Raw genomic sequence first — 57,671 nt, forward strand, 5'->3', positions numbered from 1 at the left:
GACCATGGAACGGCCTTCAACGACCACCTTACGACCATGCTTTGCAGCTGTGTTTATGATCTGCTGAACACGATCCACATTGGATGCGAAGGTCGCAACGATGATACGATTCATCCTGTGCTCTGCAAAAATCCTCTCCAGAGTCACACCTACAGAACGCTCCGACATGGTAGATCCAGGCTTCTGTGCATTGGTGGAATCGGACATCATGGCGAGAACACCTGATTTACCGAGCTCAGCAAATCGCTGAAGATCGATAGGATCTCCGAAAACAGGAGTATAATCCACCTTGAAGTCACCTGTGTGAACTATGGTTCCGGCAGGTGTAAATATGGCAAATGCTGCTGCATCCTGAATGGAATGGTTTGTCTTTATGAACTCCACCTTGATGTCTCCGAAGTCAACGACGCCTCCGAATGGCACTACGTTCATATCTATAACCTGATCCAGACCGTTTTCCTTGAGCTTGTTCTCAATGAGTGCCATGGTAAGCTTAGTTCCATATACCGGAGCCTTTACCTGCTGAAGAACATACGGAAGAGCTCCAATATGATCCTCATGTCCATGGGTGATAACAAAGCCTCTGACCTTACTTATATTGGCTTTCAGATATGTAATATCCGGAATAACCAGATCGATACCCAGCATATCCCCTGACGGGAATGCAAGACCGCAGTCAACTATGATGATACAATCATCTGTTTCAAATGCAGTGATATTCATTCCGATCTGGTCAAGTCCGCCCAGAGGAATGATCCTTACCTTACCGTTCTTTTTCATGGTTCCATCAGACTTCTGTCTTTTTCTTCTGTTGTTACCGCTTCTGTCATCCTTAGCCGGAGCCTGCACAGCTTTTTCAAGAGTCTCCTCCGACTTGACTGTTTTTCTGTTCTGACCGGAAGCTCTCCTTCTCGCAGGCTTTGTAACAGTCTTTTCGTCTGCACTCACGGCTTCTTCAGATACTGTAACTTCCTTATTTTCTTCCACTGCCTGGCTGTTTTCCGCCGGCTTTCTGCGGGTAGTTCTTCTCTGCGGTCTGCGGGTACGCTTCTCTCCAGCGGATGAAGCCTCTGCCGTCTCCTTTACTTCCGATTCCATAACTTCCTTTATTTCTTTATCTGTATTACTTCTCAATCGTGATACCTTCTCCTTCCAGGAGTGCTGAGAAAATCTGCATCAATGCTTCCGATTCCTTCTCATCAACAAACTCATAGTCAGCTTCCGCGTCTTCAGGACCTGATACATCCTTCATGACATAGCATTCTCCGTCTTCACCCTCAGGTGCATCTGTAACAAGAATATAATTAACTCCCTGAACTGTAGTCTCTTCAAGAATCTCCAGCTCTATATTCCCATCATCTGATTTTAACCGGATAGTATTTTCCATTTTCTTCTCCTAACTCCAAATAAATTATATAGACAGACCTTAGCCTCTCAAATACTGTTCCAATATCAACTGGGCTGCCACCTGATCGATGACTTTCTTCTGTTCACATCTCTTTACGCCGCTTTCATCGAGTATCTCTGCCGCCTCCATGGTAGTAAGCCGCTCATCCTCGAATTCTATAGGCACCGATACCCTGAGTTTAAGCTTTTCCGCGAACTCTCTGGTGCACTTCGCCCTTTCCCCTTCGGTATCATTCATATTAAGAGGAAGTCCCAATATGATCTTTTCAACATCATTATCTTCGACTATCTTCTGAATCTCCTTCAGTGTCTTTCGAAGTGCAGATTCTCGATCTCTCACGATAGTCTTCAATGGCTGTACAGTGATGCCCATCGGGTCCGTTATGGCAACACCTACAGTTTTTGACCCATAGTCAAGTCCTAATATTCTCACCTGATATCTCCAAATACAATAAAAGAGCCTGCCTAAATGGACAGACTCTCAATAAGCTACACAAATTACTTGCTGAGCTTTGCTTCAACATAAGTTCTCATAAGCTCCTCAAGGATCTCATCTCTCTCAACCTTCATGATAAGGCTGCGAGCCCCCTTGTGGCTTGTGATATAAGTAGGGTCACCAGACATAATATAACCCACGATCTGGTTTATAGGATTGTAGCCCTTTTCTGTTAAAGCTTCATAAACCCGGGCCAATACCTCTGTAACATCCAAATCGTAATCCTGCATCGGTCTGATAATCTGTGTACTGCCTAAATCGTTCATATTGTCACGTCCTTTTAATAACTTAACTAATTTTATAACATTTATATAGGCATTGCAAGTACGCATGTCTCACAGAAATCTCTGCCCACTACTCTTATTATTTGTCCGATTTTACTTTCATCCGATCCGCATTCTGTAAACGGTATCAAATACCGCACATAACTCCTGTTATAGCCTCGCAAATATTTTACACCCTTTATTTCGACTATCTCCTCAGGGATTATCTCCTCCTGTGCTCCGATATACCTCTTTCTGAATTCCTGCGACTTAAGCCCATCAAGCTTTATGAGTCTTTCAGACCTCTCGGACTTTATCTTGTCCGGAACCTGCTCCTTCATCCTGTCAGCCACTGTCCCCTGACGTCTGCTGTACTTGAAGACATGAAGCTCATAGAATCCTATCTCATCGATAAACTTATATGATTCCTCAAAATCCTCAGAAGTCTCTCCAGGGAATCCCACTATTACATCAGTGGTCACAGCAGCATTTTTCCACGCCTTTCTGATAATGGAAACCGATCTTCGGAAGTCCTCCGTCGTATAGTGCCTGTTCATCTGTTTAAGAGTCCTGTCACAGCCGCTCTGAAGCGAAAGATGGAAATGCGGGCACAGTTCGGGAATTTTTTTAAGCTCATCCACAAAGGCTTCAGTTATTATACGCGGTTCAAGACTTCCGAGTCTCACTCTCTCCACTCCCGGAACAGCCGCCACACTTCTTATAAGCTCAAGTAAATGTTCAGACGGAATGTCATGATCCATGGCATATTCATAATTACTGTCATCAAAATCAAGTCCGTAGGAAGAGAGATGTATGCCTGTGAGAACCATCTCATGATATCCGCGCTCCGCAAAATCCTGTACCTCTTTCACTGTGCTCTCCACAGATCTCGATCTTATCCGTCCACGTACCAGAGGGATAATGCAGTAAGAGCAGAACTGGTTGCATCCATCCTGTACCTTGAGAAATACCCGACCTTCATCCTCTATCTCGCCGGTCCTCAGTTCCTCGTAATGTCTTTCCTTAGATATATCATTAACATAGCTGGATACTCTGCTCTTGAAATTTCTCCCATTTATATCAGCTGAACTTCCTGTCCATCTGGATTTTGGAAGCTTTACCTGCTTTTCTGCAAATGTCTCTGTATAGTCTTCTGCGCATTCATTATCATTTTCTTCAGCGACGTGGCCATGCTCAGTAACCCCAGCGGTCTCTTTAATTCCATGGTTGAAATAATACTCTTCCAGTACCGGTATAAGCCTGCTTTTCTCATTGTTTCCAATGAGAATATCCACAGCATTATCCTCCTTCAGCTCCTCTGCTCTTGCCTGAACATAGCATCCTACGGCAATGACTACAGCCTCAGGGTTCATGGCATGAGCCTTATGTATCATCTGTCTCGATTTTCTGTCAGCGATATTTGTCACAGAGCAGGTATTGACGATATAAATATCCGCCTTATCTGTATCCCATGACACTATCTCCGCTCCTGCTTCTCTGAGCTCAGCCACCATGGCTTCCGCTTCGTACGAATTAACCTTGCAGCCCAAGTTATGCATGGCCACTCTCTTATTTTTCAAATCCATCTATCTCTTTTTAATCACCTTCAAAAAAATATGAAAAATCTTTCCAAATTACGTTTCTTTTCCTTAGGAAACCTTTTACATTCTATTGACTTTTGAAGTTCCTTGTTGCTAGAATTATTGTACAGTAAGTGTGTAATTACTTATTTAAAAAATAAATATTATATCTTAAGGAGGATTTCATCGTGAAAACCGTTCGTATCTCACTTAATTCTATCGATAAAGTAAAATCATTCGTTAATGAGCTTGTAAAGTTCCCGGACGTTGATTTCGACCTTGTTTCAGGCCGTTATGTAATCGATGCAAAGTCCATCATGGGTATCTTCTCATTGGATCTTTCAAAGCCTATCGATCTTAACATCCACGCTGATGCCAATCGTATGGATGAGATCCTTTCAGCTCTGACACCTTACATCATTTCAGAGTAATCCATATCGTAGCATTGTAACGATGAATTAACAAGTGTCAAATGAGTGCGTGATTCTGCGCACTCATTTTTTACGCAATAAGGCACAGGAAAAAGGAGTTCTATGCAATACCAAAGCTTTCTTATCAAGTATGCTGAGATCGGTACAAAGGGAAAGAACCGTTATGTGTTCGAGGATGCCCTTGTCCATGATATCCGCAAAAAACTTGAGCGCGCGGATGGCGATTTCAAAGTATATCGTGAGCGCGGACGTATCTATGTAACTGTAAAATCAGAGACCTACGACTATGACGAGACCGTAGATGCTCTCCAGCATGTTTTCGGAATCGTTTCTATCTGTCCGATGATCCAGATGGAGTCAACTCACGAATACAGTGAGCTTTCCGCGAAGGTTCTCGAATATTTCTCTTCTGTTTACGGTGACCGTAAGCTTACCTTCAAGGTTACCACCAGACGTGCAGACAAAGAGTTCCCGATGCAGTCAAACGAGGTGGATGCAGAACTCGGACATGACATCCTCGAGAAGTTCCCTAACACTTCCGTTGATGTTCATAAGCCTGAAGTGACTGTCCATGTGGAGATCCGCCAGTTTATAAACATCTATTCAGAAATCATCCCAGGTGTAGGCGGCATGCCTCTCGGAACCAACGGCAAGGCCATGCTTCTTCTTTCCGGCGGCATAGACAGCCCTGTTGCCGGCTACATGATAGCCCGCAGAGGTGCCATCATTGAAGCCACATATTTCCACGCTCCGCCATACACTTCAGAGCGCGCAAAGCAGAAGGTAGTTGATCTCGCCAATGAAGTCGCCCTCTACTCAGGTGCTATCGCTCTTCACGTCGTTAACTTTACAGATATACAGCTTAAGATCTACGAGAAGTGCCCTCATGAAGAGCTCACCATCATCATGCGTCGATACATGATGCGTATCGCAGAAGCCATTGCAGAGAAGCGCGGCTGTATAGCGCTTATCACCGGAGAATCCATCGGTCAGGTCGCAAGCCAGACCATGCAGTCTCTTGTTTGTACCAACGAGGTCTGCAATCTCCCTGTATACCGTCCTGTGATCGCTTTCGACAAGCAGCAGATCGTCGAGGTATCTCAGAAGATCGGAACCTATGAGACTTCCATCGAGCCTTTCGAGGACTGCTGTACCATCTTCGTCGCGAAGCATCCTGTAACAAAGCCTCTTCCTGAGAAGATCAGAAAGTCCGAGGAGATCGTATTTGACGAGATGCTTCCACTTGTTGAGAAGGCCGTAAATGAAGCAGAGCTTATCTGGTGTGACGGAAGAAAGCACTGATCAGCAAATTAATATTACTTGATACAAAAAATGCAAGGGGAAATACCCTTGCATTTTCTTTACTGTCTTGATAATCAGAGGACATCCATTTAAAAATCTTATTTTTTACGGGCTGTCACATTGACCCACTCGCCCTGATGGTTCACTTCCAGAACTTCCCATACATCTTCATGTACCTTAAATTCCTCAAGCACTTCCTTCTCACGCTCGTTAAGTATACCTGAAGTAATAAAAAGCCCATCCTTACGAAGCAGCGGTCCTACTTCTCCTGTGAGAAGCACTATGACAGGCGCAAGAATATTCGCCACTACGAGGTCATACTTTCCGAGGCCCATCTTCGCCTTCACTTCCTCATCGCCGATAACATTGCCTACAACCATATCAAAGCTTTCCTCAGAAAGCCCGTTAGCCTTCAGATTGTCATGCACTGCCGGAACAGCCTCTTCATCAAGATCGGTTCCGTAGATATGACCGGCACCGAGCTTAAGAGCTGTGATTCCGAGAATTCCTGATCCGGTTCCGATATCAGCCACCTCCGAACCCTTCTTCATGTATTTCTGAAGCTGACGGATGCAAAGCTGTGTAGTTTCATGCATTCCCGTACCGAAGGCAGTTCCCGGATCTATCTCTATGAGAAGCTTGTCCTTGTGCTCTTCCGGAACCTCCTCCCATGTAGGCTTTATGAGAATATCTCCAACTGTAAACGGATGGAAGAAAGTCTTCCAGTTATTTATCCAGTCCTTATCCTCTGTCTCCGAGGTCTCGATGCTACCCGAACCCACATTGCAGTAGTTTCTCATGTCAGCGATCATTTCCTCCACCTCTTCAAGAAGCTTCTTAAGCTCCTGAGGAGTGTAGACATTGGAAGTATTAGGCATGTAGCTCGCATCCACTGAAGGATCCTCAAGATACTTTTTAGCTTTCTCCATACGATCCTGCTTAGCTTCAGGATCAAGAACCTCCACATAGAAACTTACGTCTGCAAGTCCGTCATCAGGTCCCATATCAGGAAGAATATCTATAAACATCCCCTTTGTATCTTCTTCCGAAAGAGGGATCTTGTCCTCTATCTGAACTCCGTCCAGACCGAGATCCGCAAGATTTGCGCTAAGAATGTCTTCCGCCTCAGTCGTTGTATGAATAGTGAACTTTCTCCAAACCATAAATCACCAATTGCCTTTCCATATATCTGTTTCCATCCGGCTATGATCGATATAAATAATTCTACATCGAACCATCCAGAGATCCATCAACCTCAGATCCTTAATATAGCCGTCATCTTATCCAAATAATATAACATCAGAATCTGGTAAATCTTCTAAGTACAGGAATCAGCTCCTTTAGAGCATCCATGCATATATCCACCTCTTCCTTCTCGTTAAACATTCCGAAGGAAAATCTGATCGTTGAATCCAAAAGCTCCTGCTTAACACCTATAGCCTTAAGGGTTCCTGAAATCCCCGGGTGGTTTGATGAGCATGCCGAACCCGAACTTACATAGATTCCCTTTTCTTCAAGTGCGTGAAGCAAAACCTCTGCTCTCACCTTTTCAAATGAAGCCGAAACTATATTAGGTGCTGACGCCTCTCCTGTTTCAGAGTTAACTGTAACGCCCTCAATTTTTGATATTTCAGAAATAAAGTAGTCCTTAATATACTGTATTCTCTTTATCTTCTCATCATGATCCCTGTATGCAAGCTCTGCGGCAAGTCCCATGCCTGCAATTCCCGGAACATTGTGGGTTCCCGATCGCATGTCCTCCTGCTGTCCCCCTCCATAGATCATCGGACGAAGCTTTATCTTCTCATCAACATAGAGGAAGCCCACGCCCTTAGGCCCGTGAATCTTATGTCCGGAAACAGAAAGCATGTCGATGTTCTGCTTCTTCGGGCGGATAGACAGTTTTCCGTAAGACTGGATGGCATCGGTATGGAACCATGTGTTAGGATTGCACTCCTTCACTATCCTTCCGATCTCCTCCACAGGCTCTATGGCACCGATCTCATTGTTAACATGCATGATGGAAACAAGGATGGTATCCGGACGGATGGCTGCTCTTAAATCATCCAGGCTTATATGTCCCTTGGAATCCACAGGAAGATATGTTATCTCATAGCCAAGCTCAGCAAGCACATCCAGAGGCTTGTAAATTGCAGCATGCTCCACCTGTGAGGAAATAATATGCTTTCCCTGCTTACGCTTTGCAAAGGCAGTTCCGAAGATAACAGTGTTGTTGGACTCTGTTCCACCGGATGTAAATATTATCTCCCTTGGCTTTACCTTCAGTGTATCTGCCACCTGCTGACGGGCTGTACGAAAAATCTTCTCCGCATCAAAGCCCTTTATATGCTTGGAAGATGGATTACCGTAATCCTCCTCCATAGTTTTCTTCATTAACTCCACCACCTCAGGATAAACCCTTGTGGTAGCTGAATTGTCAAAATATATTTCTCTCATTCTTTTCCCTGCTATCTGCTTATCTGTTAAATGTAGTTTTTCCTTTATATCCGGCACCACAGAGTAAAATCTGATTATCTGATTCATAGTCTGTGAATACGAAACACGGCAGCTTTTTCTAAATCGCGGAAAAATGCCTCTATCCCGTAAACTATTCCTCATCCCCCATTGCTTCCAATGTGAGCATCAGCATGCTCATGCTGGTGATGGCTGCAGTCTCTGTTCTGAGGATTCTCTTTCCGAGAGTTATGGGTTCAATTCCATGGGAAAGGGCATCCTCTATCTCAGCTTCCGAAAATCCACCCTCGGGTCCTATAAATACCGCTATCTTACCTTGTCTCGGAACCTTTTTTAGCTCCTCCATGGTATGCTTTATGTTCTTGGCATTCTCATAGGGGATAAGCTTAAGATCAAAGTCCTTAACATATTCCATAGCAGCCTTCCACTTCATCACCGGCATGACCTCAGGAATGATGGAACGCTTTGACTGTTTCGCCGCAGCCTCTGCTATAGCCTGCCAGCGTTCTGTTTTCTTCTGAGCTTTCTTATCATCCAGCTTCACAACAGTGTTTTTTGAATCAAGTGGAATCACTGCATGAGCCCCAAGCTCCACAGCCTTCTGGATGATAAGCTCCATCTTGTCCTGTTTAGGCAATCCCTGAAACAGATATATGTCAGCAGGAAGCTCATGTATCTCTTCTACGAAATTGATATGAAGCACCACCTCAGGATCACTAACACAGGCGCCGCCTGCATTGGCAAACTCTCTGATCCAATTCTCATCATGGATCTCTTCCACTTCACACTCATAATCCGTGCCTTCCCCATCTGAGATAAGAACCTTTTCTCCTGCTCTTACACGGAGCACATTCTTCAAATGATTATAATTGTCACCTGTAAGGCGGACCTTACGGGCATCTGTATCAATATCGGATCTTTCTACAAAAAAATGGTGCATATCTTACCTTCTTTTTATAAAGTCAATAAACCATCATTCATGTTTCAACGCATGAATGATGGTCTACATTATCAAATCTCTACTGTCTCACCACAGGCCTCAGCATAAGCCTTGAGTGCTTCCTTCTGCTTCTTATTGAGTGAAGAAGGAATGTTCACCACGATAGTAACATAGTGGTCACCGCGAACATTTGGATTGTTAAGGCTCGGAACTCCCTTGCCTCTAAGTCTTGTCTTTGTATCAGACTGTGTACCCGGCTTGATGGCAAGCTCTACATTTCCATCCACTGTACGAATGACCTTCTTGCCGCCGAGGGCAGCTGTCGCAAAGCTGATCTCCTCAGTTGAGTAGATGTTTGTTCCCTGACGCTTGAAGAAAGGATGCTGTGATACAGCGATATCAACAAGCAGATCTCCTCTCGGACCTCCGTTTGTTCCCGGATCTCCTCCGCCTGAACGACGAAGTGTCTGTCCGTCATCGATACCTGCAGGAATCGTGATCTCGATGTTCTTCTGAGTCGAAATATAACCCTCGCCTCGGCAGTCAGGACACTTCTCCTTAACGATCTTTCCGCTTCCCTGGCAGTCAGGACATGTTGCCACCTGCTGAATGGTTCCAAACATGCTCTGACGCTGCATAACAACCTGGCCGCGACCTCCGCATCTTGAACATGTTTCAGGCTGTGTTCCGGGTTTTGCTCCTGTACCGTTACACTTCGTACATTCATCCTTATAACGGATCTTAACGGTCTTCTTGCATCCCTTGATAGCCTCATCAAATGTTATGCGCACACCTGTACGTATAGACTGTCCGCGGGTTGCCTGATTTGCCGTACCGCCGTAGGAAGAAAAACCGCCTCTGCCGCCGCCGAAGCCGAAGATATCTCCGAAGATATCCGAGAAATCCATACCGCCGAAATCGAAGCCGCCGAAACCGCTGCTCTGACCTGCTGCAGAGTTCGGATCGAACGCAGCATGTCCGTAAGTATCATACGCCTTACGCTTCTGCTCATCTGAAAGAACCGCATATGCCTCATTCGCCTCACGGAACTTCTCTGCTGCGGCATTATCTCCCGGGTTGGCATCCGGATGATATTTTTTGGCAAGCTTACGGAAAGCTCGTTTAATGGTTGCGTCATCAGCATTTTTATCTACGCCGAGAACCTCATAATAGTCTCGCTTCTGTTCTGCCATCTTTATCTCCTAATAGACCTTAAAGGTCACTTCTAATCGACATATTGCCCCCGACGCAATGCGCCGGAGGCTTTATGAATGATACCCTACACTTTAAATTGTGTAAAGTCTAAATTAAACTTCCTTGAAATCACCGTCAACTACATTGTCATCGGAAGGATTTGCATTCTGCTGTGCTCCCTGTGATGCATCACCCTGTGGAGCTGCACCCTGAGCTGCCTGAGCCTGCTCGTAAACCTTTGAGAAGAGAGCCTGTGAAGACTTCATAAGTGTCTCCTGAGCTGCCTTGATCTTCTCTGCGCCATCCTTTGTGATGGACTCAAGAGGGTTAGCTGCAAGAACATCCTCAAGCGCCTTGAGATCTGCCTCAACCTGAGCCTTGTCAGAACCTGAGATCTTGTCGCCTACATCCTCAAGTGCCTTCTTTGTCTGGAATACGATAGAATCAGCACCGTTTCTTGTTTCGATAGCTTCCTTCTTCTCCTTATCGGCAGCCTCATACTGAGCAGCCTCCTTAACGGCCTTATCGATATCATCCTTGCTCATGTTTGAACCTGAAGTGATAGTGATGTGCTGCTCCTTGCCTGTGCCCTGATCCTTGGCAGAAACATTAACGATACCGTTTGCATCAATATCGAATGTTACCTCGATCTTAGGTACACCACGCTGTGCAGGAAGGATACCGTCAAGTCTGAACTGACCGAGAGTCTTGTTGTCACGTGCGAACTCACGCTCACCCTGTACTACATGGATATCTACAGCTGTCTGGTTGTTCTCAGCAGTTGAGAATACCTGTGAAGCTCTTGTAGGAATAGTTGTGTTTCTCTTGATAAGAGGTGTAGCAACACCGCCAAGTGTCTCGATAGAAAGTGTGAGCGGTGTAACATCAAGAAGAAGAACATCGCCGGCACCGGCATCACCTGCAAGCTTACCGCCCTGGATAGCTGCACCGATGGCTACGCACTCATCAGGGTTGAGAGACTTGTTTGGCTCCTTACCTGTAAGCTGCTTAACCTTCTCCTGAGCAACAGGCATACGTGTTGAACCACCAACAAGAAGAACCTTGTCAAGCTCGCCTGATGTAAGACCTGCATCACGAAGAGCGTTTGTTACAGGAACTGCTGTTCTCTCTGTAAGATCAGATGTGAGCTCCTCGAACTTTGCTCTTGTAAGAGTCATATCAAGGTGCTTAGGGCCCTCAGCTGTAGCTGTGATGAAAGGAAGGTTGATATCTGTTGTTGTAGAAGCTGAAAGCTCCTTCTTAGCCTTCTCGGCTGCTTCCTTAAGTCTCTGAAGAGCCATCTTGTCAGCGCTTAAATCTACGCCTTCTGCCTTCTTGAACTCCTCTACCATCCAGTTCTGAATACGGTTATCATAGTCATCACCGCCGAGACGTGTATCACCGTTTGTTGAAAGAACCTCGATTACACCGTCTCCGATATCGATGATGGAAACGTCGAATGTACCACCGCCGAGGTCATATACCATAACCTTCTGCTCGTTACCCTCATCAAGACCGTAAGCAAGAGCTGCTGCTGTTGGCTCGTTGATGATACGCTTAACATCAAGACCTGCGATCTTTCCGGCATCCTTTGTTGCCTGACGCTGAGCGTCGTTGAAGTATGCAGGAACTGTGATAACAGCCTCAGTTACCTTCTCGCCAAGATAAGCCTCGGCATCAGCCTTAAGCTTCTGAAGGATCATAGCTGAGATCTCCTGCGGAGTATAGTCCTTACCGTCAATGCTTACCTTATAGTCTGAACCCATATGTCTCTTGATTGAAGAGATGGTTCTGTCTGCGTTTGTTACAGCCTGACGCTTTGCAGGCTCACCAACAAGTCTCTCACCGTTCTTTGTGAATGCAACAATTGAAGGTGTAGTTCTGAGACCTTCAGCATTTGCGATAACAGTTGGCTTTCCACCTTCCATAACTGCTACACAGCTGTTTGTTGTACCTAAGTCAATACCGATTATCTTTCCCATATTATTTCTCCTTTTTTATTCAAAACAAACATGTAATCTATATTTACCTGTCCCACCGTCCACTTATGCATCCGGGGAACTTCATCGAAAAAGCCACTGCCATTTCGTTATGAACTATTTCTTCACCTTGACCATGCTGTGTCTTACAACCTGATCCTTGTAGGTATAACCCTTCTGAAGGTCCTGTGTGATGATATCCTCTTCCACGTCACTTTCAGTATCAGTCATCACTGCATTGTGAAGGTTTGGATCAAATTTCTCTCCCTCTGCCTTTATGGCCTTTACCTGGAGATCTTCGAACATCTTCTGGATCTGCTTGTAGATGCCCTGAACGCCCTTTGTAAAGGCATCCTCCTCATCCTCCTTTTCAACAGTCAAAAGTGCTCTTTCAAAGTTATCAACTACCGGAAGCAGCTTCTCGATAACATCTCTGGCACCAAAGTCAAAGTTCTGAACCTTCTCCTTCTCTGTACGTTTACGGAAGTTATCAAACTCTGCATACAGTCTTGTATACTTATCCTTCCACTCAGCGATCTCCGCCTCATACTTTTCCTTAAGCTTTACGGCTTCAGCATCATCTGTCGCTTCTGCTTCCTCCGAAGCCTCAGCCTCTGAATTTACATCCTTTTCATCTGCAGGCTGCTCATTAACTTCCTCTGTCTTACCTGCGGTAGTCTCTTCAGTACCCTGCTCTTCGGAAGACTGTTTCAATTCTTCGTCTTTCAAGATAACCTCCTGTTTCAAGTCCCTGAGGACCTAATATATTTAACTGTTCTAAAAACATTTTTGCTACTTAAATGCCTGATCCATCTCGCTCTGAAGCTTACTCAGGATCTCAAGCACCTTTTCATAATCCATCCGCTTCGGTCCTATGACTCCGATGGTTCCCTTCAGTCCGTTACCAAGCTCATAACTGGCCGTTACCACTGAACAATCCGCCATGTTCTGAAGCGGGGATTCATCACCTATATAAACCTGAATCGGTCTTTTGCCTTCTCCACGCTCTTCAGCCCCCTTGACAAGAGCCGCAAGCTCGTCCTTTGTCTCAAAGGCACTTATGAGTTTTGATGCATTGTCCGATTCTGTAAGCTCCGGATATTTAAAAATGTTTGTTGCTCCCGATGTATAGATCTGAGAATCTCCGAACTTGATATCCAGAACATCCACTATACTGGAAACTATAGCCTTTATGGTTTCCTTATGGTTTGTTCTCGCCAGAAGCTGTGCGAGACGTCCCTCTGTTATATCTTCAACAGAAAGTCCGCTGAGTTCATCATTGAGCAGCATGTTAATGCTAAGTACTCTGTTGAAATCAAGCTCCTCGGAACCATCGAGAAGAACTGTAGCTGTCTTTACGATGTTTCCCTGCATCATGATAACAAGCAGCAGTCTTTTTGAATCCACAAGGGATGTCTGAATAAACTTTATCTTGTTAGTCCTGATAGAAGGTCCGGTGACCACTGCAGCATAGTTGGTATTCTGTGCAAGATTCTTTACCAGAGTCTTCAAAGTAGTTTCAAGTCTGTCTACCTTCTCAAACATCTCCGTCTTTACATCATCGATCTCATGCTGATGGGATTCCATCAACTGATCCACGTAAAAGCGGTATCCCTTATCACTTGGAATGCGTCCTGCCGATGTGTGAGGCTGAAGGATATATCCCATCTCCTCAAGATCACTCATCTCATTTCTAATGGTGGCAGAACTAAGATTTAATCCTGAATACTTACTTATGGTACGCGAGCCCACCGGTTCCCCGGTCTCAAGATAATTTTTTATTATCGTTGTCAGGATAACGACCTTGCGTTGATCCAGTTCCATCTGTCCGCCTCCTTTATTTTTTCTGTTAGCACTCAAAATATTGGAGTGCTAACATCTGAAAGTTATAATACTCGCCTTGCTATTTTATGTCAAGAGATTTAGCTTATGGTAATTGTGAAATAATGATGAAAAAAGGAGCTGCCAACGCAGCTCCTTTTTTCTACTGATATCCCGGCTATATGGCTCACCATCCTCGCCGTTTATCTCAATATTCCGTTTTCGTTTTATAGTTACCCGGTATAGATCGCATCGTAAACCTCAGCATACTGCCATCCGTGTTCAGTTACACCGGCTGCCTCCTCATAGGTGTCATAATATACGTCTATCAGATGGCCTCTCACGTTGCCTCCTATGTCCTCTACCGTATATACAGTGTTATTTATAAACACCTTTTTACCCAATCCAAGAACTGACAAGTCAGCCGCGATGGTGTGATCCGCCACAGTAGGAGCTCCTGAATAAGTCAATCCACCTCCACTGTATCCAGTCAGCTTAAAAATACCATTAGACTGTCCTTTTATATAATGAGTAGACTCTTCTGTAACCTTGGCGCCAACCTGAGTCACGCCCTGTTGTTTAGCGGCCTGAGCCTCTGCAAGCTCCTTTAGATGAGCCTCCAGCACCTCCTCTGCGTAGGTTTCCGAATTTATTTCTGCATCAAGTTCAGCATCAGTGCTCTGTTCCAAAGAATAGCCATTTACAAGCGAAGTGTCACTCCATGCCGAGCCTGTAGGTCCGTACTCCTGGCTCTCCGCTGCAAGTGCAGAAGATGAAACAACAACAGCAATCACTAGAGTTGCCGCCATCGTTTTTAGTTCTTCTAATCTCATATAAATATTTCCTCCTGTATATACACGGTTCTCAAATTGCAGGAACCATGCTCCAAAGCATATCTATACTCATCTCCCATCAGTTTAACGCAATTACATTTAGACCTTAATACACATGTATATGCAGGTCAACTTACTTTTTTATAACCAAATTGTAAGATTCGCATTAATTTAATGGTTTTTATAAGAGGAAAATGTATATTTCACACAGTCAAAAGCAGTTCCACAGCCATACGGTCAGAGAGGTTTCCGCTCTTTATAGCTTCATCATAATCCAGACATCTGGACAGGTAATCTTCGATACCATCCAGCGAATAATGTTTTGCCTGATTCTGAAGCTTACTAAGTATCCATGGTGTCACACCTACATATTTAGCCGCTTCCTGAGCCGTCATTCCCTTCGTTACAGACTCCTTCGTCAAAAGCAGCTGGTTAAAATTACGTCTCATAAGACTAAGTATCTTCATAGGAGCTTCCTGAAGAGTCAGAAGATCGGCATAATACTTCATGGCTCTGTCCGTATTGCCGAGACTCATTTCAGTGATCATGTCAAAAACTCTGTCTTCCACATTCTGTGAGCAGATGATCTCCACATCCTCATCCTCGATTATTTCTCTCTCCCCTGTGTAGGCGATAAGCTTTTCAAGCTCCGAGGCGATATTATCCATACTGTCTCCGGACTTCGACAAAACCAGATCCATTGTAGAGCTTCTTATCTTCTTTCCTGCATTGGAAAGATATCTGGCCGCCCATCTGCTGAGCTGTCCGTGATCCTGCACTCCCATCTCGCAGGCAAAACCGTTCTTCTGTATGACCTTATACAGCTTCCCCCTCTTATCCACATCACTCTCAATGAACATAAGATGGGCAGTATCCGGGTAATGGTCAATATCCTCGAGGAATTTAACCAGCTTCTCAGGAGGTGTCTTTTTGAACCACTGGCTGTCACCAACTATCACAAGTCTCCCATTATTATCCCCGAAGGTAAATGGTATAGTATTTAAAAGGTCTATAAGCTCATCCACATCCGGCGCTCCGTCGAAGAAGGTATATGCCATACCATCCTCACCTCCAAAAGCCTTCCTGAATGCCTTCTTATACGAAAGCTTCAGATATTCCTCTGTCCCGTATACCAGGTAATAGGGCTTGAAATCTCCGCTTTTGAGATCATCTCCAAGCTTTAAATATTCATTATCATTTTCCTTTTTTCCGTAAGCCATATAGAACTCTCCATCAAGAAATTAACAGCATTATAGCAAAATGCCTGCAGATTTACGAGCATACAAAAATGCCGCGGGACAGGCACCACGGCATTTTCAATTCACCATCGTATTTTAAAATAATAAAATTATACAGGTTTAAATCTGCATCAATCCTGAATTGCAGGCTTAGCCAAAGCATCTACACCTTCATCCTGTACAGCAAAGCCGATTTTACCTTTGCTGAGCTCAGCCACCTCATCGAAGGTCTTCTGAACCTCTTTTGAGGGGGCGAATGTGAGCAGTGATACAACTACATTGACCAGAAGTGCAACTACAAATGCAGGAAGAAGCTCATAGATGGCAAATACTCCACCCATAGGAGCAACAAGGTACTTCCATACGAAAACCATAAGTCCGCCTGCGAACATTCCGGCTGTAGCTCCGCCTCTTGAGCTTCTCTTCCAGAAAAGTGCAAGTATCATAACAGGTCCGAAAGCTGCTCCGAAACCGGCCCATGCGAAGGATACTACTCTGAACACACTGCTGTTAGGATCCCATGCAAGGAAAACACCGATGACAGCTATGGCAACTACGGTAATGCGCGCAACAAGCATAGATGTTTTCTGCTCAAGCTTGATGTGAAGGAAATCTCTCAGAATGTCCTCTGACATACTGCTGGCTGCAGCAAGAAGCTGAGAATCAGCTGTCGACATGGTCGCCGCAAGGATACCCGCCATGATGATACCTGCAATTATCGAGAAAAATACACCATTCTGACTCATAAGATCTGAAAGGCGGATGATAATAGTCTCTGACTCTGAACTGGTTTCAAGGAATGGAACCTTACCTGCCACAGAAACACTGTAACCGATAAAACCAATAAGAACAGCCACCGCCATGGAAAGGAAAGCCCACACAGCAGCGATACGTCTTGAAATCTTGATCTCCTCAGGATCTCTGATAGCCATGAATCTGAGAAGGATATGAGGCATACCGAAGTAGCCGAGTCCCCACGCGAGTGTAGATACGATAGAGAGGCCTCCGAACACAGACGCTTTTCCTGTAGCCATATCGTAGCCCTGTGTAAGATTCAGATATCCCGGAAGAGCCTTTGAATTCTCAATAACTGTGCCGATGCCTCCTGCCTGGGAAATACCAAAAACGATGATAATGAGAAGTGCTACCGTCATGACAACAGACTGGATAAGATCAGTAGTTGATACAGCAAGGAAACCGCCGAGAACTGTATATCCGATTATAACTGCAGCGCCAAGGATCATCGCCACATGATAATCCCATCCGAAAAGACTGTTAAAGAGTGTTCCCACCGCCTTAAAGCCTGAAGCTGTGTAAGGAATAAAGAAAATAAGGATGATAACCGCTGCCATGCATGACAGTGTACGCTTTCTGTCATCATATCTTCTTGAAAAGAAATCAGGAACTGTATTGGCTCCAATTTTTTCTGAATATATACGAAGTCTTTTTGCAATGAGAAGGAAGTTAAGATAAGTTCCCACAGCCAGACCAATCACAGTCCAGCCTACCTCTGCAACGCCGGCCAGATATGCAAGTCCCGGAAGTCCCATCAAGAGATAAGAGCTCATATCCGAAGCCTCTGCACTCATGGCAGTCACTATAGGATTGAGACCGCGACCTCCAAGATAGAAATTCTCAGTATCGCTGGAACCGCCTTTTCGACTGTAGTAAACACCGATTCCGATGGTCAGTCCGAGATATGCTATTATTGCGATCAACACACACATGCTTGCACTTGACATACTTTTCTCCTTTTTGATGCCCACCCCTTTAGATTTTCGCTCAGCGAAAGGATGCCACTTCTGTAAAGCTATGATTTATGCTTCACTTATTTGTTTTTCCTATATATGGGATGTACTATATCACAACTCAAATTAGACTAAAATGCAGAACGGAGTATAGACTATAGTCTATACTCCGTTCTGCATTTCTCCCATTATTCCCTTTTATTTTCTTACTTTTTCACTAGACTAAATGCAATTCCTTTTAGAAGACATCAAATTATTTTTTTAAAGAACTTCTAAATCCGTCAAGAAACATCGGCATCAGCCTGTCCGCATTTCTCACCAGAGAATACTCTCCTTCCTCCAGACACCAGTCGTAAAGAAGCGCCCTTTCGAACATGGCGTAATCATTGACTATCTGATTAACGGTGACATCATCCCTCACCTCGCCTCTGTCCTGACCCTGCTTTACGATCTGCTTGATCAGCTTGAAGTAAGTCCTCTTCCTGTCCAGAAGATGCTTTTCGCCGTGGGTGATAAGCTGAGATGAAAACATCCTTGTGATAAGCTCTATAGATACAGATGAGTCTATCATCTCAAACAACTCATGATTAAAGTAGATCAGTTTGTCCACCGCATCCATATTAGGGTCTATGACCTTCATAAGCTCCTCATATTTCTCATCGAACAAAATATTGAGGGACCCCAAAAGCGCATCCTTACTTTCAAAATAATGGTAGAAGGACCCTTTGGATGTTCCCGACTCAAAAACGATATCGTCTACTGTCGTATCGTCATATCCCTGTTCATAGAAAAGCTTCCATGCAGCCGAAACTATCTTCTGTTTTGTATTTCTTCCACTCTTCTTTGCCATTTTGTCCTCCAAAGTCGAGAGTTCAGTCCAGCAGAAACTGGCTCAGAATAACATTGGATACATCCATACCTCTCTCCGAGAAACAGTATCTATATCCCTCATGGATCACCAGACCCTGTCTGAGAAACTTCTCCATCTGATCTCCGAATACACTCATTATATCAACCTGAAACCTCAGTTTGAACTCCGTTTCAGAAACTCCCTCTATGCGCCTCATACCAAGGAACATGAACTCTTCCATCTGCTCATTCCGGCTCAGGATCTGTCTGTCTGTATGAAGCCTGGGATAGCCGGATCTCATTTCGTCCCCGAATTCCAGCTCCATATAATCTCTGAAATCCCTGGTAACATTCCATCTCTCTCCACTGAAATAGGATGCAGCTCCCAGTCCAAACCCAAGGTATGGAACATTTGACCAGTATCCGTAATTATGTCTGCATTCGAATCCGGGCTTCGCAAAATTAGACACCTCGTATCTTTCATAACCGTATTTTGCTGTAAGACTTCTGGTTATCCCGTCTATTTTCGACGCAGTTTCCTCATCCGGAAGCTGAAGCCTTCCATCCTCATACATCTTCATGAAAGGAGTTCCCTCCTCCACTATGAGATTATAGATGGACACATGCTCCGGTTTAAGCATTAACACATGCTTAAGTGTATCGCTCCAGCTTTTCTCTGTCTGTCCCGGAATATCATTCATCAGGTCTATGTTAATGTTTTTGAACCCCACCATTCTGGCATTCTGATAGCATTTGAGAAAATCTTCGTATATATGTATTCTCCCAAGAGCACGAAGCTCCTGATCGTTGGCAGACTGAAGTCCAATAGACAGTCTGTTTACGCCAGCTTCCTTATAAGCTGTGAATTTATAACGTATGGTAGAAGCCGGATTACATTCGATAGTGATCTCAGCATCATCTCTTACAACATAGTTCTTCATTATGCTCGCCATGATAACCGCTATGTGCTTCGGATCCAGTATGGTAGGTGTTCCTCCGCCTATAAATATAGTAGATATCTCACGGTCTTCCCCTAAGGAAGCCCCAAGCTCTATCTCCCGGCAGAGCTTCTCAACATATTCCGCGTGGGCCTGCTCATTCATCGGATAGGACAAAAAATCACAATAATTACATTTTTTTGCGCAAAAGGGTATATGTATATAAAGTTCCAGTTGCTTCTCGTCAGCCGGATCTATAATTCTTCTGTCAGACATTTACACTCCTGTTGCCGTACTCTATTAAGTCTGTGACTTTGCGGCAATTTAATTTATCACAGTCATGATAAAACTTCAAATTTGTAAAAAAAGACCTGCCGCCATGCGACAGGTCCAAATCTTATACGTGATGTATTTCGTCAGCTCAATTTCATGATTCCTGTTCCGAATAGTAAAATGCATCATCAAAATTTTATAGCTATGATCAGCAAACGTGATGGATCCAGCCCTCCGGAGCCTCGATCTTTCCGCTCTGGATACCTGTGATGGTGCTGTAAAGCTCGCCGATAACTTCTCCGGCCTTTTCCATACCTGATGGAAGCAGGATCTCTTCACCTGCATTTACGATTCTGCCTACAGGTGAAATGACCGCAGCTGTTCCGCAGAGACCACACTCCTTGAAGCCCTTGATCTCCTCGAACTTAACAGGTCTCTCATCAACAGTAAGATGCAGATAATGCTCTGCGATATATACGATAGAGCGTCTTGTGATAGAAGGAAGAATAGACGGTGACTTAGGCACTACAAGCTTGCCTTCTGCATCTACGAAGATAGCATTGGAACCGCCTGTCTCTTCAACATATGTTCTGCTTGCAGGATCAAGATAAAGATTCTCGGCAAAACCTGCTGAATGTGCAAGCACTGATGAATGTAAGCTCATGGCATAGTTAAGTCCTGCCTTTACAGCGCCTGTTCCGCGAGGTGCTGCTCTGTCATAGTCGGATACCTGAATAGAGATAGGTGTAGCGCCACCCTTGTAGTATGGTCCTACCGGTGTTGCAAATACTCTGAATTGATACTCGTCAGCAGGCTTTACACCGATAACAACACCTGTTGCAAACTGATACGGTCTAATGTAAAGAGAAGCGCCTGATCCGAATGGAGGTACCCAGTCGAGATTGCCCTTAACGACCTGATCGATGGCATCGATGAACTGTTCCTTCGGGAATGGAGGCATCTCAAGCCTCTGTGCGGATGTGTAGATTCTCTCTGCATTAAGGTCCGGGCGGAAACATACTACAGAACCATCCTCCCATGTGTAGGCCTTCAATCCTTCAAATACCTGCTGGCAATACTGAAGAATACCTGCTGACTCGTTGAGTGTCACATTTGCATCATCGATAAGCGAGCCTGCGTCCCACTTTCCATCCTTATAGTTAGAAACATATCTCTTGTCAGTTGCGCGATAAACGAAACCTATATTTGCCCAATCAAGGTCCTTTTTAGCCATGTTAATTTTCTCCTTTCACGGCGCCCCTTAACGCCGTTCTTTTTCACAAGTATAGTCTCAAAAAAAACTGTTTTCAACGAAAGAAAATACATAATATTCTTATACAAGCTATAACCTATTGTGATTTTATCATTTTCCATCTTCACTGATAGTTATATCAGCCTTTAGGAACTTTTCTATTTACCACCGTATTTCATTCAGATCAATCAGCCTCTGATCAAGGGACAGGCATGAAGTATTGAATAAAAAGAGACCATACCGCACTGCGAAATGGTCTCAACAAAAAATCTTCTTATTCAGAATCCAGTTTAAGAACTGACATGAACGCACTCTGCGGAATCTCAACGTTTCCGAACTGACGCATCCTGCGCTTTCCTTCCTTCTGCTTTTCCAGAAGCTTCTTCTTACGGGATATATCACCACCGTAGCACTTTGCAAGAACGTCCTTGCGAAGTGCCTTGACAGTCTCTCTTGCCTGTACATGACCGCCGATAGCAGCCTGAATAGGGATCTCGAAGAGCTGGCGAGGAATCTCATTCTTGAGCTTCTCACACATCTTCTTTCCACGCTCATAAGCAGAATCCGCATGAACGATGAAGCTCAGCGCATCGATGATCTGCTTGTTTACGAGAATATCCAGCTTCACCATCTTACTGGTCTGATATCCCTTAAGCTCATAATCAAAGGAAGCGTATCCCTTTGAACGTGACTTGATAGCATCGAAGAAATCATAGATGATCTCATTAAGCGGCATATCATACTTAAGTATGGCACGGTTTGCCTCGATATATTCTGTTCCCTTATATACGCCTCGACGCTCCTGACAAAGGGTCATGATGGAACCCATGAACTCAGGTGTAACCATGATCTCCGCCTCTACGATAGGCTCCTCCATATGATCGATTTCCGAAGGATCCGGAAGATTTGCCGGATTGGAAAGCTCTATCATGGTTCCGTCAGTCTTGTATATGTGGTAAACAACAGATGGTGCTGTAGTTACGAGATCAAGATTGTATTCTCTTTCCAGACGTTCCTGAACTACATCAAGATGGAGAAGTCCCAGGAAACCGCAACGGAAACCGAAGCCAAGAGCCTGTGAAGTCTCCGGCTCATACTGAAGAGCCGCATCATTTAACTGAAGCTTTTCAAGAGCATCTCTGAGATCCGGATATCTCATGGTATCCGCAGGATAGATTCCACAGTAAACCATGGACTGAACCTTCTTGTATCCCGGAAGCGGTTTATCTGCCGGACGGTTTGCATCAGTAACTGTATCACCGACGCGGGTCTCTCTGATATCCTTTATGGAGGCTGTAATGTAACCTACCATTCCTGCTGACAGCTCCTCGCAAGGAATAAATCTGCCGGGAGCGAAATAACCGACCTCTGTAACATCAAACTCAGCCTTGCTTGCCATGAGTCTGATACGGGTGCCAACCTTGACAGTACCCTCCTTGACACGGCAGAAAATGATAACTCCGCGGTAATTGTCATAAAGAGAATCGAAAATAAGCGCCTGAAGCGGATTGTCAGGTGAGCCTTCCGGTGCCGGAAGCTTCTTAACCAGTGCTTCGAGAACCTCCTGAACGTTTTCACCCGTTTTTGCCGAAATCCTCGGAGCGTCCATCGCCTCGATACCGATGACATCCTCCACCTCTTCTGCAACGCGGTCAGGATCAGCAGACGGAAGGTCTATCTTGTTGATGACCGGGAGTATCTCCAGATCATGGTCAAGGGCAAGGTAAGTGTTTGCCAGAGTCTGTGCCTGGATTCCCTGTGTAGCATCAACTATAAGTATGGCTCCGTCACAGGCTGCAAGTGCACGGGATACCTCATAGTTAAAGTCTACATGTCCCGGTGTATCGATGAGGTTGAATATATACTCCTCGCCGTCCTTTGCAGTATAGATCACTCGTGTCGTCTGTGACTTGATGGTGATCCCTCGCTCTCTCTCGATATCCATGTTATCGAGAACCTGAGACTGCATCTCTCTTTCGGTAAGTGTACCAGTCATCTCGATGATACGGTCTGCCAATGTTGACTTACCGTGATCGATATGAGCTATGATACAGAAATTTCTGATTTTTGACTGATCAATATTTTTAATATCTGCCATCTTTTTTCCTATTTTAATTCTAATCCTTCGTTTTTGTGCAAATATACTATCATATTGTGACGCTTTTTGCCAACATAATCATTTTATTCTCTTGACAGGGATAGGGCTTTTATATATGATAGTTGAGCGTGTTTTCAAACTGTCCGTGTCCGGTATTTGAAAACAGCACACAAAAGATATTAATATCATATGAAAGGAGATATTTCCAATGGCAAACATTAAATCCGCTAAGAAGAGAATCCTTGTTGCAGCTACAAGATATGAGCGTAACAAGTCAATTCGTTCAGAAGTTAAGACATACATCAAGAGAGTATACGCAGCAGTTGAGGCTGGTGACAAGGCTAAGGCTCAGGATGCTCTTAAGATGGCACAGAAGAAGATCAGCATGGCTCACAGCAAGGGCGTTCTTAAGGCAAACAACGCTTCAAGAAAGGTTGCTAAGCTTTACAAGGCTGTTGATGCAATGAACTAATTTGCGCTTTGCGCCGGAAATCTTTGATCAGGATTTCTGCTTTTCAAGTCGTTCTTGAAATAAAAAACTTTGTAAGTAACGTTACTCACAAAGACCAGCGGTTAACCCACCGCTGGTTTTTTTAGTGCATAAGTCCCGTATCAGGCGGCTATGCAGACTGCAAGCTCGCTTGCAAGGATGCATAGACATCTGATACGACAACAGAAATGAGGAAGTAGGCCGACAGGCCGGATTCCGAATTTCTGTAGCATGACGAAAGCGTCAGCGAAGTCATGCGTGGGGCTTTATGCACTTTTTATTCAGCCCTCACTGGATAATATATTTCATACCCCTCCCCACTACTCACTATTCTTATTTCACCCGTCTTCGCCGTCTCAAGCGGCTCTATTCCGAATCTCTCCAGGATCTCCATGGTCTCCTTATGAGGATGACCGTAATCATTGTCCTTACCGTAGCTTATGATTCCATACTCCGGCCTCATTCTCTCAAGGAGCTCACCCGAAGTAGAAGTGGAACTTCCATGATGCCCCAGCTTAAGAACATCGATATCAAATCTGTCATTCTCATCATGCCCTTCTCCCGATGCCTCCTCTGACCACTCTCCTCCATTCATTTCAGCTTCAATATCCTCCATATGATCAAGCATCTTATATTCACACTCCTTATCCATATCCCCGGTGAACAGCATACTGAAATCCCCGTAGCTTAAAAGCATCCCTATGGAATGACTGTTTGCCTCCGGAATATAAGCATTGTCCATAGGATAAAGCCCCTGCAGTCTCAGACTTCCCGTTTCAAGAAGGCTGCCTGCACCAAAATACTTTAGCTGAGTCCCCGTCTTTGCCGCAGCATATCGAAGCTTGTCATATCGCTTGTCAGCCTCCGCTGAATACGGCAGAAAAAGCCGCTTCACAGACAGATCATCCTCTTCCTCAAGCATCTGCAGCATGCCGCTGTAATGATCAGAATCACAGTGGGTAACGAAAGCTGCATCTATGGTATCAATAGCCTGAGACTCGAGATATGGTACCAGTCTGTTCTCTGCAAGTTTCTTCTCAGAGCTTGAACCGCCATCTACCGTTATAACGAGGCCATCACATCTTATGACTGTACCATCTCCCTGTCCTACATCCAGCACAGTAACTTCAAGTCCCTCCGGAGCCTTTGGAATAAGCATATAAACAGCAAGAAGAATCACAAGACCTGAAACCTTCGGAAGCTCTCTGTAAAGCCTCTCCTTTCCTCCCTTTAGTCTGCCCTTCTTTTTTATATCCTTTAGATAGAGTGTAAGCACAAGCAGTGTCAAAAGAAACGTATAGTATATGATGATACCGGAATCCGACGGTCTTCCCAAAAGAAGCGAGGCGTAATGGATCTCCGAGATACGGCTGCAAAGTTCCGTATAAAATCCCAGCAGATAATGTCCTGAGCCCATGGCCGCTATCCCAAGAGTGATGGAGAAAACAGACAACACCACCGCCAGCAATCCACTGTATATCACATATCCCATGAATGGCAGCACTAAAAAATTCAGAAGCAGTCCATAAAGAGGAAATCTGAAAAAATGATACAGGACCAGAGGCAGCGTACAGATTTGCAGAATCATTGACATAAACACTCCATTCAGAACATCATGCCCCTGATGTGGCAGCTCCATACCTATTCCCAGTGCAAATACCGCCATAAAGCTAAGCTGAAATCCCGAACCAAATATGATATAGGGCTCTGCACCAACAAGAAGAATACAGGAAAGCGAAAGAGCAGTCAGCATATCATAACTTCTTCCCACTGCTTCACCAAGAAACTTCATAAGAAGCATGATAACCGCCCTCATTGCGGAACCCGAGCTTCCGGTAAATATACCGTAACTAAGTACCAGTACCGCAGCAAGGCTCCCGGCTGTCTTTTTATCGGCTCCGCATTTCCTCAAAAGCCCGTGAAAGCCTGCACCGATTATAGACAAATGCAGACCCGAAACCGCAAGTATATGTGCTATTCCGTTCCTCTGATAAAGTGCTCTCAGTTCCTTATCCATGGAGGACTTCTCCCCCGCAAGAAGCGCCTTATATATTCCGGAATCCTCTTCTTCCGCTATTTCATCCAGAAGACCGCATAACCCCATCCTCACTTTCTGTAATCCGGTTCTGAAGGGCTCAGGCTCTCCTCCTGTCACCTGCAGTCTATCCCCATACATGGAACCGCTTATGCCTACAGATCTGTAATATAGCCCGAAATCAAACTCGCCTTCGTTATGGGGCTCCTCAGGTAGGACCATTTTGCCGTAAACCTCCACCTCCTCACCCGGATATGGTCCGGTCACAGTGTAAGCATTGTCCATCTTTACAGATGCTTCCGCTGCCGCATGCCCGCCGGCTTCTTCCATCCACCCGGCACTTCTGTCCGGGCTCCCTGACGCAGCACCCCTTTTCAGATATACCATGATCTTCCCTACATCTCTGTCATATCGTCTCTTCATCTCCTCCGGTGCATCCGGTGCCAATGTCTCTCTACTGCCATAGGCGTTAGAGAGTTTTCCGTCTCTTATCACCAGCCTTTCGTTCTTCTCCGACAGGCTATAGCTCTCCACTACGCCCCTCAAAACCACATTAAGCTGAGAGAACTCTTCTATGCTGCTCTTTTGAGCCTCCATTTTGCCGTACTCCGACCTGTATCTGAGCACCCCGAAAAAGAACAGCGCAAAAAGAAGTGCAACCGCACCCCTACTCAACTTTTTACTTTTATATCCATGGAAAAGTATCCCGCAGAAAAGAACTCCCGCGGTCATTCTGAGATAAAGCCCAGCTTCAACTGCCGTTACACACACTCCAAGTACGAACACCATCGCAATCAGAAGCATAGGTCTTTTGTAATTCATGGGAATGATGATAACAGAAAAGACCGGTTCCCGCAAGAACCGGTCCTGATAAAAACTGTTTTCATTTTCTTATGACTTCATATAATTCTCACTTAAGCTCTGCCGGACGCTCTATAACAGCAGCTCCGAGACCGTTCTGACCTATATGACAGCTTATAAGAAGTGACAGCGGATTCACCACTATTTCAGCATTGAGACGATCAGGAAACTCTGCCTTCATCTCCTCTGCAAATGCCTCTGCCTGCTCAGGGTTGTCTGTATACGCAACACATACATAGCAGTTATTCATATCCTTATCACCGAGGCGCTCTGAAAGTTCATTCTTAAGCCCCCTTATGATAGCCTCTCTTACCTGCTTTGTAGTTCTCACCTTCGTGTAGGAATCGAGCTTTCCGCCATAAGTGATGCCAAGCACAGGCTTGATATGAAGCAGAGTTCCGATGGCAGCCGCAACCGGAGTTATACGTCCGCCCTTCTTGAGATACTTCAGGGTATCAACTCCTATATATATCTGGTTGCTCTCAGATTCACGATTGATGATATCGCAGATCGCCTGTCCGTCATAGCCCTTTGCTGCAAGCTCTGTAGCAAAGATACAATACTGTCTCTGAGTTACAGAAACACCCTTGTCATCCGGTACGAAAACCCTGCCCTCGTACTTGTCTTCATGACTCAACATCATAGCCGTCTGTGTCGAACCTGAAAGTCCGGAAGTAAGCGGAATATGTACCACCTGGTCACAGGTCTCCAAAAGTTCGTCCCATACCTTCATAACATCATCAGGACTTGGCTGAGACGTCGCAACATCACAGTCATCCTGAAGCTTCGTAAAGAACTCTTCTCTGGTAATGTTTACGTCCTCAAAAAATTCCTGTCCATCTATACGGAATGGCATCGGCACCACACGTATACCGAGCTTCTTGCCCTCTTCCTGTGTGATACCACTTCCGGAGTCTGTTGAAACCCCAATTCTCATAAACTACACCTCTTATCGTTCCTAATGTCAGTCCTCTTATGCTAAGTAACTCTTATTTTACGAAGAACTGCTATCCATGGCAAGCCCCCTAAAGACCGGCCACTTTCAAAATAGTATCTTTATAGGCTGAGCGGATGCCTCTCACGAAACACCCGCTCTTATATTTAGTATTATAAATACAGTTTATACCTTAAACGTAACCCTTGAATAATACTATAATATTCACTTTTCTGCAATAAGAGATTTTCCTGTCATTTCCTGAGGCTTTTCTATATCCATCATCTGAAGGAGTGTAGGAGCGAGGTCACAAAGGGCTCCTCCCTCACGAAGCTTCCAGTCAGGATTTGAATTTACAAGGATGAATGGAACAGGATTTGTTGTATGGGCTGTCCATGGTTCACCTGTCTCATAATTGATCATCATATCAGCATTACCATGATCCGCACAGATGATCATCTGTCCGCCCACTTCCTTGAGAGAATCAACAACCTTGCCTACAGCCTCATCAACTACCTCGATAGCCTTAACAGCTGATGGGATAACACCTGTATGTCCAACCATGTCAGGGTTTGCGAAGTTTGCAATGATCATATCATACTTACCTGACTTTATGGCATCACAAAGCTTCTCACAAACCTCAGGACATGACATCTGAGGCTTAAGATCATAAGTAGGAACATCCTTCGGTGATGGAACGAGAACTCTGTCCTCACCCTCATTCGGCTCCTCAACACCGCCGTTGAAGAAGAAGGTTACATGAGCATACTTCTCTGTTTCGGCGATACGAAGCTGCTTAAGTCCAAGAGATGAAACATATTCACCGAGTGTCTTCGTGATGGACTGCTTAGGGAATGCGATCTCCTTATTCGGAATAGTAGGATCATAATCTGTGAAACATACAAACTTTGTATCAAGTCTCTTTCCTCTATCGAAGAAATCAAATTCGTCATCACAGAAGCAGTGAGTCATCTCACGTGCACGATCCGGACGGAAATTATAGAAAATGCAGGAATCTCCATCCTCGATCACATGTACAGGCTTTCCGTCCTTCTCGATCACACATGGAACAACGAATTCATCGAGAACCCCGTTGTCATAGGACTGCTGTATAGCCTTAAATGCTGAAGGAGCCTTATCTCCCTCTCCCTTTGTCATGGCATCATATGCCTTAACAACTCTGTCATAGTTCTTGTCACGGTCCATAGCATAGTAACGTCCGGAAATCATAGCGATCTCTCCTACGCCAAGCTCAGCCATCTTCTCCTCAACCTGAGCGAGGAAGCTCTTTCCCGAATCAGGCGGTGTATCACGACCATCAAGGAAAGCATAGAGATAAACCTTCTTGAGCCCGTTTTTCTTGGCAAGCTCAAGAATTCCGTAGATGTGCTCGATGTGAGAATGCACACCTCCGTCAGAAACAAGACCGAACATGTTGAGGGCAGAATCATTCTTCTTACAGTTCTCAACCGCACCGAGAAGTGCAGGATTTGTGAAGAAATCACCGTCCTGAATAGACTTTGTTATCCTTGTGAGATCCTGATAAATGATACGGCCTGCGCCCATATTCATGTGTCCGACCTCTGAATTACCCATCTGTCCGTCCGGAAGACCTACATAAAGGCCTGATGCCTGTCCCTGAACAAAAGGATACTCAGCCTGAAGCTTATCCATCACAGGAGTTTTCGCCATAGCGATAGCATTTCCTTCAGGATTCGGATTAATTCCATAACCGTCAAGTATCAGCAGAACTACAGGTTTCTTATCTGTCATAGTAACCATCCTTCTATAAAAACATATACATAAAAATTATAAGTATGCTGTGAATGCCAATGTTTATCCCACTCACTCCGCATAATCAGGCTCTTTGCTCCATGTAATATATATGCCAGTTATGAAGCCCCGAACCTCACATCAGTTTATTACAAATGCTCCGGAGCGTCAATTGTCCGGAGCAAACTTTGTTAATAAATATACAATTTTGTTTTCATCATCAGTTTTACAGCATGTCAGGTTCCGTTTCTCGTTAAATCATTTTTTCCTGCCTTTGTATCTACCCCTTTGAATCTACCAGATACTCCTCAGGCATGATACTCTTCTCAACATATTTCAATACGTACTGTTTGAGTTTCATCTCGATACATTCATCAAGACTGTTCTCCTTGGGAATCTGACTTAAAATTTCCTTTATATCGTTCATCAGCATAGAGATATTTCTATTCTGCGTCACTATAACACCTGCCATGCTGCGCATGATTCCTACCATATTGCTTCTATTATCAACCAGAAACTGCTCCAGCTGATTTTCACCGACCTTCATAAGAAGTGCATCTTCGATAGCAACCGCCGTGTACACCTGCGGCTTACCCGTAAGCATGGAAACTTCACCGAAAAACTTGCCCTCCGAAAGGACTCCGAGGATATTTTCATGAGGCTCTTTATATCCTACATAAAGTGCCACCTTCCCCTGCAAGACCTTATACATATATGGATTTATTTCATTTTCATGAAATATGACATCCCCATCATTGTACTTTCTCATTACACCATCAACGAGCATACTATCCATATGTTTCCTACCTCCTAATTTAATAATTCTGCTTTATCACATCATAAGGATTTACCACTTCCCATGTGCCGTCAATATATCGAATCTTTATTCCTGCTATGGCATAGGTACTGATATTACCGCCGTGCCATGTCTTATCAAGCGCAACGCAATTATCAAAGGTCTTTGCATAATCCGTGACTGTGTAAGGATCCGCCTTGACAACTGTTCCATCGGAAGCAAGAATATACTTTCCGCAGACCCCGGCATCATCCGGATAAAACGGTCCTGACACCGTTTTTTCAGTTGTCGAACAGCCTGTCACATCACAGTACACCACATTATGCAAAGCATCATACGGCGTTACCGTAAAGCTGATACTGCTGATGATCTTCCCGGAAGAATTGATGAAGTATATATTAGGAGAGATCCAGCCGTCCTTAGTCATATGGGCTCTCATATATTTTATCTCGATCGGCTTGACCGGATTATACCTGTCCATACTCTTTCCGTCAGCTCCCACATATTGACCATCCTTAGTATAGGTATTTGTGAGCATCTTCCCGGAATAATCCACATATTTTGACTCTATCCACCGGTCTGTAGCCAGAGCTCCGTCCGGCTCAAAGTAGTACCAGCAGTCTCCTATGAGTGTCCACCCGGTAACCATATGCCCGGAAGAGTCCAGATAATATTGTTTCCCTCCCTCATAGAACCACTGGTCCGTACAATAAGATCCTTTATTATCAAGAAGTCTCCAGCCTTCTCCATCCTGCTGCCACTCAAGGGCATAGGATGTCATAGATAAACATGCAAAAAGCATTATGATAATACCAAATATGAATCTCTTCCCCATCGCATCCCCCTAAAACCTTTTCGGCAATCCTCAGGCAACATAACGAATCATACACAAATATACTTCGGCTTTCTGCTTGGGAAAAATAATACATTTCGGTAACAAAGAAAAAAAGAAGGTCCTCTCAGACCCTCTTTCATAGTTATCCTATATCTGATTCATTCAAATCCATGTACAGACAGCTTGATGATATATCCGTTGGCATCAAACTCTGTCGCACAGCCGATGGTACAAAGCGACGGAGTCTTGTATTCAAAAAGAGATCCATACATATGATAGATCTGCTCAGCCGTTTTCACAGAGCTTACCCCTGTATTGTAATCATAAAAATCCACAGTCGCACTCTTTCTGACAAACACAGGACCTGAAGCTATGGTCTCATAACCATGTTCATCATACTCGTCGAAAATCGCGCCTTTTACAACAGCATTGGGAATCTCATAGTAAGTACTGCAATCATGAATAATGCCATCCTTACTTTCGATTATCTGGACAGCTCTGCCATTATAGCTAAGCGTCTTTTCTCCCCAGTTTATTTCATCATCAACTACCGGAGAATTGAATATAGTAAGTCCTATAGAGCTTACCGGGTTTTCAACTTTAGACATATTTGCATCTCTGCCGTCCCAGCGTCCATCAGGTCCCACATAGTACCCGTCAGGTGTATAAGCATCGGTAAGCATGATTCCATCGCTTCCCAGAAAGTATGGTCCTACCCAGCGATTTCTAACGAAATCACCGTTATAATCTCTGTATCTCCACTTATCTCCATCCTTCTCCCACTGATCGGCGAGAGACGCCACTGTACATACTGTAGAGATCACCACTGCTGCAAGCAGCACCTTTACCATTTTCCCACTCATTGGACCCTCCTTACTACGCTGTCTGTTACTCACCACAGACGGCATATGTATTTTCTTCTCATTATATCCTACTTGAATCAGGCATCATAGCTGCTTTTTATGCCAATATTTCTGCCCGACTATCAGTAAAGGCGTCCGGAAAACCGGACGCCCTGACATTTAAAAGGTATTATTCTTCAAATTACTCTTCGATACCTGCCATTACCTTGATGGACTTCATTGCGAATGTAAGTGAACGTCCACAGGCGATACCAGCCATGAGGCATGGATAGTTGTTAGCGAAGAATGAACCTGACATATCACCACCGATGTAGAGACCAGGAATTACATTGTTCTCATCATCAAGTGCCTGTGTCTTCTCATTGATAGAGATACCCTGCTCTGTAGTGAGGAGGGAAGCTCCCAGCCAGCAACCATAGAAAGGAGCTGTCTTGATAGCGGAAAGACGAACCTTCATCTTACCGAAGTCCTCATCCTCCTGCTTGTCATAGAGTTCGTTGTAACGCTCAACTGTTGCAAGGAAGTTCTTCTTATCATCATCCTTGAAGCCGAGCTTGTCTGCAAGCTCTTCGATGGTGTCAGCCTTAAATACAAGTCCGTCGCCTGTCTCCTCGCTGTGGTCTGCAAGCTGCTTGTCAACATAGCCGGGGATATTTCTTGACTGTGCCGAGCATCCGATAGTGTGGAATCTCTTGATATCATCCATGTAGTTCGCATCCATAATCTGTGCATATACATGGCCAGGCTGATGAGCCGCTGCATAAACGATATCGTTGTATGGGCTTGACTCGTTTGCGAAACGAACGCCGTGACGGTTCACCTTAAGGAATGGCTGTGTTCCCGGATTGTACTGTCTGACTGTTCCAGGGAAAGCCTTTCCTCCGAAGGATGACGGGCTCTCAACATAACCTGAATCAACACCCGGGGCTACAAGTCCACGGTCGAAAAGCATAGGAGCTGACTCTGCATCAAGGTGAGCTCCTGCCCATACTGCTGCACGGATTCCATAACCCTTATCAGCAGGGCTGAAAGAACATGCTGTAGTTACAGATGTTCCAAGCGGATCAAGCTGCTGCATCATGTATGGATTTCCAGGATATCCGCCGCAGGCAAGAAGTACACCCTGCTTAGCATTGTAACGAACAAGGTCTCCTGACTCTGTTCTCTGTGCGATAACGCCTGTTACTCTTCCTGTGTCATCCTTCTCAAGCTTTACAAGAGCAGTCTTGAAGTCGACATCGTATCCTTCCTTCTGAATAACCTCAAGGAATACCTCGTTCCTCTGCATTCCGTACTCTGACTCTGATGCTCTGTAGTTGTGCTCCTGCTCAGGGAATACAAAAGTTGTATTCTCATCGCTCTCAGGCCAACGGGCTTCCTCACCGGCAGTAAAATCACACTTCCAGTTATATGGCTCGTTCTCAAGGATGCCTGCTACGAAATCATGCATTGCAGCTGACTCGTTCATCCATACATTTACTACTCTCTGATCGCACTTACCTGATGCATAGCGGCTGATCTCTGAAAGAAGCTTCTTCTTATCAACAGAAGATCCTGCTGCCTTTGCTGCAGAACTGTTGATTGCACCGTACCAGTGACGTGTATCCTGAACAACAGCGTTCTGCTCTATAACGCGGAAGTTAAGCCCCTGCTTTGCAGCATAAACTGCAGCCATCATACCTGCATTACCTGCACCAACGATAAGGATATCTGTATCTACAGTCTCCTTAACATCTGCATCGTCAACAATAGGCTCCTCACCAAGCCAGTCCTCATCAGAACCTGTCGGGATAAGCTCGCCAGTTGCTGCAACAGCCTCTCCCTTTGCCTGTGCGATACAGTTAGCAGCTGCCTTCTTTACAGCATCTGATGTGATAGTTGCACCTGATACACCGTCGAACTCTGCTGACTGTGCATCCATAAGTGCTTTCTGAAGATCCTCAGCTGCAACACCGCCGATAGATGGTGTCTCACCTGCTGCATCGATCTTTACATCTGTGATGGATGTCTCATCAAAAGTCATGGTAACAGTAACCTTTGAACTGATTCCATCTGCACCTGCTGTGTATGTACCAGGTGTGTAGACAGCACCTCCAGCAGCCTGAGTAGCAGCAGCTGTTGTCTCGGCAGCGGCGGCTGTAGTTCCTGCTGCGGCTGTAGTTGCCTGAGGAACCTCATTTCCTGAAGAACATGCTGTAAGGGAACCAAGACCTGCGATAACTGCGGTAGCACTGATTCCCTTAAGAAAATCTCTTCTTGTAAGTTTGTCTGACATAATGTAACCTCCCTTTAATAACTCATGATTAACTAGCAATAATCCCCTATGAATAACTTGTTATTTAACCCGATTCAGCTATTATAGCGAAGAAACATGCATTTTCATATATATTTTTGTCATTTTTAATCATTTTATATCAAACGTTTATCAATAGAATGAATTCGATATCAGAAGTCTTCTACTATCATAAATTAATAATAAAAAACGAGGGAAAAGATCTCTCCTTTCCCTCGTTTTACGAAGTCTATCAAACTGACTTGTGATCAACATACCAATGCCAGAAATGAATCAGCCGAAATATCTCTTAAGGAGACCTGCAAATGCCTTGCCGTGTCTCGCCTCGTCGCGAGCGATCTCATGAACTGTATCATGGATAGCATCGAGATTTAACTTCTTCGCTCTGGTTGCAATATCTACTCTGCCTGCTGTAGCACCGTTCTCAGCCTTCACACGAACTGTAAGGTTCTCCTTTGATGATGCGGAAACGCATTCTCCCAGAAGCTCTGCAAACTTTGCTGCATGATCAGCCTCTTCAAATGCTGCTGTCTTGAAGAATTCACCAATCTCAGGATAACCCTCACGGAACGCTGCTCTAGACATGGCAAGATACATACCAACCTCTGTACACTCACCCTCAAAGCAGGAACGAAGATCAGCCTTGATGTCTTCAGGAGCGTCGGATGCTACACCGATCACATGCTCTGCAGCCCATGTCATCTCACCAGTCTGCTCAACAAACTTAGATGCGGGAACTCCGCAAACCGGGCACTTCTCCGGTGGTGTGTCACCCTCATGAACGTATCCGCATACTGAACAAACCCATGTCTTCATACTTGAAATCTCCTTTTCTTTTTTTCACTCATAACGCATTTCGTCGTTAAAATCCGTCATCATTTCAGGCAGAATATTCACATGAATCGTTGCATCCATCACATATTCCATGAAATACCAGATCGTGTCCTGTGATCTTTCCGGAAATATATTTTGACGCAGCTTCATCCAGAGTCTCTGCCGCCTGCATAGGGACATCAAATACTTTACCGCAGCAATCGCACACAAAATGATAGTGCGGATTGATGTTCGGCTCGAATCGATCTGCCCCGGAAACGAAGGTGAGCCTCCTGATCACACCGTTCTGAGCAAGCAGCTTCAAATTACGATAAACTGTTGCAAGACTTATAGTTGGATCTTTTTCTCTCAGCTCCGAATAGATCACATCCGCTGAAGGATGATCGTGATGGAAACCAAGCTGTTCCTGAACCTCTTCTCTTTGCCTCGAATAATTCATCGATTAATTCTCCGTAAAAAATGATAACAATTATTAATTTATATCTACTGTAGACCTCATAACATGTTTAGTCAATAGATTTGAAATAAATTTTGTCAAATCTTTTTGTTTTTAGGAAGTTAGTTTCTTCTAACTCAAAATAGTCACTACACTTCACACAACTTACAAAGTTCTATTCCCACAAAATGCTCCTCTTTTTTATCAATTCCAACTCTGATATGGCATTTTTCAGCTTATCGTTCTATAATGATTCAGTCTGTTTGGCAGACACAGTTTGCACGTTTACGTTTTAAGGAGAAAATATGGGACAGATAAAAGTAACAAAGGCTCCTATCGAGGGTCTTTATGTTATCGAACCAACAGTTCACGGTGACAGCCGCGGATATTTCATGGAAACATATAATCAGAATGATATGCACGACGCAGGTCTTGATATGGTATTTGTTCAGGATAACCAGTCCATGTCTACAAAGGGTGTTCTTCGCGGACTTCACTTCCAGAAAGAGTTCCCACAGGGCAAGCTCGTTCGTGTCATCAAGGGTTCAGTCTATGATGTTGCTGTAGATCTTCGTCAGGGTTCAAAGACCTACGGTCAGTATTTCGGCGTTGAGCTTACAGAAGAGAACAAGAAGCAGTTCTATATTTCAGAGGGATTCGCACATGGTTTCCTCGTTCTTTCAGATGTTGCCGAGTTCTGCTATAAGGTAACAGATTTCTATCATCCGGGTGATGAGGGCGGCCTTGCATGGAACGATCCTGAGATCAACATCCAGTGGCCGGGTCTTACAGGTGAGTATAAGGGCAATGCTTCTGCCGAGGGATATGCGCTTTCAGACGGAACAGCTCTTAATCTCTCAGACAAGGATCAGAAGTGGCTCGGTCTCAAGGATACATTCCATTTTGAATAATTCCGATCAAATCGCAAAAAACTTTGCGTATCACCGACCATCCACGCTGGGATAACATTGATTTATGGCAAAAAATCTTAGAATCATCACATATAAGATTCCCGAAAGCTTCCGCGGCAAGACCGTGGAGGCTTTTCTTCGTTCCGAAGGCTTTTCAAAAAATGTGATCTGTCACCTGAGGAATACAGGCACAGATGTACTACCCGCAGACATTAACGGACTGCTTTTAAACGAAAAGAAGACCTGGCTCAGGCAGACTCTTTCTGAAGGGGACATTCTCCGCTGCAGCATTTTGGAAATAGAGGACAGCCCGAATGTGGCAGAATCCGAGATCCCTCTTTCCATAGTTTATGAGGATCAGGATCTGATGGTCATTAACAAGCCATCAGACATGCCTATTCATCCTTCCATAGGTCACCACGAGAACACTGTCGCCAACGCTTTATGCTGGTACACTCATCATAAGCTGGGCTTCGATACATACGTTAACCGGGTAATAAACCGTTTGGATAAAAACACCAGCGGACTTTTGATCTCAGCCAAAAATATGCTTTCAGCAGCGAAGCTGGGAGACATGGTGAGAGAACGTTCTATTCACAGAGAATATCTGGCGATCTGTCAGGGTGAGCCCGGAGACATCATTCCAAATCACCCCGCAGGAGCAGATGGGTTTGATTTTACTATAGATGCTCCGATTGCGAGAAAGGAAGAATCTGTGGTCGAGCGTATAGTTGACTACAAAAGAGGCGATGAAGCCATCACACATGTTAAGGTCATAGCATATGAACGTGAAAAGGACCTCTCTCTTCTTAGAATAAAGCTTGAGACCGGACGAACCCATCAGATCCGCGTCCACATGAGACATGTAGGGCATCCCCTTATCGGAGATTTTTTATATAACCCTGATTACAGATTCATGGAAAGGCAGGCTCTCCATTCATATAAGCTGAGCTTCAGGCATCCTATCACAGGAGCCCCCCTCAGCTTCACAGCACCACTGCCGGAGGATATGCAGCGATTGTTTCCTGGGTTCAGATGAATCTCGAACAACAAACGTCTAGAACAAAAAATCCACTTCTGATCACCTGCCAGCAGCCGGAAACCGACATAAATTCTTCAGGCGATAACTAAAAAAAGAGTATCTCTAATGAAATCATCAGAGAGATACTCTTTAACGACGCTTACATGTCTATTATTTATTTTTCAGTATAATTTCACAACTCCATCCCGCTCAATTCAGCCAGCCTCGTGAATACCTCTCCTATCTTGTCATTGATCACCAGCGTGTTCTGAGCGGGTCTCCTGAGAGTGAGCTCATCTCTGTTGATGATGACCAGATACTTTCCTTCAAAATAGTTGATGTAGGATGCCGCCGGATAGACCGTGAGAGATGTTCCTCCTATTATGAGCATGTCTGCCGAAGCTATGGCATTTACTGACTTTCTGACTTCCATCTCCGGAAGGCTTTCCTCATACAATGTTATGTCCGGACGAATGACTCCTCCACAGTCACAGTGAGGCACCGGTTCCCCGGAAGAAAAAATGTAATCAGTAGGATATTTCTTTCCGCAGCTCATGCAGTAATTTCTCAGAGCACTTCCATGGATCTCATATACCTCTTTACTTCCTGCCTTCTGATGGAGACCGTCTATGTTCTGCGTAACGACCGCCTTCAGCTTACCTGTTTTTTCAAGCGCGGCGAGATACTTGTGAGCATTATTCGGCTCGATGTCTCTGGTATCCATCTTCTGTCTGTGAAATTCAAAGTAAACCTCCGGTTCAAGCACGAGACAGCTATGACTCAGAAGATACTCAGGCTGGTACTTTTCAAACTGAACATCATGCTGGTTGTAAAGCCCATCCTTGCTTCGAAAATCAGGCACACCGCTCTCGGTGGATACTCCCGCCCCTCCGAAAAAGACAATATTATGAGATTTGTCTATCATTTCTTTTAATTCCAACACCTTTTTCTCGTCCATTTTTCCCTCCCTGTAAAAGCGGTTTTCATTCGTCATACAGATATCTCTGAACAGCTCGCATCAAAATTTAAAAAGTCCCTTAATCAGGCTGAAGATACTGATGTTTCCGGCTTCCTTCATGGCCTCCTGAATCGAATCGTCACTCTGCGCCCTCGGATTATAGATCTTTTCTTCAGTAAATATCCTGTCCATCTTTATGTCATACTGATCCATGGGAACTCTATCGGAAAGCAGTTCCTCATAGCAAAGACAATACTTATACATGCTCTGCCCCTTGAGCCATCTGTCGTAAAATCCTGCTCCATGCCCCAGTCTGCCGCCCCATCTGTCTGCGGTAACGCATGGTACCACTGCCAATGCTATCTTATATCCGTCGATGACAGGAAGTCCCTGCTTTGGCTCCGGTATGCCCATGGTGCCTGTCTGAAGATCGTCCCAGCTACTGATCTGTACCGCCTCCATCCTGCCGCCTTCAACAGATACACATCTCGGAACCGTGACCGTCTTTCCCATCTGCCATGCAGTTTCTATGATGGTCCTGGTATCAGGTTCATTTGCCATACTCACATAGCAGAAAATAGAATCCACCTGCTGAAATACCGGATAAAGCAGAAATCGTGTGGCTATGCCTGCATTGGCACGAGCTCTGTAGTCTTCTGTCAATGTTTTATTCTTTTCGCGGATAATCTTCCGCAGTTCTTTCTTTTCCATAATGGTATTATACCCCTTCTTTGCAGTATACGTCAGCCGGTTTTCCGATGTCCAAAAGTAAATACGACGGTTTCACCAACTTATTTACCCTGAAACATTTATAAAATGGCATATGACATAATTTTTATTAATTATTAATTATTTATTTCAAATAAAAATGATTTCTTACGTTTTTGATATTCACAAAGACTAACCCCAATGCTACTATAGATTCATAAGATAAACATAGTTAACTACATCATCTGACGAGAAAGGATGATAGAGTTAGCCCACAAACGATTATGATCGGTCGTGATCAAACATAATCGTAAAACTATATCGTAGAAAGCTGAGGTATGAAAATTATGACACCAGCACAGTTACTCGATGATATCTTGATTTCAGGCAGGTAATATAGAAAAATCGATAACAGCACTTCAAGTGGTCATGTTATTCAACTGAGGAGTGTTTCTCCAATCATTTAACCTTCCTGAATTTCAGATGTCATCAGGATACGATGTATTTAAGTATTAAGAATTAAATCTTAGATATCTATTTTTTTATAATTTCCAAGGTATATAAGTCTTGCGTAGCACAAAGCTTCGCCACGCAGCGTTTATGCCTAATACAGAGAAGGGAGATTACCCCGTTGTATTAGATAGTTTGAAAATAGAATATAGATTAGAAACTGTAGAAAATTCAAATACTTAGAAAAGGACCCTGAGGTAGGGTCCTTTGTTTTTTGCGATAAAGCCATCAAATCGATAAGGCTTATTTCACCATATCTGCAGCAAGATTGATGAGCACCTCAACCATCTTTCTCATAGAATTGATATTCAGATACTCATAGATTCCGTGATAATTCTCTCCGCCTGTTGAAAGATTAGGGCATGGAAGGCCCTTGAAACTCAGCTGTGCTCCGTCAGTTCCTCCTCTGATAGGTACAGTCACCGGAGTGACACCCGCCTTAACAAAGGCTTCCTTTGCCGCATCGATAAGATACATATTCTCAGGGTCTATCTTCTCTCTCATGTTGTAGTACTGATCCCTGAGTGTTACCTCTACATGTGCTTCTGTGTTCCCGTATTTCTCATTGAGCTTTTCAGCTGCCGCCTCGAAGATCTTCTTTCTTTCCTCGAATCTGTCTCTGTCATGATCACGGATGATATAGCTCATTTCTGTACAAGCCTCATCCCCGCTGATCCCTGTAAGATGGAAGAATCCCTCATAACCCTCTGTATTTGAAGGACGTTCGTCAGGAAGAAGAGCATTAAACTCCATGGCAACAAGTGCAGCATTCACCATTTTTCCCTTGGCGTCTCCGGGATGAACATTTACACCTGTGATGCTGACCTTTCCGGATGCAGCATTGAAATTCTCATACTCGATCTCACCGAGTGTTCCGCCGTCTACAGTATACGCAACATCGGCTCCGAAATCCGCAACATCAAAGAAGCATGGTCCCTCTCCGATCTCTTCATCAGGTGTAAAACCGATCATGATATCTCCATGCTTTACCTCCGGATGACTGAGAAGGTACTCGGCCATAGCCATTATTTCCGCTACACCGGCCTTATCGTCAGCACCAAGAAGAGTTGTTCCGTCAGTCACCAGAAGGTCAGAGCCTATCATAGAATCAAGCTTCGGGAAAGTCTTCGGTGAAAGAACTATGTGCTTCTCCTCATTTAATACTATTTCCCCGCCCTGATAATTCTTTATTTCTCTTGGTGATACACCTGCATCACTGGCAGAAGGTGAGGTATCCATATGTGCGATAAATCCAAGCTTAGGCGCCTTTTCTCCATCTCTGAGATTAGACGGTATATGCCCAAACACATAGCAATACTTACTGAGTCTTACATTCTGAACACCCATCTCATTTAACTGCTTCTCCAGTATCCTTGCAAGATCAAACTGCTTTTCTGTTGAAGGATGTGTACCGCTCGTCTCACTTGACTGTGTATCAACCTTTGCATATTCCAAAAATCTCTCTAAAACATCCATAATTCTCTCCTAACCATGTTGCAAAAATTTCCGTTCCTTTGATTCAGGAACTTTTTAACTCATACTTCTATATGTCTTTACACGATAGTCCAATATTCCCACTGCCATATCATCTAAAAAATAGTGATGAAAGAAATACATGATTTCTTTCATCACCAAAAAGTCACTATAATAAACCTTCATCCTGCTCTGACTCTGTTTCGTCCAATGTCTATGACCTTCTACAAACAGTTACACATATCAGCTCTTTTTAAAAGAAAGTGTGGTATCTCTCTCCAGGAAATGGTTTCCATCCTTTACATAACTGTCATACCACACCGGCTTAAGATCCCTAAGATCATAAGGTGTTTCCTGATATACGAAGTTAAGCCAGTTTGTATATGTACAGTTTGATGTGGATCTCCAGCTGAGTATAGGCTCCTTTTCCGGGTCGTCATCAGTGTAGTAATTTACGGGAATATCCGGATTCAGACCTTTAGCCAAATCCCTCTTATATTCTTTATCCAGATCATACTTATCATACTCTGAATGACCGGTAATGAATATCTGTCTGCTTGAGCAAGCCAGAATCATGTACGAACCGCCTTCTGCAGGATCAACGGATTCAGCCACGACATAAAGCTCGGGATTACTGCGAACAGCCCGCTCATCTATACCCGTATATCTGGATACAGGCACATAAAAGAAATCGTCCATTCCTCTCATGATCATCTTTTTTCTATGAAGCACCTTATGACGATATACACCTGACAGCTTCTTCGGAAGCATGACCTTCCTGATACCATAGTGATAGTAAAGTCCCGCCTGAGCTCCCCAGCAGATATGGAATGTTGAGAACACATGAGTCTCGGACCATTTCATGATCTCCGTCAGCTCATTCCAGTACTCCACTTCCTCAAAAGGCATCTTCTCCACAGGCGCACCTGTGATGATGAGTCCGTCAAAAAGCTCATCTTCTATCTGATCCAGGGTCACATAAAATTTATTAAGATGTGATGCATTGGTATGGGTGGACTCATGAGTGGCCACCTTCATCAATGTGATCTCTGTCTGAATAGGAAAATTTGACAGAACTCTAAGTATATCAAGCTCCGTGTCCTCCTTGAGAGGCATAAGATTGAGTATACATATGCGTAAAGGACGAATCTCCTGTGACTGGGCACGCTGCTCGTCCATCACGAAAATGTTTTCAGTCTCCAATATGTGTTTTGCCGGTAAATCATTCTGTACTTTAATTGGCATATGAACATCTCCTTTAACCGGGAAAATCCCTTGATCTTTGTACTGTTCTAACCTGTACAAATGCTATCCTTACCCGATAAAACCTGAGAAGATAGACAATTAAACTTAGTATACATTAAAAAAATAAGAAATTAAACATCATTAGTTCCATAAGTCCTCTTATATAGGATGATTTTTCTGCCGAAAATAATCAGTAAGAGATGTATTTTACACAATTAGATGGTAATGTATATATCATAGGTTGACATTCAGCTTATATCTGTTACAATAGCCATCGAATTGAATACTTATTCAGAGTCGGTGGAGCTACATAGGAGCTATGAAACCGCAGCAACCCCGTAAAAACGGAAGGTGCTAACCTGAGCGAACTAATTTTGTTTCGAACAATAAGAGGATGCTTGTTACAGCCGGTCGATTGTTCGACGGGCTTTTTCTTTTGTCTAAGGAGCTTTACATCGCATCTTTTGATTCGTTTGTTTTGCATCCCGTCATCCATATTTCTTTTTCGAAACGTCAGGGCGCTATGCGCCAGAAAGGATTTTTATATGTTATTTTCATCAGAGCAGGTATCTAACGGACACCCTGATAAGATCTGTGACCAGATTTCAGATGCTATCGTTACAGATATTCTTCAGCATGATAAGGCAGGACGAATTGCTGCCGAAACAACAATTAAGGATTATGAGATCACTATTCTCGGAGAAGTTACAACAAACTATGATCCTGATTACGAGACATTAACTCGTGATGTTCTCAAGAAGATCGGACTCACAGATGTAGATAAGTACAACATCCGCCTTCTTATTTCCAAGCAGTCACCTGATATCGCAATGGGCGTAGATAATGACGGTGCCGGAGATCAGGGTATGATGTTCGGATATGCAACAAACGAAACAGAAGAGCTTCTTCCTATCCCTTATGTTCTTTCCAACAGAGCTCTTCTCAAGCTCAGAGAGTTCAACATCAAGGATGGCTTCAAGCAGCTTCGTCCGGATGCCAAGGCACAGGTATCCTTCGACTACGACACACACCGTATCGATACCTTCCTTATTTCCACACAGCATGCAGAAGAGACTTCTCTTGACAAGGTTCGCGAGATCGTTTCCGCCATCATGAAGGAGACAGCCGAGGAGCTTTCACTCAATACTGACTTCAGAGTTCTCGTAAATCCTACAGGACGTTTTGTTATGGGTTCATCCTTTGCGGATTCAGGTCTTACAGGACGTAAGATCATTGCCGACACCTACGGCGGAGCAGCTCACCACGGCGGCGGAGCTTTCTCAGGAAAGGATCCAAGTAAGGTTGACCGCTCAGCAGCATATATGGCACGTAAGATAGCAAGAGATATCGTAAAGGCAGGAAAGGCTGACCGTTGCGAAGTTCAGCTTGCATACGCTATCGGTGTGGCAGAGCCTGTTTCTGTTTACGTTGACTGCTTCGGCACAGAGAAGGAAGACCGCAACAAGATCTGGGATGAGATCAAGCATGATTATGATCTCACACCAAAGGGAATCATCTCTTCCCTCAAGCTTAGAGATGTAGATTACAATCTCGTTTCAAGCTACGGTCACTTCGGTAAGTCAGAGCTTCCATGGGAGCAGTGATTTGACACTTTCTCATCATTAGATTAAATTAGATGCAGCTGCTTCGGCGGCTGCATTTTCTGTTATATCGTATTATACCGGATATCAGTGTCCGAAATATTCCGACACTGATATCACATTTTCCTCCCGGAGGTAAAAACAGTTGAGTAATCCTTCAGCAAATTCAAAAAAATATACATTATGGTATGATTGGCTGACCTATGACCTTATTTTCGGAATAGCACTTCAGATCGGCATTTTATTGATTTCTGTATTTGTATGGCATATGCGCTTCCCAAAGCTGACCTTTGAAAAAGCCGCTGTGTTGAATATGCTGTATCTCACTCTGTTCCTGCCCTTCTTTGTGGGTGTACTGGGACTGTGGGCAAGGACAAGTGATCTGCCGGTATGGGCAAAGTTCTTTACTTCTGTCTCGCTTCCTGTACTGATACTCGGGATCATATCCGCAACAGTTTTATGTATTGTGCCTCCCTACTGTTCCAGCACCACAAATCCTGGGCACTATATGTCAGTGGATAATGATGTAGATCAGAAAAGCTTCGACATATGCACGGAGCTTTTCCCTGACTATATAGCATCAGACTCTCAGAACACCTCATACCGCTACTACAAGTACAGCAGTATCCTTGAAAATGACTTTCATCTCAGTCTCGGCGAAACTATTTCTGAAGACAGTTTCAAGGAGGAAAGCGACCGTATCCTTTCCCTCGATATCTTAAAGGATGCCTCCATTTCATCTTCAAAGGATATCACCCTCATCGACACCACATTAAACGGAGATCTGATTATACACGTCACTCTCGACAACGCATATAACCGGATAATATATTCCGCCGGCTACAACAGACTGCACTGAACAGCATAATATTTTAAGTCTGAAAAAAAGCGCACTGTCATGAATGAATTTTACCGAGCACGGAGGACATCCCCGGCTTTATATCACGCAAAAGTTTTCCAGAAAGTAAAAGACCGGTCAGATTTTTCTGACCGGTCTTTTCAGGAAGATATTAATCAATCAGCTAAGCTGATGTGATCACTTATTGTAGTTTACGATGGTGCCGAAATCTGGCTTAAGTGAAGCACCACCGATAAGTCCGCCATCGATGTCGGGCTTGGATAAAAGCTCAGCGGCATTGCCTGCATTCATTGATCCGCCGTACTGGATGCGAACAGCCTCAGCAGTAGCTGCATCATACAGCTTTGCAATAAGATCACGGATAAGCTTACAAACTTCTTCTGCCTGATCTGAAGTAGCTGTCTCGCCTGTTCCGATAGCCCAGATAGGCTCGTATGCGATAACAAGCTCCTTAACCTGATCAGCGGTTACCCCGTCAAGATCCCATGTGATCTGTCTTTCGATCCACTCTTTGTAAGTACCTGCCTTACGAAGTGCTAATGACTCACCGCAGCAAAGGATAGGCTTAAGACCTGAAGCAAATGCCTTCTTAACCTTTGCATTGATAAGGATATCATTCTCACCAAAGATATCTCTTCTCTCGGAATGTCCGATGATGATGTATTCAACGCCTGCATCCTTAAGCATAGGAGCTGAAATCTCACCTGTGAAAGCACCCTTGTCTTCAATATAGAAGTTCTCGGCACCAACATGAACATTTGTGCCCTTAACAGCCTCAACTACAGGAATGATATCTATTGCAGGTACACAGTAAACCACGTCAACATCATCATTCTGTACCAGTGGCTTTAATGTCTCAACAAGCTTAACAGCCTCTGAAGGAACCATGTTCATCTTCCAGTTTCCGGCAATAATCTTCTTTCTCATATTAAGAAACCTCTTTTCATTAAATCAATTCTTATCATCAGCTGCAGCTACACCAGGAAGCTCCTTACCCTCAAGGAACTCAAGTGATGCTCCACCACCTGTTGAGATGTGTGACATCTTGTCGCCATATCCAAGCTGATTTACAGCAGCTGCAGAATCACCGCCACCGATGATAGTAGTAGCATCAGTATCTGCAAGTGCCTTGGCTACAGACTTTGTTCCTGCAGCAAGAGTAGGGTTCTCGAATACACCCATAGGTCCGTTCCATACTACTGTCTTAGCTGACTTAACAGCCTCTGCATAAAGCTCCTGAGTCTTAGGTCCGATATCCATACCCATTCTGTCAGCAGGAATCTTATCGATATCAACTACAACTGTATCGATCGGTCCATCGATAGGCTCCGGGAAATGATCTGTTGTTACAGCATCTACAGGAAGAAGGAGCTTCTTACCAAGCTTCTGTGCCTTCTCGATCATCTCCTTGCAGTAATCAAGCTTAGTCTCATCGCAAAGTGATGTACCGATCTCATAGCCCTGTGCTTTTGCAAATGTATATGCCATACCTCCACCGATGATAAGTGTATCGCACTTCTCAAGGAGATTTGAAATAACATTGAGCTTATCAGCAACCTTTGCACCGCCAAGGATAGCTACGAATGGACGTACAGGATTCTCTACAGCCTGACCAAGGAACTTGATCTCCTTCTGCATAAGGTATCCTACAGCATGAGGTCCGTTAAGGAACTGAGTAACACCTACATTTGAGCAGTGTGCTCTGTGAGCTGTACCGAATGCATCATTTACAAATACATCTGCGATAGACGCAAGATCCTTTGAGAAAGCCTCACCGTTCTTAGTCTCTTCTGCTCTGTAACGTGTATTCTCAAGGAGAATAACATCTCCATCCTTCATCTCAGCTACTGCGGCCTTAGCATTGGCACCAACCACCTCAGGATCTGCAGCAAACTTAACTTCCTGACCAAGAAGCTCTGAAAGTCTCTTCGCAACAGGCGCAAGTGTCTTTGAAGGCTTATCCTCTTCTGTCTTTACCTTGCCAAGGTGTGAGCAAAGGATAACCTTGCCGCCGTCAGCGATAAGCTTTTTGATTGTTGGAAGTGCAGCTACCAGTCTGTTCTCATCAGTGATCTTACCCTCCTTAAGAGGTACGTTAAAATCACATCTGCAAAGAACTCTCTTTCCTTTAACATCGATGTCATCGACTGTTAACTTGTTTAATCCTGCCATATGAATCTCCTTTTCGGGAGGCCCTTCCCTCCCTTATATTATTTTCACATTAAATTATAAAGAAATTTAACTTTTTTGTGTGTTTTTTCCTAAATCCAGTAGGGAAAAACCCTACTGGATTTCGCGTTGGCCGTCAAATGGTCAATCACGCTTTTGTGCAAGCACATCGCGTGCTTGCCCGCTTGACGGCCTTATCGCGAAAAAAAGAGGCCCAGGCCCATATAGGCCGGACCTCTTAAAAAGTCATGTTTTATTTATCTTCCAAGGATAATTACTTAAGAAGGCTTCCGAAGTGCTTGATAGTACGAACCATCTGGCTTGTGTATGAATTCTCGTTGTCATACCATGAAACAACCTGTACCTGTGTGGTTCCGTTGTCAAGAGGAAGAACCATTGTCTGGGTTGCATCAAATAATGAACCGAATCTCATTCCAACGATATCTGAAGAAACGATCTCGTCCTCGTTGTAACCGAAGCTCTCGTTGCTTGCTGCCTTCATAGCTGCATTGATCTGATCCTTTGTAACGTTTCCTTCAACTACTGCTGTAAGGATAGTTGTTGATCCTGTAGGAGTCGGAACACGCTGAGCAGCGCCGATAAGCTTTCCGTTAAGCTCAGGAATAACAAGTCCGATTGCCTTTGCTGCACCTGTTGAGTTAGGAACGATGTTGCATGCTGCTGCACGTGAACGTCTCTTGTCACCCTTTCTCTGAGGTCCGTCAAGTGTCATCTGATCGCCAGTGTAAGCATGAATTGTGCACATGATACCTGACTTGATAGTAGCAAGATCGTTAAGAGCCTTAGCCATAGGAGCTAAGCAGTTTGTTGTACAAGAAGCTGCAGAGATGATCTTGTCGTCCTTTGTAAGGTTCTGGTGGTTAACATTGTAAACGATAGTAGGAAGATCATTTCCTGCAGGAGCAGAAATGATAACGTGCTTAGCACCTGCATCGATGTGAGCCTGTGACTTATCCTTGCTTGTATAGAAACCTGTACACTCAAGAACAACGTCTACACCAAGCTGTCCCCAAGGAAGGTTCTTAGCGTCTGCTTCCTTGTAGATTGTGATCTTCTTTCCGTCAACAGTGATGGAATCCTCACCGAAAGAAACCTTATCACAGAGCTCGTAACGACCCTGTGTGCTGTCGTACTTAAGAAGATGTGCAAGCATCTCAGGGCTTGTAAGATCGTTGATTGCAACAATTTCAAATCCCTCTGCACCAAACATCTGTCTGAATGCAAGACGACCGATACGACCAAATCCATTAATAGCAACTTTTACTGCCATAGTAAATATCCTCCTGATATTTTCAAATGATATGTTAATTGGATGAAATTTCCATCAGCACAGCTATTGTATGTCATCAAATGTATTTTTGCAAGTGCAAAAAGCCAAATTTGTGAAATATTTCACACAAATTTTCGTGTTTTCGTAATTCTAACTTAAATTATCGTGGGTTTTTGATGTTTTTCCTATATTGTTAACATTGAGTCAATCAAAATTAATTTTTTCACAAACACCTTTTCTGTTATTATTTCGCATACAATCGCATTTGTCTTCAAGGATCCGTCTGCTGATCTTTCTTACCGCCTTACGATCTTCCAAATAAAAAAAGATACCGAAGCCTGATGGCTTCGATATCTTTTGAAATCACTATTGCATAAATTAGATAACTTATCGCAAGACCCATGAATGTCTGCTTTTAATATCATCCTTTATATCAACTGTTTAACATATCCGGCGATGTTATCTGCGTGATCCGAGATTCTCTCCAGATCACCGATTATATCCAGGAACACAACTCCCGCATCGGTTGTACACTCTCCCATGGACAGTCTCATCATATGATTCTGTCTCATTTCACGCTCCATGGCATCTACCTGATCCTCGGCCTTTGCCGTATCAACCATCTCATCGATGCTTCCGTCTTCAAAAGCATTGAGAGAAAGACTGAAGCTTTCCTGCGCCTTGGACGAAATACGGTCGAGATCTGCGAGACCGTAATCAGTGAACTCAGTCCTCTTATCATGGGCATACTTAGCCTTTTCAGCAATATTCTCTGCATGATCCCCTGCACGTTCTATGTCCGTAAGAGCATTTAACATGATTGTGACCTGAAGCTTCTGCTTGTCACTGAGGGAAAGCTTGTCAATCTTTATCAGATAGTCCGTAAGGAGATTTGTCATATGATCGATGATCTTCTCCCGGTCATAGACATTCTGTATCATATTCTCTCCATCATCGGTTATGGCATTGCATGCAGCGTTAATGTTTACCGCCACTACTCTTCCGAGATTCACCACCTCACTCTTTGCCGCCGCAAGAGCGATAGCCGGTGACTCAAGCATACGCTCATCAAGATGTCTTCTGAGTCGCTGAGCCTCCTGATTGAGCTTATCTTCAACAGTTTCATCTCCATCTTCCTTCTTCTCTTCAGGCACTATGGCACCGGAAAGATTAACCAGCAAGTCTCCAAGAGGGAAGAGAACCAGTGTACAGAGTGTATTGAAGATGGTATGAAATACTGATATCTCAACCGGTGATAGCTTTCCCATCATGAACTCAGGAACAAAGAAGGTTCCCATAAATATGATGGCTCCGAACAGCACCGCGCCTGAGACGTTGAACAAAAGATGGATAACTGCTGCCCTTCTTGCTGTTCTGGTGGTTCCAGCTGAGGAGATCATGGCAGTTATACAGGTTCCAATATTCTGTCCGAGGGTGATATAAAATCCGGATGCTCTTGGAACTGCCCCCGCAAGAGCAAGGGTCTGAAGTATGGAAACCGAAGCCGCTGAAGACTGGATGATGCCTGTAACCACGGCTCCCACGAGTATTCCGAGTATAGGATTTCCTCCGATAGCTCTGAAAGCCTGTGAGAAGATCGGCGAATCCGCATAGGGAGCAACCGCACCTGACATAAAACCGAGACCTATAAATATAAATCCCACACCTATACAGAAATCCCCAAGCAGATCATCCGTCCCTTTTTTACCGAACAATATACGGAAGGCACCGAAGCCGACCAGTACCGGCGCAAAGAAATCCGGTTTTAAAACCGTAAGCATATCGCTGGATATCTGGGTAAGCGATACCATCCAGGCTGTGATGGTGGTACCGATATTGGCACCCATGATGATACCTACAGCCTGTGACAGGTTCATGATGCCGGCATTTACGAAGCCTACTACCATGACTGTGGTGGCTGATGAGGACTGAATGAGGGCAGTGATTCCCGCACCCAGAATAACTGCCATAAAACGGTTGCCTGTAACCATATCAAGAAACTTTGACATACGTGATCCGGCAGCCTTTTGCATACCGTCGCTCATAACGGTCATGCCATAGAGAAACATCCCCAGTCCGCCGAACAGGCTAAAAATGCTCGATAAATGTTCTACTGTCATATAAACCTCTGCTTAATTCAAAAGTGTTTCATCGCAACAATCGGCGGGACCATATCATGTATTCATATGATTCCTGCCGTTTTCTGCCTCCTCAGTCCTGCATGTTATCCATCCTGAACAGGAAAGCAGGGCATTCAAATTATAACAGAGGGCATTTTTTCTGTAAACGACACGCCGTATTGTGTGTTTTTTTGAACTAAAAAGTCCATGGCATCACTGCCATGGACTTTGGTTCTTTTATAATGTCTTTTCAAACTATCCAGGAAATCAATCCGGTTTTCCTGTCAAAATCATATGATACCGATTTGATCTCAGGCAAAACCGTAGTATTTGTTTACTCCAAGGAGAAGTCCTGCTGCGAAGCTGTCACATGCTTCCTGAGAATGCTCTGTTGCCTTGTCCCCAAGCTCCACATCCACTGATGCGATGGTTGAGTATGCATTCTGAACAGTATCTGCATCTTTGCTTCCGCCTGAATATATCTTTATACCGCTTTCTCTGAGCCCCTCTATAAGATTCTCTCCCAGTCGCTCAGACTTCTTCCAGTAAGAGGCCACAGGTTCCATACCCTTAAGGGAGTCAGGCGCACTAAGATAAAATGCTCCTTTATCCTTGGAAGTGGAGTCAAAATGTATGGATATATGACAATCGGCCTTGTTGTTTGCGAGAACCGCTCTCGCCACATCATCAAGCTGCACATCTTCACCGGTCCTTATCATGAGCACATCGTATCCGTCTGCAAGAAGCCTGTCCGCAAAGCTCTCGGCAATCTGCAGATTTACAGCTGACTCTGATGCCTTATCTGAAAAGGTCATTCCATCCGGTACAGCAGCTTCGGTCGTTGTCCCGCTGTTATCCCTGGCAGAGCCGTCAGGATGGGCGAGCACCTTAACTGCTTCACCGCCCTGTGTTCCATGCCCCGCATCTACAGCGATAGTTATATCCTTCCTGTTTGCAGCATCGCTGGAATAGAGCACAGCTTTCCCTGTATTTATCTTTGAATTATCAGCATACTTCCAGTCAAGATTCAATCCTATCTCCGTGGAAGCGAGTGTTGTCATACTCATAATAAGCGACAGCGTCATGGCCGCAAGCGCAACTTTAAACCTCTTCATTTTTCCTCTCCCTCAGTTACATACAGCTTCCATGCTCTATGTTTATACCTCAAGCAGAATCTCAAAAGTGTCCGAATATACCCCCGATAACTCAAAAACAAACTCTAACCACACTCTGTTATCCAAACACTTATACTGTTGAAATCGACTATGATCTGCTTATTTATAAACCTGTATCGAGCATAGTTCAAAAAAAGAGGGACCGCAACCAACAATCGGTTACGTCCCTCTTAAGGATTTCTTACACCCTCAGGAAGCCGCAGAAACAGCGAACCAGATGAGAACTATCAGTCCAATCACTATACGGTAATATCCGAATATAACAAAGCTGTTCTTGCGGATATACTTCATCAGGAAATTGATGCAGTATATGCTGACTGCATAAGCAATGACCATTCCCAGCACCATATAGAACCATTGTACCCCATTAAATTCAGTGCCATGCTTAAGAAGCTTAAGAAAACTTGCCCCGAACATCACGGGTACTGAAAGGAAAAATGAGAATTCCGCAGCCGTTGTTCTGGAAACCCCCAGGATCATAGCTCCAATGATAGTTGAACCCGATCTCGAGGTTCCCGGTATAAGGGCGAGACATTGGAACAGACCTATGAAAAGAGCTGTTCTCATATCAAGCTCATTTAAATTGCGTACGGAAAAGTCTGTATGTTCATTTCTTTTCTCTACAAGTATGAAAATCACGCCATAAATGATCAGTGCCAGCGCCACAACAAAGCCATTATAGAGATAGGTATCCAGGAAATCATCCAAAAGAAGACCGAATACCGCAGCCGGAAGACATGCAACGATGATCTTTATCCATAACTCTACCTTTGAACCTATGAGAACGATGCCTCCGTTCTTCTTTCTGCGTCCAAAGGGCCAAAGCTGCTTAAAGAATGTAGTTACTACAGCCATGATGGCTCCAAGCTGTATAACGACCTCAAAGACCTCATAGTACTCAGCCGGCTGGCGAAGCCTGATTATGTCATTAACAAGTATCATATGCCCCGTTGATGAGACCGGAAGCCACTCAGTGAAGCCTTCCACAAGTCCAAACACAAGGACCTTTAAAATTTCAATAAAACTCATAATACACTCCTATTCCTAGAAGAAAACCATACTCGTACGATCAGCCGGAATACCTCAGGTCATACGGTCTTATAGTCCTCTTCGGTTTTCCATGATCCGAAACCGCTTTTCTTAACTTAAAGGTTCTCGATCTGCCAGTCAATAGGCTCTATGCCATGTTCCGTCAAAAATTCGTTAGTCCTTGAAAACGGCTTAGAACCGAAAAATCCGCGATAAGCACTTAAAGGGCTCGGGTGCGGCGCCTTTAGTATGAGATGCTTAGGATTTTTCAGCATGGATGCCTTCATCTGCGCCGGTCTTCCCCAAAGGATGAAAACAAGCGGTCGATCTACTTCATTAAGTACTTTTATGGCGGCATCCGTAAACTCTTCCCAGCCCATGCCTCTGTGACTGTTCGCCTGATGGGCTCTCACGGTAAGAACTGTATTCAGAAGCAGAACTCCCTGATCTGCCCACTTTTTCAGATAGCCGTTATTCGGAATATAGCATCCGAGATCACTGTTCAGTTCCTTATAAATATTCACAAGGGATGGTGGAATGTCTATCCCGGGCTTCACGGAAAAAGAGAGTCCATGAGCCTGCCCGGGCTCGTGATATGGATCCTGTCCAAGTATCACAGCCTTCACTCTGCTCAAAGGGGTGAACTCGAACGCATTGAATATATCCTCAGCCGGAGGATATATCTTCTCATTTCTGTACTCCTCGTTTACCCTGTCATACAGTTCCTTATAATACGTCTTGGCAAACTCAGGTTCAAGCGGTGTCTGCCAATCATTTGTTATCATCATCTTTCTTCTCCATAGCTGCCATGGTAAAGCTTTTGTCGCTTGCCCATGGACACATTTTTATATAGATCATAGAGGAAGGAGCCTGTCTTTCCCTCCTCGGGGTGATCACCTTTCTTCAGATCAATGCTGTATTTTCCGTAGGCGTTTATTATTGTGGTCCCGGAAGAATGGGTACGTACTCTTTCAAAATCGCCATAGGTCTTGTGCACATGCCCGTGAATCATATACTTCGGATGGTACTTTTCCAAAAGCTCATTGAAGCATTGGAATCCTCTGTGGGGAAGATCCTCCAGATCTCCGTAGCCCTTGGCCGGTGCATGTGTCAGGAGTATATCGAAACCGTTGTGGAGCTTTATACTGCCCCTCAGCCTGTCTATGCGCTTCTCCATCTCCCTTTCAGTGTACATATAGGCTCCATCCTTATACTTCATGGAGCCTCCCAGACCAAGTATACGAAGCCCGTGATAGTCAAAGATCCTGTCGTCGGCACAATCACATCCGAGGGGAGGATCTGTCACATAATTTGTATCATGATTACCGGGAACATAGATAACCGGTGCATGCCCCACTGTAACCAGGAATTCAAGATATCTGGAATTCAGATCACCTGCAGATATGATGAGGTCCACATCTTTAAGCTTCGAGTCATCATAGTAATCATATAGTGCTTTATCCTCTTCATCGGCCAACAGAAGAACCTTCATCCGCCTTCTCCCCTCTGTTCATCATAAATCCACTCATGCGCATCAGTTCTATGGAACGCTGGTCAAATGCCTCCATCGGTGGTATGGTTCCCAGTACGTTATCATTCAGCCAATGCATATTCACTATCTCTTCGCCTGTAAGTCTCGGCGCATCCGAATCCTTGATGATTCCTGTCTGACTGTACAGTTCACCGTCAAAAGGATTCAGTCTGTCCTCCATGACACCCTTTCTCAGTATCCTGAGCATCTTCTTTGTCGCATACCCGAGCTGTCTCGAAAGGATCACATCTATGACCCCTGACTTCATACCGAACCAGAAATTAAGAGCTTTATGATCTCTCGTCAGCATGGAACTTCCCCAGGTACCGCAAAGAATAGAGTCAATGATTATCTCATAGAACTTTCCCCAGTCAAAGATCGGCATGGCAATGTTTGAGACCACATCGCCGTCAGCCACCATGTAAACTCCGAATTCTCTGGATATACGCTTCGGAGGATTGATCTCCGGTCCTGAGATGGTCATTATATTTTCATCTCTCAGCTCCTGTTTCCAGTCACCATCCTTGAGTCCCGTCCACTTGAGATGGACCCTTGCATAAGGATTCACCATCTGGGCACCTATGGCAAAGGCATTGACATTGGCAAGGGTGCCGTACTGAGGGCAAAGCTCAGCATAGCCTATATCGTTTCCGTCAGTGACAGAAGCAGCCAGTGCCCCCATAAGATACTTTGCCTCATACATACGTCCATAATAGGTCCTTATGGTGTTGTAATTGGTATTGACCGAACAATTAAGTATGTATATATCAGGATGCTTTATCTGAGCCTTGACAGATGCCTCTATCATCATGGCCGTTGTAGTGAAGATGACATTGGCGCCTGTTTCGGAAGCTGCATCTATAGCCTCGGAAACAAGCTTCGGCGTCTCACAGTTTTCAAACTTTATGGTATCCAGGCGCTCACCGAATTTATCCTTGAGATACTGCCGTCCCAGCTCATGTGCATACGCCCAGCTAGAGGTCTCGGCACTCTTCTCGTAAACAAAGGCAACCTTAAGGGTGTCCCCCTTGAAGCCCTTGTCCTGAGTTGTGAAAATACTGAAGATGTTAGGCTTGTCCTGTTTTTCCAGAACTTCGGGGTCTTTCACCAGACTCACATCCAAAGCATTCTTTAAAAACTCGTTCCAGATCTGATCCAGATTACTTTCGATCTGAGCATTGGATACATCCTGAAGATTATACAGCCCGTAGATCGTGAGATAAAGCAGGAATGCATCGCCTCTTGTAACTTCCAGACGATTTCCTCCCTTTCGGTCGAAAACATCCGAAAATCTGTCAAAGGCCGACTTTACATTCTTCCTCATATCCATGTCCCAGGGCCTGGACATAGGAAGCCCCAGAACATCACAAAGCTTCTGATATCGTCCTTCCTCGGAAAAACGAATTCCGTAGAAGCCCGCCGCCTTAAAGAACTCCACGAACTCATAATATATATTGTTCTCTTTCGTTCCGTTTCTTTCAGGAAGCAGTCTTATGACATCCGCAACTATGGACACGGCACCATTGAATTTGGAAACGGATACTCTTTTATTTCCTTCCTGCACATAAAAACGGTTCATGTATTCATAAACCAGTATCGGATCCCTTATTCCCTGATTGACGGCAGCATCATAAAGGATTCCCCATTTCAGCGCAAACTCGGTCTTCGCACTGAGAATAGGCATAAAATTGGTGGCAAATGACTCCTGTCTGCCTCTGGTCTTCGTTCCGGCTATGGCTGAAATAGGTATCTCCATAAGCCCCATATGATTCTCTGCAGAGATAGAGCCTTGTGAAATTATATCATCAAGCGCCGTAAGATAAGGGTAACGTCCCGATGCCACATCCTTACGGTACTGCCCGTCGCCAAGATGCTTGGCCTTTACATAATCATCTAACATTTTTATTATCCACACATAAGAACGGGACCAGACTTTCTGCCTGATCCCGAATTTGTAATCACGTTCCTAAAGTATCACTTTGGTCCCACTGTAAGTCCCTCATTAAGAGACGGAGTGCTGCTGGTATATACCGAGCTCTGTGTTGAGCTGTTATTTGTACTTACATTAACAGGTGCCGTAGAGCTTGCGATAACACTATTACCGGAGGATGTACTGCCTGATGAAGTTATCACATTCCCCGTAGAAGATGCAGGACCTCCTGTCACTGTTCCGGATGCCTGCGCAGTTGTGGTACCTGAGCTTGTGTTTGTAGTAACTGTAGTTGTAGTGGTAGTTACTGTAGTGCTGCCGTTACTGCTTGTATTGGTAGCACTGGTTGAACTCGAAGAGCCCGGAGACGATATGGTGTCTGAAGACGAAGTCTGTGTACTTCCTGTAGTGGCATGAGTAACTGTTATCCCGCTGACATTGCTCGTACATGCTCCATCGTTGTTGAAGCTGTACTCTGTATTGTCTATGGTGAGAGTCTTGCCCTTCGCCATCTTGCCGCTTTCCTTGTCAAGATAGTAGTAGGAGCCGTTATACTCAAGCCATCCTGTGACCATCTTGCCGTTCTGGGCAAAATAGTAATAATTATTGTCTATGGACTTCCAGCCCTGAGCCATCTTTCCATTCTCAGAATCAAGATAATACTTATTTCCGGAAGTATCTGTCTTCCAGCCTGTCTGCATAACTCCCTTGTTATTGAGATAATAATATGCGCCGTTGTTGGAATACCAGCCGGTCTGCATGACTCCGTTTGACTCGAAGCGATACCACTTTCCGTCTATCTTTGCCCAGGAATCCATGATAAGTGTTCCGTCACCCGGCTGGAAATAATACCACTTATCGTTAAGCTGTACCCAACCTGTACTCATAGCTCCGTCAGCCTTCAGATAATACCACTTCGTGTTGTCGTTCTCAGTGAGCTTCAACCATCCGGTCTGCATAACGCCGTCATCCTTCAGATAATACCACTTATCATCTATCTGTCTCCAGCCTGTAGCCATGAGACCATTGTTTCTGAAGTAGTGCCAGTTGTCATTGATCTTCTTCCAACCGGTCACCATATAACTGTCGCTTCCGATATAATAATATCCCGATGAAGTATGTATCCACTTATTATGTATCTTCTCATTGGTTGAGTCGTCAACATAGTAATACTTACCGTCCTTCTGGCCCCAACCTGCAAATACAGCCGGCGCTATCGCCGTACATCCAATGGCAAGACTCAGACCAACGACACTCAGTTTAGCTTTCATATTCATAATCACAAGTCCTCCGCTAATTATCTAGATAAATATTAACACGCTGAATGTCGCACGTTCTTATCTTTTACATTAAATTTTTTCTAATTTTCGTAATATTTTATAGGAATCCTTGAAATACCTGTACATTTTTAATGTATAGTCTCCGAAAGATTCTCCAAGAGCCATTTTATACACTCCCCACAGAGACCAAAGAAGACCTCCTATTCCCATGTAGGCTGTAACTATAGCATAGGCATCGTCTTCACTCAGTCCCCTCATGGCTATGCCTCCATCATCACATACACCGGAGGAGACTTCGGCATAAACCCTGATAAGCTCTTTCACTTCATCAAAGCTCATATAGGAGTATATGGCAGCCATGGCGAGATCAACCAGCGGGTCTGCCATTCCCGCATATTCCCAGTCGATCATTTTAAGCCCTTCATCCGTAAAGATAAAGTTATCCTTAACAGAATCTATATGTGCTATGGTATGAGGTCTGTTAAGTGAAGAAACCCAATCCAGTACCTCTGATACCTCCATCCTTACCAGCGGGTAATCCTCAAACGGAATCTGGGCATTGACATCCTTTATATCCTTCTCATATCCCATAA

General features: G+C 44.4%; 50 protein-coding genes and 1 riboswitch (2 of these 51 cut by a window edge). Of the genes, 7 read left to right on the forward strand and 43 right to left on the reverse strand.

Annotated features, from left to right (window positions below):
- The 5 genes from BXO88_RS01640 to mtaB all read right to left on the reverse strand — a co-directional run.
- On the reverse strand, nt 1-780 hold the start of the coding sequence (locus BXO88_RS01640) for a ribonuclease J (RefSeq protein WP_139355482.1). Its footprint begins 891 nt before the window's first position; the window shows 780 of its 1,671 coding nt (coding positions 1-780); the start codon lies at nt 778-780; the stop codon falls past the left edge of the window.
- Between the two features lie 343 nt (nt 781-1,123).
- On the reverse strand, nt 1,124-1,387 hold the full coding sequence (locus tag BXO88_RS01645) for a DUF1292 domain-containing protein (RefSeq protein WP_078036044.1): 264 nt from the start codon (nt 1,385-1,387) through the stop codon (nt 1,124-1,126).
- Nucleotides 1,388-1,426: 39 nt separating this feature from the next.
- The gene (ruvX, locus tag BXO88_RS01650) at nt 1,427-1,840 is read right to left on the reverse strand and encodes a Holliday junction resolvase RuvX (protein ID WP_078036045.1); all 414 of its coding nucleotides are present in this window, start codon (nt 1,838-1,840) and stop codon (nt 1,427-1,429) included.
- Nucleotides 1,841-1,905: 65 nt separating this feature from the next.
- Complete coding sequence (locus BXO88_RS01655; protein ID WP_078036046.1) at nt 1,906-2,169, reverse strand: IreB family regulatory phosphoprotein; 264 nt, start codon at nt 2,167-2,169, stop codon at nt 1,906-1,908.
- Nucleotides 2,170-2,210: 41 nt separating this feature from the next.
- Nucleotides 2,211-3,680, reverse strand: coding sequence for a tRNA (N(6)-L-threonylcarbamoyladenosine(37)-C(2))-methylthiotransferase MtaB (gene mtaB / locus BXO88_RS01660; protein WP_442944897.1), 1,470 nt, complete (start codon nt 3,678-3,680; stop codon nt 2,211-2,213).
- Nucleotides 3,681-3,934: 254 nt separating this feature from the next.
- Between mtaB and BXO88_RS01665 the strand changes: the two genes are divergently transcribed.
- Both BXO88_RS01665 and thiI read left to right on the forward strand, forming a co-directional pair.
- Nucleotides 3,935-4,177, forward strand: a complete 243-nt coding sequence (locus BXO88_RS01665) for an HPr family phosphocarrier protein (RefSeq protein ID WP_044994925.1) — start codon at nt 3,935-3,937, stop codon at nt 4,175-4,177.
- 102 nt (nt 4,178-4,279) lie between these two features.
- Nucleotides 4,280-5,479 (forward strand): tRNA uracil 4-sulfurtransferase ThiI, encoded by a 1,200-nt coding sequence (thiI, locus tag BXO88_RS01670; protein ID WP_078036048.1) that lies wholly within the window; start codon nt 4,280-4,282, stop codon nt 5,477-5,479.
- A gap of 98 nt (nt 5,480-5,577) precedes the next feature.
- On the opposite strand, the gene prmA is transcribed toward thiI, so the two are convergent.
- From prmA to lepA, 14 genes are all read right to left on the reverse strand, one after another.
- Nucleotides 5,578-6,642: a 50S ribosomal protein L11 methyltransferase gene (prmA, locus tag BXO88_RS01675; RefSeq protein ID WP_078036049.1), complete on the reverse strand. Its 1,065-nt coding sequence runs from the start codon at nt 6,640-6,642 to the stop codon at nt 5,578-5,580.
- A 136-nt stretch (nt 6,643-6,778) separates the two neighbouring features.
- The gene (locus tag BXO88_RS01680) at nt 6,779-7,936 is read right to left on the reverse strand and encodes a cysteine desulfurase family protein (protein ID WP_078036050.1); all 1,158 of its coding nucleotides are present in this window, start codon (nt 7,934-7,936) and stop codon (nt 6,779-6,781) included.
- Between the two features lie 151 nt (nt 7,937-8,087).
- Nucleotides 8,088-8,894, reverse strand: coding sequence for a 16S rRNA (uracil(1498)-N(3))-methyltransferase (locus tag BXO88_RS01685; RefSeq protein WP_078036051.1), 807 nt, complete (start codon nt 8,892-8,894; stop codon nt 8,088-8,090).
- 71 nt (nt 8,895-8,965) lie between these two features.
- The gene (dnaJ, locus tag BXO88_RS01690) at nt 8,966-10,087 is read right to left on the reverse strand and encodes a molecular chaperone DnaJ (protein ID WP_078036052.1); all 1,122 of its coding nucleotides are present in this window, start codon (nt 10,085-10,087) and stop codon (nt 8,966-8,968) included.
- A 114-nt stretch (nt 10,088-10,201) separates the two neighbouring features.
- Complete coding sequence (gene dnaK / locus BXO88_RS01695; RefSeq protein ID WP_078036053.1) at nt 10,202-12,070, reverse strand: molecular chaperone DnaK; 1,869 nt, start codon at nt 12,068-12,070, stop codon at nt 10,202-10,204.
- Nucleotides 12,071-12,184: 114 nt separating this feature from the next.
- On the reverse strand, nt 12,185-12,796 hold the full coding sequence (gene grpE / locus BXO88_RS01700) for a nucleotide exchange factor GrpE (protein ID WP_330395050.1): 612 nt from the start codon (nt 12,794-12,796) through the stop codon (nt 12,185-12,187).
- 63 nt (nt 12,797-12,859) lie between these two features.
- A complete protein-coding gene (gene hrcA / locus BXO88_RS01705) occupies nt 12,860-13,891 on the reverse strand; it encodes a heat-inducible transcriptional repressor HrcA (RefSeq protein ID WP_078036055.1) in 1,032 nt (343 codons plus the stop codon).
- A gap of 230 nt (nt 13,892-14,121) precedes the next feature.
- Nucleotides 14,122-14,721 carry a 3D domain-containing protein gene (locus tag BXO88_RS01710; RefSeq protein WP_078036056.1) on the reverse strand — a complete coding sequence of 200 codons (600 nt, stop codon included), beginning with the start codon at nt 14,719-14,721 and terminating at the stop codon, nt 14,122-14,124.
- A gap of 203 nt (nt 14,722-14,924) precedes the next feature.
- Nucleotides 14,925-15,941, reverse strand: a complete 1,017-nt coding sequence (holA, locus tag BXO88_RS01715; RefSeq protein ID WP_078036057.1) for a DNA polymerase III subunit delta — start codon at nt 15,939-15,941, stop codon at nt 14,925-14,927.
- A gap of 149 nt (nt 15,942-16,090) precedes the next feature.
- Nucleotides 16,091-17,701 (reverse strand): sodium/proline symporter, encoded by a 1,611-nt coding sequence (locus BXO88_RS01720; RefSeq protein ID WP_078036058.1) that lies wholly within the window; start codon nt 17,699-17,701, stop codon nt 16,091-16,093.
- Between the two features lie 259 nt (nt 17,702-17,960).
- Entirely contained in the window at nt 17,961-18,557 is a 597-nt protein-coding gene (locus BXO88_RS01725) for a TetR/AcrR family transcriptional regulator (protein WP_078036059.1), read from the reverse strand.
- Nucleotides 18,558-18,579: 22 nt separating this feature from the next.
- Nucleotides 18,580-19,770, reverse strand: coding sequence for a radical SAM family heme chaperone HemW (gene hemW, locus BXO88_RS01730; RefSeq protein WP_078036060.1), 1,191 nt, complete (start codon nt 19,768-19,770; stop codon nt 18,580-18,582).
- A gap of 205 nt (nt 19,771-19,975) precedes the next feature.
- Nucleotides 19,976-21,001 carry a branched-chain amino acid aminotransferase gene (locus tag BXO88_RS01735; protein WP_078036061.1) on the reverse strand — a complete coding sequence of 342 codons (1,026 nt, stop codon included), beginning with the start codon at nt 20,999-21,001 and terminating at the stop codon, nt 19,976-19,978.
- A 292-nt stretch (nt 21,002-21,293) separates the two neighbouring features.
- Nucleotides 21,294-23,108 (reverse strand): translation elongation factor 4, encoded by a 1,815-nt coding sequence (gene lepA / locus BXO88_RS01740; RefSeq protein ID WP_139355484.1) that lies wholly within the window; start codon nt 23,106-23,108, stop codon nt 21,294-21,296.
- A gap of 217 nt (nt 23,109-23,325) precedes the next feature.
- Between lepA and rpsT the strand changes: the two genes are divergently transcribed.
- Nucleotides 23,326-23,589, forward strand: a complete 264-nt coding sequence (gene rpsT / locus BXO88_RS01745; RefSeq protein ID WP_044994944.1) for a 30S ribosomal protein S20 — start codon at nt 23,326-23,328, stop codon at nt 23,587-23,589.
- 295 nt (nt 23,590-23,884) lie between these two features.
- Here rpsT and BXO88_RS01750 read toward each other — a convergent pair whose 3' ends face one another.
- The 9 genes from BXO88_RS01750 to BXO88_RS01790 all read right to left on the reverse strand — a co-directional run bounded on the left by BXO88_RS01750 (nt 23,885) and on the right by BXO88_RS01790 (nt 35,270).
- Nucleotides 23,885-26,500, reverse strand: coding sequence for a ComEC/Rec2 family competence protein (locus BXO88_RS01750; protein WP_078036063.1), 2,616 nt, complete (start codon nt 26,498-26,500; stop codon nt 23,885-23,887).
- Nucleotides 26,501-26,552: 52 nt separating this feature from the next.
- The gene (locus BXO88_RS01755; protein WP_078036064.1) at nt 26,553-27,440 is read right to left on the reverse strand and encodes a DegV family protein; all 888 of its coding nucleotides are present in this window, start codon (nt 27,438-27,440) and stop codon (nt 26,553-26,555) included.
- A 222-nt stretch (nt 27,441-27,662) separates the two neighbouring features.
- On the reverse strand, nt 27,663-29,210 hold the full coding sequence (gene gpmI, locus BXO88_RS01760; RefSeq protein WP_078036065.1) for a 2,3-bisphosphoglycerate-independent phosphoglycerate mutase: 1,548 nt from the start codon (nt 29,208-29,210) through the stop codon (nt 27,663-27,665).
- Between the two features lie 280 nt (nt 29,211-29,490).
- Nucleotides 29,491-30,006: a cyclic nucleotide-binding domain-containing protein gene (locus tag BXO88_RS01765; protein ID WP_078036066.1), complete on the reverse strand. Its 516-nt coding sequence runs from the start codon at nt 30,004-30,006 to the stop codon at nt 29,491-29,493.
- Between the two features lie 19 nt (nt 30,007-30,025).
- Nucleotides 30,026-30,841 carry a hypothetical protein gene (locus BXO88_RS01770; RefSeq protein WP_078036067.1) on the reverse strand — a complete coding sequence of 272 codons (816 nt, stop codon included), beginning with the start codon at nt 30,839-30,841 and terminating at the stop codon, nt 30,026-30,028.
- Nucleotides 30,842-30,999: 158 nt separating this feature from the next.
- The gene (locus BXO88_RS01775) at nt 31,000-31,704 is read right to left on the reverse strand and encodes a hypothetical protein (RefSeq protein WP_078036068.1); all 705 of its coding nucleotides are present in this window, start codon (nt 31,702-31,704) and stop codon (nt 31,000-31,002) included.
- Nucleotides 31,705-31,885: 181 nt separating this feature from the next.
- On the reverse strand, nt 31,886-33,979 hold the full coding sequence (locus BXO88_RS01780) for an FAD-binding protein (protein WP_078036069.1): 2,094 nt from the start codon (nt 33,977-33,979) through the stop codon (nt 31,886-31,888).
- 291 nt (nt 33,980-34,270) lie between these two features.
- The gene (locus BXO88_RS01785; protein ID WP_078036070.1) at nt 34,271-34,813 is read right to left on the reverse strand and encodes an NADH peroxidase; all 543 of its coding nucleotides are present in this window, start codon (nt 34,811-34,813) and stop codon (nt 34,271-34,273) included.
- A 64-nt stretch (nt 34,814-34,877) separates the two neighbouring features.
- The gene (locus tag BXO88_RS01790; RefSeq protein WP_078036071.1) at nt 34,878-35,270 is read right to left on the reverse strand and encodes a Fur family transcriptional regulator; all 393 of its coding nucleotides are present in this window, start codon (nt 35,268-35,270) and stop codon (nt 34,878-34,880) included.
- 302 nt (nt 35,271-35,572) lie between these two features.
- Here BXO88_RS01790 and rfbC point away from each other — a divergent pair, with 302 nt between their 5' ends.
- Both rfbC and BXO88_RS01800 read left to right on the forward strand, forming a co-directional pair.
- On the forward strand, nt 35,573-36,178 hold the full coding sequence (rfbC, locus tag BXO88_RS01795; RefSeq protein ID WP_078036072.1) for a dTDP-4-dehydrorhamnose 3,5-epimerase: 606 nt from the start codon (nt 35,573-35,575) through the stop codon (nt 36,176-36,178).
- Between the two features lie 64 nt (nt 36,179-36,242).
- Nucleotides 36,243-37,217: an RluA family pseudouridine synthase gene (locus tag BXO88_RS01800; protein WP_078036073.1), complete on the forward strand. Its 975-nt coding sequence runs from the start codon at nt 36,243-36,245 to the stop codon at nt 37,215-37,217.
- 175 nt (nt 37,218-37,392) lie between these two features.
- On the opposite strand, the gene BXO88_RS01805 is transcribed toward BXO88_RS01800, so the two are convergent.
- The 4 genes from BXO88_RS01805 to BXO88_RS01820 all read right to left on the reverse strand — a co-directional run bounded on the left by BXO88_RS01805 (nt 37,393) and on the right by BXO88_RS01820 (nt 42,093).
- Nucleotides 37,393-38,157: an NAD-dependent protein deacylase gene (locus BXO88_RS01805; protein ID WP_078036074.1), complete on the reverse strand. Its 765-nt coding sequence runs from the start codon at nt 38,155-38,157 to the stop codon at nt 37,393-37,395.
- A 60-nt stretch (nt 38,158-38,217) separates the two neighbouring features.
- The gene (locus BXO88_RS01810; protein WP_078036075.1) at nt 38,218-38,868 is read right to left on the reverse strand and encodes a 5-formyltetrahydrofolate cyclo-ligase; all 651 of its coding nucleotides are present in this window, start codon (nt 38,866-38,868) and stop codon (nt 38,218-38,220) included.
- 750 nt (nt 38,869-39,618) lie between these two features.
- The gene (pepT, locus tag BXO88_RS01815) at nt 39,619-40,851 is read right to left on the reverse strand and encodes a peptidase T (protein ID WP_078036076.1); all 1,233 of its coding nucleotides are present in this window, start codon (nt 40,849-40,851) and stop codon (nt 39,619-39,621) included.
- Nucleotides 40,852-41,091: 240 nt separating this feature from the next.
- On the reverse strand, nt 41,092-42,093 hold the full coding sequence (locus tag BXO88_RS01820) for a homoserine O-succinyltransferase (protein ID WP_078036077.1): 1,002 nt from the start codon (nt 42,091-42,093) through the stop codon (nt 41,092-41,094).
- A gap of 284 nt (nt 42,094-42,377) precedes the next feature.
- Nucleotides 42,378-42,486: riboswitch (SAM riboswitch) on the forward strand.
- Between the two features lie 152 nt (nt 42,487-42,638).
- Between BXO88_RS01820 and metK the strand changes: the two genes are divergently transcribed.
- Both metK and BXO88_RS01830 read left to right on the forward strand, forming a co-directional pair.
- Entirely contained in the window at nt 42,639-43,697 is a 1,059-nt protein-coding gene (metK, locus tag BXO88_RS01825) for a methionine adenosyltransferase (protein WP_078036078.1), read from the forward strand.
- 142 nt (nt 43,698-43,839) lie between these two features.
- Entirely contained in the window at nt 43,840-44,553 is a 714-nt protein-coding gene (locus tag BXO88_RS01830; protein ID WP_078036079.1) for a hypothetical protein, read from the forward strand.
- Nucleotides 44,554-44,730: 177 nt separating this feature from the next.
- Here the strand turns inward: BXO88_RS01830 and tpiA are convergent, their stop codons facing one another.
- The 11 genes from tpiA to BXO88_RS01885 form a co-directional block, all read right to left on the reverse strand.
- Nucleotides 44,731-45,480, reverse strand: coding sequence for a triose-phosphate isomerase (tpiA, locus tag BXO88_RS16785; protein ID WP_078036080.1), 750 nt, complete (start codon nt 45,478-45,480; stop codon nt 44,731-44,733).
- A 24-nt stretch (nt 45,481-45,504) separates the two neighbouring features.
- Nucleotides 45,505-46,725 (reverse strand): phosphoglycerate kinase, encoded by a 1,221-nt coding sequence (locus BXO88_RS16790; RefSeq protein WP_078036081.1) that lies wholly within the window; start codon nt 46,723-46,725, stop codon nt 45,505-45,507.
- A 271-nt stretch (nt 46,726-46,996) separates the two neighbouring features.
- Entirely contained in the window at nt 46,997-48,013 is a 1,017-nt protein-coding gene (gene gap / locus BXO88_RS01845) for a type I glyceraldehyde-3-phosphate dehydrogenase (RefSeq protein WP_036607045.1), read from the reverse strand.
- Nucleotides 48,014-48,441: 428 nt separating this feature from the next.
- Entirely contained in the window at nt 48,442-50,133 is a 1,692-nt protein-coding gene (locus BXO88_RS01850; protein WP_078036082.1) for a Na/Pi cotransporter family protein, read from the reverse strand.
- A gap of 311 nt (nt 50,134-50,444) precedes the next feature.
- Nucleotides 50,445-51,248, reverse strand: a complete 804-nt coding sequence (locus tag BXO88_RS01855; RefSeq protein WP_078036083.1) for an N-acetylmuramoyl-L-alanine amidase family protein — start codon at nt 51,246-51,248, stop codon at nt 50,445-50,447.
- Between the two features lie 249 nt (nt 51,249-51,497).
- Nucleotides 51,498-52,337, reverse strand: coding sequence for an undecaprenyl-diphosphate phosphatase (locus BXO88_RS01860; RefSeq protein ID WP_078036084.1), 840 nt, complete (start codon nt 52,335-52,337; stop codon nt 51,498-51,500).
- Between the two features lie 116 nt (nt 52,338-52,453).
- Nucleotides 52,454-53,122: a uracil-DNA glycosylase gene (locus BXO88_RS01865; RefSeq protein WP_078036221.1), complete on the reverse strand. Its 669-nt coding sequence runs from the start codon at nt 53,120-53,122 to the stop codon at nt 52,454-52,456.
- Entirely contained in the window at nt 53,122-53,829 is a 708-nt protein-coding gene (locus tag BXO88_RS01870) for a metallophosphoesterase family protein (protein WP_078036085.1), read from the reverse strand. Before BXO88_RS01870 ends, BXO88_RS01865 begins: the two co-directional genes overlap by 1 nt.
- Nucleotides 53,804-55,768, reverse strand: a complete 1,965-nt coding sequence (locus tag BXO88_RS01875; protein WP_078036086.1) for a BMP family ABC transporter substrate-binding protein — start codon at nt 55,766-55,768, stop codon at nt 53,804-53,806. Before BXO88_RS01875 ends, BXO88_RS01870 begins: the two co-directional genes overlap by 26 nt.
- Before the next feature lie 74 nt (nt 55,769-55,842).
- Nucleotides 55,843-57,075 carry an N-acetylmuramoyl-L-alanine amidase family protein gene (locus BXO88_RS01880; protein WP_078036087.1) on the reverse strand — a complete coding sequence of 411 codons (1,233 nt, stop codon included), beginning with the start codon at nt 57,073-57,075 and terminating at the stop codon, nt 55,843-55,845.
- A gap of 72 nt (nt 57,076-57,147) precedes the next feature.
- Nucleotides 57,148-57,671: the final stretch of a sugar phosphate nucleotidyltransferase gene (locus BXO88_RS01885; protein WP_078036222.1), read on the reverse strand. Its footprint extends 1,351 nt past the window's final position; 524 of the gene's 1,875 nt are visible here — the last part of the coding sequence; its start codon lies beyond the right edge, outside the window; the stop codon is at nt 57,148-57,150.

This window comes from Oribacterium sp. C9 (assembly GCF_002007235.1).
Classification (GTDB): domain Bacteria; phylum Bacillota; class Clostridia; order Lachnospirales; family Lachnospiraceae; genus Oribacterium.

Excerpts from the sequence above, each read along its gene's own strand:
- BXO88_RS01725 (WP_078036059.1), bottom strand. The coding sequence starts at position 18,557 with ATGGCAAAGAAGAGTGGAAGAAATACAAAACAGAAGATAGTTTCGGCT.
- BXO88_RS01685 (WP_078036051.1), bottom strand. The coding sequence starts at position 8,894 with ATGCACCATTTTTTTGTAGAAAGATCCGATATTGATACAGATGCCCGT.
- BXO88_RS01710 (WP_078036056.1), bottom strand. The coding sequence starts at position 14,721 with ATGAGATTAGAAGAACTAAAAACGATGGCGGCAACTCTAGTGATTGCT.
- mtaB (WP_442944897.1), bottom strand. The coding sequence starts at position 3,680 with ATGGTGGCTGAGCTCAGAGAAGCAGGAGCGGAGATAGTGTCATGGGAT.
- BXO88_RS01680 (WP_078036050.1), bottom strand. The coding sequence starts at position 7,936 with ATGAGAGAAATATATTTTGACAATTCAGCTACCACAAGGGTTTATCCT.
- BXO88_RS01765 (WP_078036066.1), bottom strand. The coding sequence starts at position 30,006 with ATGGATAGTATGCTCGTTGATGGTGTAATGAGAAAGTACAATGATGGG.
- holA (WP_078036057.1), bottom strand. The coding sequence starts at position 15,941 with ATGGCTTACGGAAAAAAGGAAAATGATAATGAATATTTAAAGCTTGGA.
- gpmI (WP_078036065.1), bottom strand. The coding sequence starts at position 29,210 with ATGACAGATAAGAAACCTGTAGTTCTGCTGATACTTGACGGTTATGGA.
- rpsT (WP_044994944.1), top strand. The coding sequence starts at position 23,326 with ATGGCAAACATTAAATCCGCTAAGAAGAGAATCCTTGTTGCAGCTACA.
- BXO88_RS01870 (WP_078036085.1), bottom strand. The coding sequence starts at position 53,829 with ATGAAGGTTCTTCTGTTGGCCGATGAAGAGGATAAAGCACTATATGAT.
- pepT (WP_078036076.1), bottom strand. The coding sequence starts at position 40,851 with ATGGATGTTTTAGAGAGATTTTTGGAATATGCAAAGGTTGATACACAG.
- BXO88_RS01655 (WP_078036046.1), bottom strand. The coding sequence starts at position 2,169 with ATGAACGATTTAGGCAGTACACAGATTATCAGACCGATGCAGGATTAC.
- BXO88_RS01805 (WP_078036074.1), bottom strand. The coding sequence starts at position 38,157 with ATGGACGAGAAAAAGGTGTTGGAATTAAAAGAAATGATAGACAAATCT.
- BXO88_RS01755 (WP_078036064.1), bottom strand. The coding sequence starts at position 27,440 with ATGAGAATTGGGGTTTCAACAGACTCCGGAAGTGGTATCACACAGGAA.
- dnaK (WP_078036053.1), bottom strand. The coding sequence starts at position 12,070 with ATGGGAAAGATAATCGGTATTGACTTAGGTACAACAAACAGCTGTGTA.
- dnaJ (WP_078036052.1), bottom strand. The coding sequence starts at position 10,087 with ATGGCAGAACAGAAGCGAGACTATTATGAGGTTCTCGGCGTAGATAAA.
- BXO88_RS01785 (WP_078036070.1), bottom strand. The coding sequence starts at position 34,813 with ATGAAGACATGGGTTTGTTCAGTATGCGGATACGTTCATGAGGGTGAC.
- BXO88_RS01860 (WP_078036084.1), bottom strand. The coding sequence starts at position 52,337 with ATGAGTTTTATTGAAATTTTAAAGGTCCTTGTGTTTGGACTTGTGGAA.
- BXO88_RS01775 (WP_078036068.1), bottom strand. The coding sequence starts at position 31,704 with ATGAGTGGGAAAATGGTAAAGGTGCTGCTTGCAGCAGTGGTGATCTCT.
- BXO88_RS01645 (WP_078036044.1), bottom strand. The coding sequence starts at position 1,387 with ATGGAAAATACTATCCGGTTAAAATCAGATGATGGGAATATAGAGCTG.
- tpiA (WP_078036080.1), bottom strand. The coding sequence starts at position 45,480 with ATGAGAAAGAAGATTATTGCCGGAAACTGGAAGATGAACATGGTTCCT.
- BXO88_RS01800 (WP_078036073.1), top strand. The coding sequence starts at position 36,243 with ATGGCAAAAAATCTTAGAATCATCACATATAAGATTCCCGAAAGCTTC.
- BXO88_RS16790 (WP_078036081.1), bottom strand. The coding sequence starts at position 46,725 with ATGGCAGGATTAAACAAGTTAACAGTCGATGACATCGATGTTAAAGGA.
- BXO88_RS01780 (WP_078036069.1), bottom strand. The coding sequence starts at position 33,979 with ATGTCAGACAAACTTACAAGAAGAGATTTTCTTAAGGGAATCAGTGCT.
- hrcA (WP_078036055.1), bottom strand. The coding sequence starts at position 13,891 with ATGGAACTGGATCAACGCAAGGTCGTTATCCTGACAACGATAATAAAA.
- BXO88_RS01850 (WP_078036082.1), bottom strand. The coding sequence starts at position 50,133 with ATGACAGTAGAACATTTATCGAGCATTTTTAGCCTGTTCGGCGGACTG.
- BXO88_RS01770 (WP_078036067.1), bottom strand. The coding sequence starts at position 30,841 with ATGGGGAAGAGATTCATATTTGGTATTATCATAATGCTTTTTGCATGT.
- BXO88_RS01720 (WP_078036058.1), bottom strand. The coding sequence starts at position 17,701 with ATGTCAAGTGCAAGCATGTGTGTGTTGATCGCAATAATAGCATATCTC.
- metK (WP_078036078.1), top strand. The coding sequence starts at position 42,639 with ATGTTATTTTCATCAGAGCAGGTATCTAACGGACACCCTGATAAGATC.
- BXO88_RS01875 (WP_078036086.1), bottom strand. The coding sequence starts at position 55,768 with ATGTTAGATGATTATGTAAAGGCCAAGCATCTTGGCGACGGGCAGTAC.
- hemW (WP_078036060.1), bottom strand. The coding sequence starts at position 19,770 with ATGTCTGACAGAAGAATTATAGATCCGGCTGACGAGAAGCAACTGGAA.
- gap (WP_036607045.1), bottom strand. The coding sequence starts at position 48,013 with ATGGCAGTAAAAGTTGCTATTAATGGATTTGGTCGTATCGGTCGTCTT.
- BXO88_RS01865 (WP_078036221.1), bottom strand. The coding sequence starts at position 53,122 with ATGATAACAAATGATTGGCAGACACCGCTTGAACCTGAGTTTGCCAAG.
- BXO88_RS01820 (WP_078036077.1), bottom strand. The coding sequence starts at position 42,093 with ATGCCAATTAAAGTACAGAATGATTTACCGGCAAAACACATATTGGAG.
- prmA (WP_078036049.1), bottom strand. The coding sequence starts at position 6,642 with ATGGTTTGGAGAAAGTTCACTATTCATACAACGACTGAGGCGGAAGAC.
- thiI (WP_078036048.1), top strand. The coding sequence starts at position 4,280 with ATGCAATACCAAAGCTTTCTTATCAAGTATGCTGAGATCGGTACAAAG.
- rfbC (WP_078036072.1), top strand. The coding sequence starts at position 35,573 with ATGGGACAGATAAAAGTAACAAAGGCTCCTATCGAGGGTCTTTATGTT.
- BXO88_RS01810 (WP_078036075.1), bottom strand. The coding sequence starts at position 38,868 with ATGGAAAAGAAAGAACTGCGGAAGATTATCCGCGAAAAGAATAAAACA.
- BXO88_RS01880 (WP_078036087.1), bottom strand. The coding sequence starts at position 57,075 with ATGAATATGAAAGCTAAACTGAGTGTCGTTGGTCTGAGTCTTGCCATT.
- BXO88_RS01855 (WP_078036083.1), bottom strand. The coding sequence starts at position 51,248 with ATGAAGAGGTTTAAAGTTGCGCTTGCGGCCATGACGCTGTCGCTTATT.
- BXO88_RS01735 (WP_078036061.1), bottom strand. The coding sequence starts at position 21,001 with ATGGCTAAAAAGGACCTTGATTGGGCAAATATAGGTTTCGTTTATCGC.
- BXO88_RS01790 (WP_078036071.1), bottom strand. The coding sequence starts at position 35,270 with ATGAATTATTCGAGGCAAAGAGAAGAGGTTCAGGAACAGCTTGGTTTC.